General features: G+C 54.6%; 52 protein-coding genes, 5 tRNA genes and 1 pseudogene (2 of these 58 cut by a window edge). 53 read left to right on the top strand and 5 right to left on the bottom strand.

Going from position 1 to position 57,671, the window contains the following annotated elements:
- The 5 genes and pseudogenes from glgA to glgB form a co-directional block, all read right to left on the bottom strand.
- Window positions 1-1,943 carry the 5' portion of a glycogen synthase GlgA gene (gene glgA / locus AB5767_RS01135; RefSeq protein ID WP_368132360.1) on the bottom strand. The gene continues 313 nt to the left of window position 1, outside the view, so only the first 1,943 of its 2,256 coding nucleotides appear in the window; it begins with the start codon at window positions 1,941-1,943; its stop codon lies beyond the left edge, outside the window.
- Between the two features lie 90 nt (window positions 1,944-2,033).
- Window positions 2,034-3,161 carry a glucose-1-phosphate adenylyltransferase subunit GlgD gene (glgD, locus tag AB5767_RS01130; RefSeq protein WP_161160223.1) on the bottom strand — a complete coding sequence of 376 codons (1,128 nt, stop codon included), beginning with the start codon at window positions 3,159-3,161 and terminating at the stop codon, window positions 2,034-2,036.
- A gap of 4 nt (window positions 3,162-3,165) precedes the next feature.
- On the bottom strand, window positions 3,166-4,314 hold the full coding sequence (locus AB5767_RS01125; protein WP_368132361.1) for a glucose-1-phosphate adenylyltransferase: 1,149 nt from the start codon (window positions 4,312-4,314) through the stop codon (window positions 3,166-3,168).
- 107 nt (window positions 4,315-4,421) lie between these two features.
- Window positions 4,422-6,849 (bottom strand): annotated as a pseudogene (locus AB5767_RS01120) (glycogen/starch/alpha-glucan phosphorylase).
- Window positions 6,850-6,943: 94 nt separating this feature from the next.
- Complete coding sequence (glgB, locus tag AB5767_RS01115) at window positions 6,944-9,211, bottom strand: 1,4-alpha-glucan branching protein GlgB (protein WP_368132364.1); 2,268 nt, start codon at window positions 9,209-9,211, stop codon at window positions 6,944-6,946.
- 331 nt (window positions 9,212-9,542) lie between these two features.
- Here glgB and AB5767_RS01110 point away from each other — a divergent pair, with 331 nt between their 5' ends.
- The 53 genes from AB5767_RS01110 to ispH all read left to right on the top strand — a co-directional run.
- Window positions 9,543-10,232 (top strand): HAD family hydrolase, encoded by a 690-nt coding sequence (locus AB5767_RS01110; RefSeq protein ID WP_368132362.1) that lies wholly within the window; start codon window positions 9,543-9,545, stop codon window positions 10,230-10,232.
- A gap of 9 nt (window positions 10,233-10,241) precedes the next feature.
- Window positions 10,242-10,883: a thiamine diphosphokinase gene (locus tag AB5767_RS01105; protein ID WP_368132363.1), complete on the top strand. Its 642-nt coding sequence runs from the start codon at window positions 10,242-10,244 to the stop codon at window positions 10,881-10,883.
- Window positions 10,884-11,044: 161 nt separating this feature from the next.
- Window positions 11,045-11,120, top strand: a tRNA-Ala gene (locus AB5767_RS01100).
- A gap of 787 nt (window positions 11,121-11,907) precedes the next feature.
- Window positions 11,908-12,459 carry an antiterminator LoaP gene (gene loaP, locus AB5767_RS01095; protein WP_368137010.1) on the top strand — a complete coding sequence of 184 codons (552 nt, stop codon included), beginning with the start codon at window positions 11,908-11,910 and terminating at the stop codon, window positions 12,457-12,459.
- A 198-nt stretch (window positions 12,460-12,657) separates the two neighbouring features.
- Entirely contained in the window at window positions 12,658-13,275 is a 618-nt protein-coding gene (locus tag AB5767_RS01090; protein ID WP_368132823.1) for a sugar transferase, read from the top strand.
- Between the two features lie 75 nt (window positions 13,276-13,350).
- Complete coding sequence (locus tag AB5767_RS01085; protein WP_368131743.1) at window positions 13,351-14,220, top strand: glycosyltransferase family 2 protein; 870 nt, start codon at window positions 13,351-13,353, stop codon at window positions 14,218-14,220.
- Window positions 14,221-14,223: 3 nt separating this feature from the next.
- Entirely contained in the window at window positions 14,224-15,123 is a 900-nt protein-coding gene (gene rfbA / locus AB5767_RS01080) for a glucose-1-phosphate thymidylyltransferase RfbA (RefSeq protein ID WP_368131745.1), read from the top strand.
- A gap of 19 nt (window positions 15,124-15,142) precedes the next feature.
- Window positions 15,143-16,165 carry a dTDP-glucose 4,6-dehydratase gene (rfbB, locus tag AB5767_RS01075; RefSeq protein ID WP_368131746.1) on the top strand — a complete coding sequence of 341 codons (1,023 nt, stop codon included), beginning with the start codon at window positions 15,143-15,145 and terminating at the stop codon, window positions 16,163-16,165.
- 84 nt (window positions 16,166-16,249) lie between these two features.
- On the top strand, window positions 16,250-17,713 hold the full coding sequence (locus AB5767_RS01070; protein ID WP_368131747.1) for a sugar nucleotide-binding protein: 1,464 nt from the start codon (window positions 16,250-16,252) through the stop codon (window positions 17,711-17,713).
- 11 nt (window positions 17,714-17,724) lie between these two features.
- On the top strand, window positions 17,725-18,672 hold the full coding sequence (locus AB5767_RS01065) for a glycosyltransferase family 2 protein (protein ID WP_368131749.1): 948 nt from the start codon (window positions 17,725-17,727) through the stop codon (window positions 18,670-18,672).
- 32 nt (window positions 18,673-18,704) lie between these two features.
- Window positions 18,705-19,847: a glycosyltransferase family 4 protein gene (locus AB5767_RS01060; protein WP_368131751.1), complete on the top strand. Its 1,143-nt coding sequence runs from the start codon at window positions 18,705-18,707 to the stop codon at window positions 19,845-19,847.
- A complete protein-coding gene (locus AB5767_RS01055) occupies window positions 19,837-20,895 on the top strand; it encodes a polysaccharide pyruvyl transferase family protein (RefSeq protein WP_316370581.1) in 1,059 nt (352 codons plus the stop codon). The genes AB5767_RS01060 and AB5767_RS01055 overlap by 11 nt, the downstream gene beginning before the upstream one ends.
- Window positions 20,888-22,105: an O-antigen ligase family protein gene (locus AB5767_RS01050; RefSeq protein ID WP_368131753.1), complete on the top strand. Its 1,218-nt coding sequence runs from the start codon at window positions 20,888-20,890 to the stop codon at window positions 22,103-22,105. Before AB5767_RS01055 ends, AB5767_RS01050 begins: the two co-directional genes overlap by 8 nt.
- Window positions 22,106-22,189: 84 nt before the next feature.
- On the top strand, window positions 22,190-23,656 hold the full coding sequence (locus tag AB5767_RS01045) for a lipopolysaccharide biosynthesis protein (protein WP_368131755.1): 1,467 nt from the start codon (window positions 22,190-22,192) through the stop codon (window positions 23,654-23,656).
- Between the two features lie 9 nt (window positions 23,657-23,665).
- Complete coding sequence (locus AB5767_RS01040; RefSeq protein WP_368131756.1) at window positions 23,666-24,862, top strand: Coenzyme F420 hydrogenase/dehydrogenase, beta subunit C-terminal domain; 1,197 nt, start codon at window positions 23,666-23,668, stop codon at window positions 24,860-24,862.
- 85 nt (window positions 24,863-24,947) lie between these two features.
- Entirely contained in the window at window positions 24,948-25,394 is a 447-nt protein-coding gene (locus AB5767_RS01035; RefSeq protein WP_368131758.1) for a hypothetical protein, read from the top strand.
- Window positions 25,395-25,552: 158 nt separating this feature from the next.
- Window positions 25,553-26,155: a hypothetical protein gene (locus tag AB5767_RS01030; protein ID WP_368131760.1), complete on the top strand. Its 603-nt coding sequence runs from the start codon at window positions 25,553-25,555 to the stop codon at window positions 26,153-26,155.
- Window positions 26,156-26,158: 3 nt separating this feature from the next.
- A complete protein-coding gene (locus tag AB5767_RS01025) occupies window positions 26,159-26,644 on the top strand; it encodes a hypothetical protein (RefSeq protein WP_368131762.1) in 486 nt (161 codons plus the stop codon).
- Window positions 26,645-26,660: 16 nt separating this feature from the next.
- Window positions 26,661-27,212, top strand: a complete 552-nt coding sequence (locus AB5767_RS01020; protein ID WP_215673501.1) for a hypothetical protein — start codon at window positions 26,661-26,663, stop codon at window positions 27,210-27,212.
- 222 nt (window positions 27,213-27,434) lie between these two features.
- Window positions 27,435-28,181 (top strand): hypothetical protein, encoded by a 747-nt coding sequence (locus AB5767_RS01015; protein ID WP_368131764.1) that lies wholly within the window; start codon window positions 27,435-27,437, stop codon window positions 28,179-28,181.
- A 212-nt stretch (window positions 28,182-28,393) separates the two neighbouring features.
- Window positions 28,394-29,290 carry an AbiH family protein gene (locus AB5767_RS01010; protein WP_368132825.1) on the top strand — a complete coding sequence of 299 codons (897 nt, stop codon included), beginning with the start codon at window positions 28,394-28,396 and terminating at the stop codon, window positions 29,288-29,290.
- A 249-nt stretch (window positions 29,291-29,539) separates the two neighbouring features.
- Window positions 29,540-30,307 carry a Hachiman antiphage defense system protein HamA gene (locus AB5767_RS01005; protein ID WP_368131766.1) on the top strand — a complete coding sequence of 256 codons (768 nt, stop codon included), beginning with the start codon at window positions 29,540-29,542 and terminating at the stop codon, window positions 30,305-30,307.
- Window positions 30,300-32,687, top strand: coding sequence for a DEAD/DEAH box helicase (locus tag AB5767_RS01000; protein ID WP_368131767.1), 2,388 nt, complete (start codon window positions 30,300-30,302; stop codon window positions 32,685-32,687). The genes AB5767_RS01005 and AB5767_RS01000 overlap by 8 nt, the downstream gene beginning before the upstream one ends.
- A 179-nt stretch (window positions 32,688-32,866) precedes the next feature.
- Window positions 32,867-33,175: a hypothetical protein gene (locus tag AB5767_RS00995; RefSeq protein ID WP_368131826.1), complete on the top strand. Its 309-nt coding sequence runs from the start codon at window positions 32,867-32,869 to the stop codon at window positions 33,173-33,175.
- A 103-nt stretch (window positions 33,176-33,278) separates the two neighbouring features.
- Entirely contained in the window at window positions 33,279-34,352 is a 1,074-nt protein-coding gene (locus AB5767_RS00990) for a hypothetical protein (RefSeq protein WP_368131769.1), read from the top strand.
- Between the two features lie 81 nt (window positions 34,353-34,433).
- On the top strand, window positions 34,434-35,240 hold the full coding sequence (locus AB5767_RS00985; RefSeq protein WP_368131771.1) for an endonuclease/exonuclease/phosphatase family protein: 807 nt from the start codon (window positions 34,434-34,436) through the stop codon (window positions 35,238-35,240).
- On the top strand, window positions 35,230-35,808 hold the full coding sequence (locus tag AB5767_RS00980) for a hypothetical protein (RefSeq protein WP_368131773.1): 579 nt from the start codon (window positions 35,230-35,232) through the stop codon (window positions 35,806-35,808). Before AB5767_RS00985 ends, AB5767_RS00980 begins: the two co-directional genes overlap by 11 nt.
- A gap of 246 nt (window positions 35,809-36,054) precedes the next feature.
- The gene (locus AB5767_RS00975; protein ID WP_368131775.1) at window positions 36,055-37,149 is read left to right on the top strand and encodes a hypothetical protein; all 1,095 of its coding nucleotides are present in this window, start codon (window positions 36,055-36,057) and stop codon (window positions 37,147-37,149) included.
- Between the two features lie 488 nt (window positions 37,150-37,637).
- On the top strand, window positions 37,638-40,043 hold the full coding sequence (locus AB5767_RS00970) for a hypothetical protein (protein WP_368131776.1): 2,406 nt from the start codon (window positions 37,638-37,640) through the stop codon (window positions 40,041-40,043).
- Window positions 40,024-40,329, top strand: a complete 306-nt coding sequence (locus AB5767_RS00965; protein WP_368131778.1) for a hypothetical protein — start codon at window positions 40,024-40,026, stop codon at window positions 40,327-40,329. The genes AB5767_RS00970 and AB5767_RS00965 overlap by 20 nt, the downstream gene beginning before the upstream one ends.
- A 402-nt stretch (window positions 40,330-40,731) precedes the next feature.
- Window positions 40,732-41,157 (top strand): type III toxin-antitoxin system TenpIN family toxin, encoded by a 426-nt coding sequence (gene tenpIN / locus AB5767_RS00960; protein WP_368131780.1) that lies wholly within the window; start codon window positions 40,732-40,734, stop codon window positions 41,155-41,157.
- Window positions 41,158-41,430: 273 nt separating this feature from the next.
- Complete coding sequence (locus tag AB5767_RS00955) at window positions 41,431-42,507, top strand: hypothetical protein (protein ID WP_368131782.1); 1,077 nt, start codon at window positions 41,431-41,433, stop codon at window positions 42,505-42,507.
- 249 nt (window positions 42,508-42,756) lie between these two features.
- Window positions 42,757-43,035, top strand: coding sequence for a hypothetical protein (locus AB5767_RS00950; RefSeq protein ID WP_368131784.1), 279 nt, complete (start codon window positions 42,757-42,759; stop codon window positions 43,033-43,035).
- 28 nt (window positions 43,036-43,063) lie between these two features.
- On the top strand, window positions 43,064-43,363 hold the full coding sequence (locus tag AB5767_RS00945; protein ID WP_368131785.1) for a nucleotidyltransferase family protein: 300 nt from the start codon (window positions 43,064-43,066) through the stop codon (window positions 43,361-43,363).
- Window positions 43,350-43,538 carry a hypothetical protein gene (locus AB5767_RS00940; RefSeq protein WP_368131787.1) on the top strand — a complete coding sequence of 63 codons (189 nt, stop codon included), beginning with the start codon at window positions 43,350-43,352 and terminating at the stop codon, window positions 43,536-43,538. The genes AB5767_RS00945 and AB5767_RS00940 overlap by 14 nt, the downstream gene beginning before the upstream one ends.
- A 231-nt stretch (window positions 43,539-43,769) precedes the next feature.
- Entirely contained in the window at window positions 43,770-44,945 is a 1,176-nt protein-coding gene (locus tag AB5767_RS00935; protein WP_368131789.1) for an AAA family ATPase, read from the top strand.
- Window positions 44,935-45,465 carry a hypothetical protein gene (locus AB5767_RS00930; protein WP_368131791.1) on the top strand — a complete coding sequence of 177 codons (531 nt, stop codon included), beginning with the start codon at window positions 44,935-44,937 and terminating at the stop codon, window positions 45,463-45,465. Before AB5767_RS00935 ends, AB5767_RS00930 begins: the two co-directional genes overlap by 11 nt.
- A 346-nt stretch (window positions 45,466-45,811) precedes the next feature.
- A complete protein-coding gene (locus AB5767_RS00925; RefSeq protein ID WP_368131793.1) occupies window positions 45,812-46,477 on the top strand; it encodes a helix-turn-helix domain-containing protein in 666 nt (221 codons plus the stop codon).
- An 87-nt stretch (window positions 46,478-46,564) separates the two neighbouring features.
- Window positions 46,565-47,353 (top strand): DUF3825 domain-containing protein, encoded by a 789-nt coding sequence (locus AB5767_RS00920; protein ID WP_368131794.1) that lies wholly within the window; start codon window positions 46,565-46,567, stop codon window positions 47,351-47,353.
- Window positions 47,354-47,491: 138 nt separating this feature from the next.
- A tRNA-Val gene (locus AB5767_RS00915) sits at window positions 47,492-47,566 on the top strand.
- Window positions 47,567-47,949: 383 nt separating this feature from the next.
- Complete coding sequence (locus tag AB5767_RS00910; RefSeq protein ID WP_368131796.1) at window positions 47,950-49,107, top strand: putative endonuclease domain-containing protein; 1,158 nt, start codon at window positions 47,950-47,952, stop codon at window positions 49,105-49,107.
- A 368-nt stretch (window positions 49,108-49,475) separates the two neighbouring features.
- Window positions 49,476-49,548, top strand: a tRNA-Ala gene (locus AB5767_RS00905).
- Window positions 49,549-49,745: 197 nt separating this feature from the next.
- Window positions 49,746-49,821, top strand: a tRNA-Ile gene (locus AB5767_RS00900).
- A gap of 573 nt (window positions 49,822-50,394) precedes the next feature.
- Window positions 50,395-50,467: transfer RNA gene (locus tag AB5767_RS00895), tRNA-Ala, on the top strand.
- A 75-nt stretch (window positions 50,468-50,542) separates the two neighbouring features.
- Complete coding sequence (locus AB5767_RS00890; RefSeq protein WP_368131798.1) at window positions 50,543-52,576, top strand: ABC-F family ATP-binding cassette domain-containing protein; 2,034 nt, start codon at window positions 50,543-50,545, stop codon at window positions 52,574-52,576.
- Window positions 52,563-52,859 (top strand): hypothetical protein, encoded by a 297-nt coding sequence (locus AB5767_RS00885; protein WP_055250169.1) that lies wholly within the window; start codon window positions 52,563-52,565, stop codon window positions 52,857-52,859. Before AB5767_RS00890 ends, AB5767_RS00885 begins: the two co-directional genes overlap by 14 nt.
- A 9-nt stretch (window positions 52,860-52,868) precedes the next feature.
- Window positions 52,869-53,552, top strand: a complete 684-nt coding sequence (locus AB5767_RS00880) for a site-2 protease family protein (RefSeq protein WP_368131800.1) — start codon at window positions 52,869-52,871, stop codon at window positions 53,550-53,552.
- Between the two features lie 84 nt (window positions 53,553-53,636).
- Window positions 53,637-54,446 carry a segregation and condensation protein A gene (locus AB5767_RS00875; RefSeq protein WP_368131802.1) on the top strand — a complete coding sequence of 270 codons (810 nt, stop codon included), beginning with the start codon at window positions 53,637-53,639 and terminating at the stop codon, window positions 54,444-54,446.
- Between the two features lie 11 nt (window positions 54,447-54,457).
- On the top strand, window positions 54,458-55,186 hold the full coding sequence (scpB, locus tag AB5767_RS00870) for an SMC-Scp complex subunit ScpB (protein ID WP_368131803.1): 729 nt from the start codon (window positions 54,458-54,460) through the stop codon (window positions 55,184-55,186).
- Window positions 55,173-56,147 (top strand): pseudouridine synthase, encoded by a 975-nt coding sequence (locus AB5767_RS00865; protein WP_368131805.1) that lies wholly within the window; start codon window positions 55,173-55,175, stop codon window positions 56,145-56,147. Before scpB ends, AB5767_RS00865 begins: the two co-directional genes overlap by 14 nt.
- Before the next feature lie 66 nt (window positions 56,148-56,213).
- Window positions 56,214-56,900, top strand: a complete 687-nt coding sequence (gene cmk, locus AB5767_RS00860; RefSeq protein ID WP_368131806.1) for a (d)CMP kinase — start codon at window positions 56,214-56,216, stop codon at window positions 56,898-56,900.
- A 3-nt stretch (window positions 56,901-56,903) separates the two neighbouring features.
- Entirely contained in the window at window positions 56,904-57,632 is a 729-nt protein-coding gene (locus AB5767_RS00855; RefSeq protein ID WP_368131808.1) for a lysophospholipid acyltransferase family protein, read from the top strand.
- A gap of 2 nt (window positions 57,633-57,634) precedes the next feature.
- Window positions 57,635-57,671: the 5' portion of a 4-hydroxy-3-methylbut-2-enyl diphosphate reductase gene (gene ispH, locus AB5767_RS00850; protein ID WP_368131810.1), read on the top strand. 863 nt of this gene lie beyond the right edge of the window; only the first 37 of its 900 coding nucleotides appear in the window; its start codon is at window positions 57,635-57,637; its stop codon lies beyond the right edge, outside the window.

Raw genomic sequence — 57,671 nt, 5'->3', positions numbered from 1 at the left:
GCCTTGGTCGTGGCTGCTTTTGTGGTCGTCTTCGCGGCGGCCTTCGTGGCGGCAGCCTTGGTCGTCGTCGACTTTGCGGCCGCCGCCTTCTTGGCGGTCGCGGTCGTCTTCTTGGCAGTGGTCTTGGCCGGTGCCTTGACGGCGGGCTTGGCCTCGACGGCGGCTTCAGCCTTTACCTCGGGAGCGGCCTCGGCATCGGCGGCCTTCTTGGCAGCTGCGGTGGTGCGCTTGCGCGTCGTCGTTGTCTTGGCAGTAGTCGTCTTTGCTGCGGCGGCCTTGGTTGTCGTAGCCTTCTTGGTCGTCGTCTTGCGTGTCGTGGTCTTCTTGGCGGCAGGCTTTGCAGCCGGCTTCTCCTCAGCCTTGGGCTCCTCAGCAGCAGCGGGCGCCTCAACAACCGGCTTGGCCTTGGGCTCGGGCTCGGCCTCAGTCTTCTCAGCCACAACCACAGGCTCGTCGACAACAGCCGCCGGCCTCTCGATCTCCGGATGCATAAAGAAATACAGGTCCAGATACTTGTCGGCCGAGCGCGTCCAGCTAAAGTCCTGGCTCATGGCCTGCGTGACCAGCTGGTTCCAGGCATCGCGGTTATCCCAGAACAGGCGTGCCGCGCGGAACACGGCGTCGCCCATCTCGTCGCCGTTAAAGTTGCTAAACGAGAAGCCCGTGCCCTCGCCGGTAAACTCGTTATATGGGATCACCGTGTCCTTCAGACCACCGGTCTCGCGAACAATCGGCAGGGTGCCGTAGCGCATGGCGATGATCTGCGACAGGCCGCAGGGCTCAAACTTCGAAGGCATCAGGAACATATCGGCGGCAGCATACATACGCTGCGACAGCGCAGGGTCGAACTCGATGCGTGCGGCCATGGTGCCGGGGTACTTGTCCTGGAAGTAGCGCAGGCCGTCCTCGTAGTCGCGGTCGCCGGTGCCCAGCACCGCTACCTGCACGCCGCCGGACAGGATGCGGTCGAGCGCGTACATGACCAGGTCCATGCCCTTCTGACGCGTCAGGCGCGTGACCATCACCATGAGCGGACGGTCGTCACGAACCTCGAGCCCCAGTTCTTCCTGCAGCTTGGCCTTGCACACCGCCTTGCCCCCACGGTCATCAACCGTGTAGTTTGCAGCAATGCGCTTGTCGGTCGCCGGGTCAAAGCCCGCCACGTCAATGCCGTTCAAAATGCCCTGCAGCGCATAGGAGCGCTCGCGCAGCACACCGTCCAGGCCCTCGCCAAACTCGGGCGTCTGGATCTCGCCCGCGTAGGTGGGGCTCACCGTGGTGATGGCGTCGGCATAGCGCAGCGCGCCCAGCATGTAGTTGATGCTGCAGGCGTCGCAACGCAGCTGCGAGGCGGCCGCCGGAATGTGCGCCACACCCAGGATGTCCTCCATTACGGTGTCGCTAAACTGGCCCTGGAACGCCACGTTGTGGATCGAGAACACGGTCTTGACGCGGTCGTACAGCGGCAGGCCCTGGTAGAACTCGCGCAGGAATACGGGTGCCAGTGCCGTCTGCCAGTCATTGCAGTGCAGGATGTCACACTCAAAGCCGGCCGGCAGGTGCTGCAGGCTCTCGGTGATGGCCTTGGAGAAGAACGCAAAGCGCTCGCCGTCGTCAAAGAAGCCGTACGGATAGTCGCGCGCAAAGTAGCGCTCGTTGTCGATGAACATATATGTGACGCCGTCGTGCTCGAGCTTCTCGAGCCCGCAGTACTCGTTGCGCCAGCCCAGGCTCACGTAAAAGTCGGAGAAGTGCTCCATTTGCGCCTTGTACTCGTCCTTGATGGTGGCGTACTTGGGCACCATTACGATAACCTCGGCGCCGGCGCGCACGAGTGCTGCAGGCAGCGAGCCCGCCACGTCACCCAGGCCACCGGTCTTTACAAACGGTGCGCACTCGGCCGAGGCAAACACGATCTGCATCTTTTTGCTGGAATCTGCCATATTGTCTCCCATGTTGTAATTCGAGAATAGCCGCCTGGCGCTAACCGGGCGGCTATTCTACCTGTTACGAGCGATGTTGCGGTGCCAACGTTAACGTACGATGGTGGTGTCGGAAGTTAACGGAGCCTTGCCCAGCACCAGGATGTTTTCGGGCGTGCCGCGAAGCTCGGTGTTGGTGGGAACCACGTTGTTCTTGTCCAGGATGGCGTTCTCGACGCGTGCGCCGCTCTTGATGATGCAGCTCTGGTTGATGATCGAGTTGGTCACCGAAGCGCCTTCCTCGACCACGACGCCGCGCGACAGGATCGAATTGCGCACGGTGCCCTTGATGATGCAACCGGCCGAGATGATCGAGTTGCACGCGTGGCTGCCGGTCGCATAGCGCGAAGGCGGCACGTCGTGAGCCTTGGTCAGGATCGGGCGCTCGGGGTCAAAGAGCTGGTCGGCCACGGTCTGGTCGAGCAGGTCCATGCTGCGGCGATACAGCGACTTCTCGCTAAACACGCCCACGACCTCGCCCTTGTACTCGTAGCTGCACACGTCGATGTTGCCAAAGTCGCCCTGGAGTGCCTCGAGCAGGTCCAGATAGTCGGCGGCCTGGTAATGATCGATGATCTCGAGCAGCGTCTCGCGGTTGACGATGCAGCAGTCCATAGAGGCATTGTCGCCGTACACGACGCCGGCGCTCACGCCCGTCAGGCGGCCGTTCTCGTTAATCTCGAGCTTGGTCTCGTCGTCGACGTTGTGCGTGGCCTTGCAGTACACCACGGTCATCTGGGCGCCGGAGTTCTCGTGCGCCTCGATGATGGTGTTGAGGTCCATGTTAAAGATGATGTTGGTGCCCATCATCACAACGTAGGGCTTGTCCGAGCGCTGGAACAGCGTCTTGTTGGAGATGATGTCGCGCAGCAGGAAGCGCATGCCGCCCTTGGTGGTGCCATACGCGTTGCCGGGCACCATGAACAGGCCGCCCTTCTTGCGGTCCAGGCCCCAGTCTTTGCCCGAGCCCACGTGGTCGATCAGCGAGCGGTAGTTTCCCGGCATGACGACGCCGACGGTCTTAATGCCGGCATTCATCATGTTGGACAGTGGGAAGTCGATCAGGCGATAGCGGCCCAAAAACGGGACGGACGCGATGGGGCGGTCCTTGAGCAGCACGCTGCCGTAGGTCGAAGAGTAGTTAGCGGTGATATAACCGATGGCCTTGCGATTGATCATCGGATCATTCCCCCTTCCCGATAACGACGTCATTTCCAACGACGGCCGTATCCTTTGTGGTATCGACAGAGCCGAGCTTCACGCCCTCTTCGACCGTGGAGTTCTCGCCCAAAATAGCGCGGCAGATGTGCGCGCCGCTCTTAACGTGCGCACCCGGCAGCAGCACGGAGTCCTCGACCACTGCGCGCTCCTCGATGATGACATCGGTCGAAAGGATCGAGTGGCGAGCGGTGCCGTAGATCTTGCAGCCGTTGGAGACCAGGCAGTCGTCCAGGCGTCCGTCCGGACCAATGTAGTGCGGCGGACGCGTGGTGATGTTGGACATGATGGGGAAGTGCTTGTCGAACAGATCGAACTCGGGGTTGTTGCCCAGCAGGTCCATCGAGGTCTCGTGGAAGCTGGCAATGGTGCCGACATCCTTCCAAAAGCCGTGGAACTCGTAGCTGTACAGGCGCTTGCCCTCGCCGAGCAGTTTGGGGATGATGTCCTTGCCAAAGTCGTGGCTCGATCGCTGGTCCAGAGCGTCCTGCTCGAGTGCCTCGATCAACACGTCGGCCGAGAAGATGTAGATGCCCATGGACGCGAGGTTCGAATCGGGTTTATCGGGCTTCTCGGTGAACTTGGTGATGCGGCCGTCCTCGGGATCGGTGGTCAGGATGCCAAAGCGGCTGGCCTCCTCCCACGGCACGGGCATAACGCTCACCGTGAGGTCCGCGTTGTTCTCAATGTGCGTCTTGAGCATTTTGCGGTAGTCCATGCGATACAGGTGATCGCCCGAAAGAATCAGGACGTACTTGGGGTCGTTGGCCTTGATATAGTCGAGGTTCTGCGTAATGGCGTCGGCCGTGCCCGCATACCAGGCGCCGCCGGTCTGCGTCTCGTACGGCGGCAGGATCGACACGCCGCCGTCGCGGCTGTCCAGGTCCCAAGCATCGCCGGAGCCCACATAGGCATGCAGCAGGTAGGGGCGATACTGCGTCAGAACGCCCACCGTGTCGATGCCCGAGTTGGAGCAGTTGGAGAGCGAAAAGTCGATAATGCGGAACTTGCCACCAAAGCTAACCGCCGGCTTAGCGATCTTTTGGGTGAGTGCCCCCAATCGGCTGCCCTGTCCTCCTGCGAGGAGCATCGCGATGCATTCTTTCTTACTCATCGATTTCTCCTTCTGTCATCGATGTTCCTAAACCCATTAGCGACGGGCGCGGCGCAACGTCACGCCCGTCGAGTAATGCCGTGCTGGCATAGGGGAGCTCGCGGCCTTTACGCGTGCCAGATCTCGTCGCGGTACTCGCGAATGGTGCGGTCGCTTGAGAACCAGCCGCTCGAGGCGGTGTTGAGTAGGGCCTTGCGGTTCCAGGTCTCCTGGTCGCCGTAGCTGCCGGTGAGCTTCTCCCAGGCGTCGACGTAGCTGCGGAAGTCTGCCATGACCAGGTCGGGGTCGTTGTTGTTCATGAGCTCGTTGTAGATGCTCTCGAAGTTGCCCGAAAGGCCCGCAAAGGTGTTGTCCTTGAGCTCGTCCATCACGCGGCCCAGGCGGTCGCGATCGTTGTTGAGCGTATCCCACGCAAAGTAGCTGTTGGATGCCCAGAGCTGCTCGACCTCGGGAGCGGTCAGGCCAAAGATGGCCTCGTTCTCGCGGCCGGCCAGGTCGGCGATCTCGATGTTGGCGCCGTCGAGGGTGCCCAGCGTAATGGCGCCGTTCATCATGAGCTTCATGTTGGACGTGCCCGAGGCCTCCTTGCCGGCGGTGGAGATCTGCTCCGAGATCTCGGCGGCGGGGTAGATGAGCTGGGCGTTGCTCACGCGAAAGTTGGGGATAAAGCAGACCTTCATGACCTCGTTGATGCGCGGATCGTTGTTGATGACGTCGGCCACGGAGTTAATGAGGCGGATGGTCTCCTTGGCAAAGGTGTAGCTCGATGCAGCCTTGCCGCTAAAGATGAAGGTCGTCGGCGTCACGTGGAAGTTGGGATCGGCGATACGACGGTTGTAGATGTCCATCACCTTCATGATGTTCATGAGCTGGCGCTTGTAGGCGTGGAAGCGCTTTACCTGAACATCGAAGACGGTGTTGGGATCGATGACCAGACCGGTCTCGGCCTTAACGTAGGCAGCCAGGCGCTCCTTGTTGGCGCGCTTGGAGGCACCCACGGCCTTCAGGAACTCGGTGTCGTCCTTAAACTCTTTGAGCTTCTCCAGCTCAAAGGCGTCCTTCAGCCAGCCGTCGCCTATGGCCTCGGTCACGAGCTTGGCGTAGGTGGGGTTGGCCTCGGCAAAGAAGCGACGGTGCGAGATGCCGTTGGTCTTGTTGTTGAACTTCTCGGGCGTCAGGGCATAGAAGTCCTTGAGCACGATGTTCTTGATGATGTCGGAGTGGATCTTGGCCACGCCGTTGACGCTGTGGCTGCAGATCACGGACAGGTTGGCCATGCGAATCTCGCCGTCCCACAGGATGGCGGTCTGGCGCAGACGCTCCTGCCAACCCTCCTGGGTGGTGTCGAACGACTCGTGCCAACGACGGCTGATCTCGTCGATGATCTGGTACACACGGGGGAGGAGCTTGGAGAACGTGCCGATGGGCCACTTCTCCAGGGCCTCGGGCAGGATGGTGTGGTTGGTATAGCTCACGACCTGCGTCACGATGTTCCAGGCGTCGTCCCACTCGAGCTTCTTCTCGTCGATGAGGATGCGCATGAGCTCGGGGCCGCACATGGCGGGGTGCGTGTCGTTGGTGTGGATGGCCACAAACTGCGGCAGCAGCTCCCAGTTCTCGCCGTGCTCCTTCTCAAAGGTATCGAGCAGGCTGTAGATGCCGGCCGATACAAACAGGTACTCCTGCTTCAGGCGCAGCAGACGGCCGTGTTCACCAGCGTCGTTGGGGTAGAGGATGGCGCTGATGGCCTCGGCCTCGGCGCGCTCTGCGTCGGCCAGGGCATAGTCGCCGCGGTTGAAGGCCTCCAGATCGAAGTGCTCCTCGACCGGCTCGGCGGCCCAGACGCGCAGCTTGTTGACGGTCTCGCCGGCATAGCCCACGACGGGGATGTCATAGGGGACTGCCAGGATGTCCTGCGTGTCCACCGTGCGGTAGAACGTGCGGCCATTCTCCTCAAAGCCCTCCACGTGGCCACCAAACTTAATGGTCACGGCCTTGTCCTGACGACGGACCTCCCAGGGATAGCCGTGGGTGAGCCACTCGTCGGTGGCCTCGACCTGGCTGCCGTTGACGATTTCCTGCTTAAACAAGCCGTAGCGGTAGCGCATGCCGTTGCCGTAGCCGGCAATGCCCTCGGCTGCCATGGAATCCAGGAAGCATGCGGCCAAACGGCCCAGGCCACCGTTGCCCAGTGCCGGATCGGGCTCCTGGTTCTCGATGACGGACAGGTCAAAGCCCATGTCGTCGAGCGCCTCGGCGACCATATCGCGCACGCCAAAGTTGAGCAGGTAGTTGTCGAGCAGGCGGCCGATCAAAAACTCGATCGAGAAGTAGTACACGCGCTTTTTGCCCTCGGCGGTGGCGCGGGCGTCACTCTTGGTGGCAACGGTGCGTGCCTTCTCGGCCACGAGCTTGGCCAGGGCGTTAAAGCGGTCGAGGTCGCTGGCGGCCTCGACCGCTCTTACCACTGATGCTCATGACGGCATCGCGATAGAGCTCGGTAAACTCCTGTTTGTTGTCGAAGATCTTATTCATACGTTCCTTTCCCCCGGGGATGTTTCTCCCGGAACGGTTATGACTTGTATCCTACGCCCCCGCGGGGCGGGTAATTGCAGCTGTAACGCCTTTGTTACGCTTTCTTGGCAGGAGCCTTAACAGCAGCTGCCTTGGCCTTGGGAGCAGCCTTTTTGGTGGCTGCCTTTTTGGCCGTGGTCTTGGAAGCGGCCTTGGCGGCAGACTTGGCAGTCTTCGCCTTAACCGGAGCCTTCTTAGCAGCTGCGGGCTTGGGCTTTACTGAGGACGAGCGCTTGCGCGTCGCCTTCTTGGGCTTCTCGACCACGGGCGGCTTATAGCTGCTGGGTCCGCGGCGCTTAAGCACCACGCCTGCCAGGCCTGGCACCTTAATCTCGATAGAGTCCATCTGTCCGTTCCAGGGATAGGGCTCGCTCGAGCAGGTGTAGGGCTCCTTGCCGGCGTATCCGCTGCCGCCAAACTCGGGACGGTCGGAATCGAAGATGACCTCCCAGTCGCCCTCGCGCGGCACACCCACGCGGAAGCTCTCGTAGCTCGCCGGGTCAAAGTTGATCAGAATCACCAGGTCGTCATCGACGTCCTCGCCCTGGCGCACAAAGCTCACGATGGACTGCTTGGAATTGTCCGCATCAATCCAGGTAAAGCCGTCGTCGGTGTAGCCGCGCTCGTACAGGGCGGGCTCGGCGGTGTACAGGTGGTTGAGCGCCTTGATAAACGCCTGATGATGACGGTGGGTCTCGTACTCTTCGGTCAGGAACCACTGAATGGACTCGTAGTAGCGCCACTCAATAAACTGGCCGATCTCGTTGCCCATAAAGTTGAGCTTGGCGCCGGGGTGCGTCATGTGGTAGAAGGCGAGCGTGCGCAGGCCGGCAAACTGGCGCCACCAGTCGCCCGGCATGCGACCGATCAGCGAGCACTTGCCGTGCACGACTTCGTCGTGGCTCAGCGGGCAGATGAAGTTCTCGGTAAAGGCGTACATGATGGAGAACGTGAGCAGGCCGTGGTTGCCGGGGCGCCACGGAAAATCGGTCTGCATGTAGTGCAGGGTGTCGTTCATCCAGCCCATGTCCCACTTGTAGTGGAAACCCAGGCCGCCGTCCTGCGGCGGATAGGTCACGAGCGGCCACGCGGTGGACTCCTCGGCCATCATCATCACGTCGGGGTAGTGCGCCTCAACAGCACAGTTGACCTGGCGGATAAACGCGCTGGCGTCCAGGTCCTCCTCGGTACCGTACTTGTTGAACTTCTTTTGGCCTGGATCGTCGATGCCAAAGTTGAGGTACAACATGCTGGACACGCCGTCCATGCGAATGCCGTCCACGTGGAAGTTCTCGAGCCAGTACAGCACGTTGGAGACCAGGAAGGAGCGGACCTCGCCACGGGCGAAGTCAAACTTGTGTGTGCCCCAGTTGGGATGAATCTCGTGCTCAAACAGCATGTGGCCGTTAAAGGTGGCAAGGCCGTGGGAGTCGGCGCAAAAACCGCCGGGCACCCAGTCCATAATCACGCCAATGCCCGCCTCGTGGCACGCATCGATAAAGTGCATGAGCTGCTGCGGGTTGCCGTAGCGCGACGTGGCGGCATAGTAGCCGGTTGTCTGGTAGCCCCAGGAGCCATCGAAGGGATGCTCCATAAGCGGCATGACCTCGATATGCGTATAGCCCATGTCGCGGACGTAGTCCACGAGCTCCACCGACAGGTCGTCGTAGGTGTAAAACTCACCGCGCTGCGCGGGGAAGGGGTCCATGGGGCCGGGATAGTTGCCGTACTCGTCGGGCTCGCCCTGCGGCGCGTCGCCGTGGCGCTTCCACGAGCCAATATGCACCTCGTAGATGTTAAGGGGCTGCGACATGTGGTTATGGCTGGCGCGGCGCTTGAGCCAAGCCACGTCGTTCCACTGGTAGCCATCGAGGGTCCACAGCACGCTAGCGGTTCCCGGAGGGCACTCTGCCTTAAAGGCGTACGGATCGGCCTTGTAGAGCTTTTCGCCCTCATTGGTCTCGATAAGGTATTTATAGAGCTGGCCCTGCTCGGCGCCAGGAATAAAGCCTTCCCAGATAGTGCTCGTATGCACGGGCACCAGCGGGTTGGCTTGCTCATCCCAGTCGTTAAATTCGCCAATGACATGGACGCTTTTTACGTCTGGCGCCCAAACGCAAAAACGCCAGCCGCGCGTACGGTTCTGCGTATCGGGGTGCGCGCCCATCTTTTCCCAGCTGCGCTCCCACGTACCGATGCCAAACAGATAGACATCGTCCTTGGTGAGCTCCGGTGCGTGCGGGGCGTGCGGGGCGGCTTTACGGGTGGCAGGCTTTTTGGTTGCTGGCTTTAGCTTTGTATCGCTCACGTTTGATCCCATCATGACGCGGCAGCGTGTTGCCTTGGTGACTAGATGCGAAAGGTCCAAGGCTGCACGAATCGAAGGGACGGCGATAGTTCTATGATCCGTTCCACCTCGCGTGCTCGGTGGAACTTTCGGCAAAAACTACGATAACACCTGTACGTTAGTTTTATGAACGAAAGCGGATTTGCGGTGGCGTTTAATCGGTGAGCGCCATGTTTATACCACTTGCAGAATTGCCGTGGTAAAACTCTTGACAGTTTTACCAATTAGGGTTTCTAGATAGTTAGGTTGACGTTTGGTAAAACGTTTTTAGCAGGTTGTTTATCCTTTGACATCGAAAGGCTCGTTTATGGACCACATCGCCGCCTCAAGTGTTGCTTTTATTTTCGATTGCGATGGCACACTGGTTAATAGCACCCCCGTTTGGGCCTATGCCCAGCCCGAGTTATTGCACCGCCACGGTATTGACGTGACGGTCGACGATTTTGCCCAGTTTGAGCATTTGTCGCTCGAGGACGAGTGCCAGGCCTACCACGACACGTGGGGCATTGGCGCAAATGGCGAAGAGCTCTACCGCGAACTGAGCGACATCCTGATCGTTGGCTACTCCAAGGTGCCGCCGCGCGAGGGCCTGCTTGCATTTTTGAAGCAGGCGAAGGCCGCCGGTGTTGCCATGTGCGTGGCCACGTCCACGCCGACCGAGTTGGTGCAGTCCGCCCTTGCTGGCGCCGGGCTCGATGCCTACATGGAGTTTGTGACCACCACGGGCGAGGCCGGGCGTTCCAAGCAGTTCCCCGATGTGTACGAGTTGGCGCTGCGTCGCCTGGAGGAGCGACACGGGCACAAGTTTGAGCGCGCGTGGGTGTTTGAGGACGCCGTCTTTGGCCTTAAGAGCTCGGGCATCGCCGGCTTTAAGCGTGTGGGCATCTATGACCCGCACGGCCGTATGGAGCGCAACGAGGTTCGTGATAACTGCGATATCTTTATCGATAGCTATGAGGACCTGGATCTGGCCCGCGTGCTTTCGTTTGAGGGCTAGGCGAGAGCTGTGGCTTGTAAGGTATTAGTGGTCTGCGGCTCGCCCGTGGTGGCGAGCGCGGATTTGCTGCGTCAGCTGGCGGGGGAGTGCGACCACGTTGTCGCCGTTGACCGCGGGCTCGATGTGCTGCTGGGCGCAGGGCTGGGCTGCGATGTATATGTGGGAGATGCCGACACGGTGAGTGACGCGGGTCGCGCGTTGGTCAATGCCGCTACCGACTTTGAAGTTGAGCGCCATGACCCGTACAAGGACTATACCGATCTGGCGCTGGCGCTCGATTCCGTCCGCCGTCGCTGGCCGGGTGCCGAAGTGGTTGCGACCTGCGCCACCGGCGGCCGTCCGGATATGTCCCTGACTGTGTTAGGGCTACTGGCAGGCTATGCGGACGCCCCCGTCTGGATCGAAGAAGACGAAGTGACGGCCAGAATTCTGCACCAGGACGAGACCTGGACCATCGAAAACGCCGAGGGCAAAACCTTCTCCATCATCGCCATCGCTCCCAACACCAAGGTAAGTGAACACGGCCTAGAGTGGGAACTAGATCACAGCCCCCTAGGCCTGCTAGCCGACACAGGCATTAGCAACATAGTAAGATCCACCGCAAAGATCGAAGTCCATACCGGCACCGCTATCGCGTACCTCTACGAGTAAGGGCCATAACATCAGGGTTTTATCGGGACGGTGGATAGAAATAATCGCTCGAAGAGTGATTATTTCTGCCCCGTCCCAGGAAAACCCGTAAATAAGACCAACAACCCCAAAATTCCCTCTTGCATCCCCGCAAACATTCCCCTATAGTATCTCCTCGTCACGGGGGCGTAGCTCAGCTGGGAGAGCGCTTGACTGGCAGTCAAGAGGTCAGGGGTTCGATCCCCCTCGTCTCCACCACCGTGAATGCAGAGCCTCCGGGAATTCGGAGGTTTTTTTCATATGCAGCCACCGCGCAAACCAAAGTGACTCCACACCAGCACCCACACCCAAAAAAGTTGCGCAATTTATTTCCTACTTCTGTACATAGTTTGTTAACTCAACATAATTCCTTTTTGCATTTCTCACGGTCAGCGTTGCAGCTCGGGCGGTGTGCGCCAACAGTTACACCCGCATAAACCTGCGTCAATGTGAACAAGTTTGCAAAATAACCCCCTTAAGCACTGCAAGTGAACGATATGTTGCCGTGCTCGGCCTAAATCGGTTTCTAGCCGCCTTGTGCTAGAATGGCTATTGTTACATGGGTTCAACTGCGCTCTCGGCTTAACCGGTCGCGAAGCGCAGGGCAGATCAGCATCCGGCCGTAACGGCGGTGCCAGAAAAACCACGTGATCCATTAGCGTCGTCATGCGTATCGCATCGAATGACCATGTTCTTGTCTATGTCAAGCTGTTCATTTGAATCGATATCTCATGACAAAGCGCAGCAGTCCTACAGCTGTTTGCGTGCGGTCTAGTTTTGTTCCCGCTTGACTGGATCGCACGCAGCCAGCTGGGGTTACGGTCATTTTGCGATACACGTCCGCGACTCTAGCAACTGCGTTTATACATACCGTTCACGGTGGGGCAGAGCCACGTGCTTGTCTAACTGGGCTCAGGGTTTGAATATGGAGCGCCTTCGCGCACAAGCGCCCTGGCGAAGCCATACCCAAACCCCGTGAGCCACACGTAAGACAGCAAGGGGGGTGGTGCTCGTGTGGTATGTGATCCAGGTCATTAACGGTCGCGAAGACGTAATGCGCGAGCGCATCGAGCGAATGCTGCCGGCTAGTGGCATGCAGGAGCTTTTTTATCCCCAATTTCAAACCGAGATTAAGGTGCACGGCGAATGGGTCAGTACGACCAAGCCGCTCTTTCCTGGTTATCTTGTCTGCGATACGGCAGACCCCCGCGCCGTGCAACAGTACTTGCTGCGCATGGACGACTTTGCCCGGGTTCTTTCCCAGGACGGTCAGTTTGTGCCGCTGGCAAAAGAAGAGGTCCAGCTTATTGGCGGCTTTACGCATGCGGGAGACCGCGTAGTGCCTATGAGCGAGGCCCTAAAAGACGGTTATCAGGTCGTAGTGACGGCAGGTCCGCTGCTGGGCCACGAAGGCCTTATCAAAACCATTAACAGACGCAAGAGCACTGCTTATTTGGAGCTCGATCTGTGCGGCCGACGCGTAACCACCCGCGTTGGCCTTGCCGTGCTTTCGGCCGAGCAGCGCGTAATGCGAAACATAAAAAAGGCGATCGCCTAGCTGCAGGCGACTGTTTTACGGGACAGGGAGGATCCCCGGGGCGGGGACGTAGGTTTGAAGAAAATAGTGTCAGATAAAACTGAATATTCAACAGAAGCACCGGTGGGTGCCGCGCTCGTCGCCCAGGCAATGGATCGGCGCAACGGTGCCGGCCGTTACAAGGCCATGTAATCCATCATGGACTGGGACCGCTCGCGCTTGGCATATAGGGCAGTGAAGCGCGCCTTCGACATCGTGTTCAGCGGCTGCGTGCTGGCCGTCATCGCTGTGCCCAGCCTGGTGCTGGCCGCGGCCATCCGACTGGAGAGCGAGGGCAGCCCCTTCTATAGTCAGATCCGCGTTGGCCGCACCCGTCCCGACGGTAGTTTGACTACCTTCCGCATGTGGAAGTTCCGCTCCATGTACAAGGACGCCGACGAGCGCCTCGCCGAGCTCAGGGAGCAGAACGAGATCGCCGGCGCCATGTTCAAGATGAAGAATGACCCGCGTGTCACCAAGATTGGAAAGTTCATCCGCAAGCACTCCATCGACGAGTTCCCGCAGTTCCTGAACGTGTTCATGGGTCAGATGTCCGTCGTCGGCCCGCGCCCGCCGCTGCCCAACGAGGTCGCGGAGTATACCGAGTACGACCTGCAGCGTTTGGCCGTTAAACCAGGCATTACCGGATGGTGGCAGGTGACCGACCGTAACGACACGGATTTCGATGGCATGGTTCGTCGCGATCTTGAATATATCGCCAAAAGGGGCTTGTTATTCGATTTGAAAATAGTTGTCCTGACTGTCTTTGAGGTGTTCTCGGGGGAGGGTGCCTCATGATTGATTTTGTCGAACCGCACTTTGATTACTTACAAATTCGTGCTGCTTTCCATTTGATGGGAAGGTGTTAGGCACATGTCAATTTCTCTCGTGATTCCAACTCTTGACGCTCAGGCTGAAATCGGCGAATTGCTGAAAATATTACTTTCGCAGACCTTGTGTCCTGACGAGATTATTGTCGTTGATTCCGCGTCATCTGATTCCACCGTGGAAATCGCTTCGGGTTTCGATGGCGTTCGGGTTATCGAGATTGAACGCTGCGATTTTAATCACGGACTTACTCGTGACATGGCGTTTAAAGAGTCTTTTGGAGACATTGTTTGCTTTATGACTCAGGATGCCGTTCCGGCTGACGAGCGATATATCGAGAACCTTGTCGAACCAATTCTTGCTGATAGCCGTGTTGCCATTTCATCGGGTCGCCAGCTCCCAAAAAAAGATGCTCGCGAATTTGAACGATTGGTTAGGGAATTTAACTACGGCCCCACGTCAAATATTCGGTCTAAAGATGACATTCCAGCAATGGGAATCAAGGCTTATTTTGCGACGGATGTCTGCTCTGCATACCGAAGGAGCTCCTATTTCGAGCTTGGAGGTTTCGGTAGAACCGATATGAGCGAGGACATGCTTATGGCCGCAAAGGCTGTAGGGGCGGGTTATTTGGTTGCGTATGCTGCCGATGCGTGTGTGTACCACTCGCATAACCTCACTCCGGTTGAACAATTCCGCCGCAATTTTGCCATTGGTCATTTTCTTGAAATCAATCGTGAGCTCATAGCTTGTCCATCTGAGATTGGCGAGGGAGGGCGTCTGGTAAAACGGGTCGCTAAACAACTGATTGAGGATCGTTCGTTTGTTGAGCTCGGGGCATTTGGCCTTGATTGCTTTGCTCGATTTATTGGAAATCGCTCTGGCCGTAGGGCCGCAAGAAAAGAAAGGTTATAGCCAATGAAAGGCATCATTCTCGCCGGCGGGTCCGGCACGCGCTTGTACCCGCTCACGCTCGTGACCTCCAAGCAGCTGCTGCCGGTCTACGACAAGCCCATGATCTACTACCCGCTTAGCACCCTCATGCTGGCGGGCGTCCGGGACATCCTGGTCATCTCCACGCCGACCGACCTCCCCAACTTCGAGCGCCTGCTCGGGGACGGCTCGCGCTACGGCGTGAACCTGTCCTACGCCGAGCAGCCCAGCCCCGACGGCCTGGCGCAGGCATTCACCATCGGCGAGGACTTCATCGCCGGCGAGCCGTGCGCCCTGGTGCTCGGCGACAACATCTTCTACGGCAACGGCCTGCCGCGCCACCTGACGCGCGCCGTCCAGAACGCCGAGTCGGGCCGCGCCACGGTCTTCGGCTACCACGTCGACGACCCCGAGCGCTTCGGGGTCGTGGAGTTCGACCGTGAGGGGAGGGCCGTCTCCATCGAGGAGAAGCCCGAGCGCCCCAAGAGCTCCTACGCCGTCACCGGCCTGTACTTCTACCCGGGCGACGTCGCCGCCAAGGCGCACGAGGTAAAGCCGTCGGCCCGCGGCGAGCTGGAGATCACCACGCTCAACCAGATGTACCTGGAGGAGGGGACGCTCTCCGTCGTCACCCTGGGCCGCGGCTACGCGTGGCTCGACACCGGCACCATGGAGAGCCTCCACGAGGCCGCGGAGTTCGTCCGCGCCGTGGAGCACTCCCAGGACCTGCCCGTGTCCGTCCCCGAGGAGATCGCCTGGGAGAACGGCTGGATCACGACCGCCGGGCTGGAGGAGGCCGCGAAGGCCTACGGCAAGTCGGTCTACGGGCAGCACCTCAAGAAGGTCGCCGCCGGCGAGATCGTCAACAGCCCGCGCGAGTACTAGGAACCGAGGAGATAAGAACATGGCAGAGGAGACCTTCTCCCCCAGGAACATCATCGTCACGGGCGGTTGCGGCTTCATCGGCAGCAACTTCGTGCACTACGTCGTGGACAACCATCCGGGCGTCCACGTGACCGTTCTGGACAAGCTGACCTACGCCGGCAACCCCGAGAACATCGCCGGGCTGCCCTCCGACCGCGTGGAGCTCGTCGTGGGCGACATCTGCGACGCCGGGCTGCTCGATAGGCTGGTCCCGGGCCACGACGCCATCGTGCACTACGCCGCCGAGAGCCACAACGACAACTCCATCGCCGACCCGGAGCCGTTCCTGCGCACGAACGTCGAGGGCACCTTCCGCCTTCTGGAGGCCGTGCGCAAGTACGGCGTCCGCTACCACCACGTCTCCACCGACGAGGTCTACGGCGACCTTGCGCTCGACGACCCCGCCAAGTTCACCGAGGAGACGCCCTACCACCCGAGCTCCCCGTACAGCTCGACCAAGGCGTCCTCCGACATGCTCGTGCGCGCCTGGACCCGCACCTACGGGCTTCGCACCACGATCTCCAACTGCTCCAACAACTACGGCCCCTACCAGCACGTGGAGAAGTTCATCCCCAGGCAGATCACGAACATCGTCGACGGCGTGCGCCCCAAGCTCTACGGGCGCGGCGAGAACGTCCGCGACTGGATCCACACCGAGGACCACTCCTCGGCCGTCTGGGACATCCTCACGAAGGGCCGCACGGGGGAGACCTACCTCATCGGGGCCGACGGCGAGAGGAACAACATCACCGTGCTCCGCATGATCCTCGAGGCGATGGGAAAGGACCCCGATGACTTCGACTGGGTCGCCGACCGCCCCGGCCACGACCGCCGCTACGCCATCGACTCGACCAAGCTGCAGCGCGAGCTCGGCTGGAGGCCGGCCCACACCGACTTCGCCGAGGGTCTCAAGGCCACCATCGACTGGTACGTCGAGAACGAGTCCTGGTGGCGCCCGGCCAAGGAGGCCACCGAGGCCAGGTACAGAGCGCAGGGGCAGTAGGCCGCACCCCGGCGAACCGCACCGCGGGGCGCCCGCGCGGGCGCCCCGCGGTTAACCAACCTCTTCGATAGGAGCTTTTCCCACATGGCAGACATCGCTTTCGAGAAGGACCTCTCCGTCGCCGATACCGGCATCGGGGGCCTGAAGGTCGTCGACCTCGCCGTCCACGGCGACTCGCGCGGCTGGTTCAAGGAGAACTGGCAGCGCGCCAAGATGACCGCGCTGGGCATTCCGGACCTCAGGGTCGTCCAGAACAACATCTCCTACAACGACAGCCGCGGCGTCACCCGCGGCATCCACGCCGAGCCCTGGGACAAGTTCATCTCCGTGGCCCGCGGCAGCGTGTTTGGCGCCTGGGTGGACCTGCGCGAGGGCAGCGAGACCTTCGGCAAGGTGTTCACGACCGTTCTGGATCCCAGCAAGGCCATCTACGTCCCGCGCGGCGTCGGCAACTCCTTCCAGGCCCTGGAGGACGGCACCGCCTACACCTACCTGGTGGACGCCCACTGGTCGCTCGAGCTGAAGAGGACCTATACCTTCGTGAACCTCGCCGACCCCGAGCTCGCCATCGAGTGGCCGATCCCGCTGGATCAGGCCACCGTCTCCGAGGCCGACCTGAACCACCCGATGCTCGCCGACGTCGTCCCCATGGCGCCGAAGCGCACCCTCGTCACCGGCTGCGACGGCCAGCTGGGCCGCGCGGTGCGCGCGCTGGCCGAGGAGCGCGGGGTCGCCAAGGACTTCGACTTCTGCGACATCGACACCTTCGACATGTCCGACTCGGCGGCCTATTCCAGGTACGACTGGTCGCTCTACGGCACCGTGATCAACTGCGGCGCCTACACGGCCGTGGACAGGGCCGAGACCCCCGAGGGCCGAACCACCGCCTGGAAGGCCAACGCGACCGGCCCGGCCCTCCTCGCCCGCACCTGCGCCGGGCACGGGATCACCCTGGTCCACGTGTCCAGCGACTACGTGTTCGACGGCACCGCGGAGGTCCATACCGAGGAGGAGCCCCTCAGCCCGCTTTCCGTCTACGGCCAGACCAAGGCCGCCGGCGACATCGCCGTGGCCGGCTGCCCGCGCCACTACATCATGCGCAGCTCCTGGGTCATCGGCGAGGGGCACAACTTCGTCAAGACCATGAAGGGCCTGTCCGACCGCGTCGCCGACCCGGACGACAAGCTGGACAAGATCACCGTGGTCGACGACCAGCTGGGCCGCCTGACCTTCACGCGCGACATGGCGCGGGCCATCTTCCATGTGCTGGGGACGCACACCCCCTACGGCACCTACGACTGCACCGGCTCCGGCGCCGTGAAGTCCTGGGCCGACATCGCCCGCACCGTCTTCGAAGCCGCCAACGGCAACGGGGACAAGGTGGTCCCGGTCAGCACCGCCGACTACTACGCGAACGCCTCGGGCCCCATCGCCCCGCGCCCGGTCCACTCCGCGCTCGACCTCTCGAAGCTCGAGACCGCTGGCTTCCACATGCCCGACTGGGAGGAGGAGCTGGGGGAGCATCTCGTCATGGGTAATTTACTGTGAAAGGTTAAATAATGGCGGATGTAGATATTTTAATGGCAACTTATAACGGCCAGAATTATATTTGCGAACAAATTAAGTCACTTCAAGCACAATCATATGAGAACTGGGAGCTCTTGATATCTGACGATTGCTCCTCGGACAATACTCTTGATATTGTTAGCCAGTTCTCTGAACAAGATGCTAGGATTCGAATTGTTTCTAAGGGCACACGTTTTGGTTCCGCAAAATCTAACTTTCTATATTTACTAAGTCAAGCCAAGTCTCCATATGTGATGTTTTGTGATCAAGATGATGTCTGGCTTCCCAATAAAATAGAAATCTCTCTCGATCGTATTCAATCAATTGAAAAAAGTCATGAAAGTAATGTTCCCTGTTTAGTATTTACAGATATGACAGTAGTGGATTCAGATTTAAATATTATTGATGATAGCTTTACCAGCTATTCAAATATTAACCCACTACGAACTAGTTTTTCTCATATGCTTGCACAATCAGTGGGTGCCGGTTGTACGATGATGATTAACAAAGCTGCTACGGACCTTGCTCGGATTGGTGGAACAAACGATAATATTATTATGCATGATTGGTGGCTTTGTATCATTTGCTCAGCATTTGGTGCTATTGATTATGTTGACAAATCTACGTCGTTATATCGTCAACATTCTGCTAATGATGTTGGAGCAATTAGATTCTCATTATTGTGCTGGGCCAAAAAGATCGGAACATTTAAATACCGTCAAGCCGCTATCTCCAAACAAGCAGAATACTTTGAAGAAGTGTTCAATGAACTTCTGTCAGACAATCAACGCGGCATTGTGAAGTATTGTGCAAATGCATGCAAAGGGTCTCCGGTTCAGAATTTCTCTAACTTAATCAAATCAAAAGCATGGAAATCTGGTACGAGAAAAATCGGCCAAATAATTGCCGTGATCGATTGTGGTTTTCACTCAAATATTTGAGGCTATTAATACAAAGGTGCATGGTGCTCATTTTGAATAGATCACTTAAAGTTGTACATATTAGTGGGTCCGGTGATTTTTTGGGAGGTGCTGAATTGTGCCTCTATGAGCTCATTAAAGAAGAATGTGCCAGTGATTATCGCTGTGCTCTTATTGTTCCTTATGTTGGTGAGTTTGCAAAAGCTGTTGTTGAATTAAACGTTCCAGTGAAGGTAATTAAGTTTAAGCCTTGGTCTAAGTCTACTTCAGATGGAATACTTAAACTACTCATCAAACTGCTTATTAAACTGTTTATTAATGTAGCTGCTGAGATTCGCTTGTTCCTATTTTTACTTACCGTAAAACCATGTGCTATTCACATAAATACATCTGCAGTGGGTACGGGCTGTTTCGCGTCAAAGATATTAAATATTCCGCTAATTTGGCATATTCGAGAATTACTAAATTGGGAAAGCGGAAGGACGCTTTATTTTCCTAAAGTTCAGCGCAATTTAATTAGTACAGCAAATTCAGTTATTGCTGTTTCAAAGTCTGCCGCTGACACTTTACATAGCTGTAAAAGAATTATTAATCCAATTATTGTTTATGATTCCATTCCAGTCCCTGATTATCGGGATCGGAATATTTTTAGAAAAGGTATTCCGAACGTTGCTCTGATTGGAAGTATTTTTCCAGCTAAAGGACAGTATGATGCTGTTCGAGCAATTTCCATAGTGCTTGCTAGAGGCTATGAACTCACCCTATTAATTGCTGGAGATATAAAGGATAGCGGTTATTTTGACCAGTTAACCTCTTTTATTAAGGTTAATAATATCAGCACCTATGTGAAGTTCCTTGGTCAAGTTGACGAACCTTATGCCGTGTTAGAAGACTCGGATATTTGTTTAAATTGCTCTATGTCCGAGTCCTTTGGTCGAGTAACAGTTGAAGGTTTGTTGTCGGGCTCTTTGGTAGTCGGTAGAAATACTTCAGGAACAGCTGAATTGCTTAACAATGGCAATGGTCTTCTGTTTAACACGGTTGACGAATTAGCTTCACTTTTGATTGACGCAATAGACCATTTTGAAAAATCAAGGAAGATAGCTAAAGCAGGCCAAGAGTTTGCCTGGGATAGGTTTTCTGATAGTTCGCTGTCCTGTAATAAAATAATGGAGGTATTTGATAATGCAAAATAAAAATAAGATGAATAAAATCGGTATTATTTCTTTGTTCGGTCTCTATAACTATGGAAATCGTTTGCAAGGATATGCTTTAGACTGCGCTCTTTCAGAATTGGGCTTCTACCCCGAAACTATTGTTTTATATCGAAAGCTAGGATTAAGTTTTTTAGCAGCTCAAATAAGGACGTTTTTTAGGGCTTGTTTTAAGTCTAGTAATACTAAAAAAAGGGATAATAGATTTAGAGAGTTTGTTTCTGGTCAAAAAATCAAATATGTGATTTTCCCTTACCAAATTAGGCATTTATCAAAAAAGTATTCTTATTTCTGTGTTGGAAGCGATCAAGTTTGGAATCCTAACGCCGACTTATTCAAACATACAAAATTACTTGAATTTGCGGAGTGTGGTCAAAAAATCGCCGTTGCTCCAAGTTTCGGGGTATCCGAATTACCTGAATCCTGCATTGATGAATACAGGCTGGCTTTATCTAGCTATAAATCTATTTCCGTGAGAGAAGAGGAGGGCGCTGCTCTTGTGGAATCTCTCGTTGGAAAAAGACCGAAAGTGCTCATTGATCCAACCTTAGCAATTTCAGATCATAAGTGGCGTGAGGTCGCTGACTATTCATTTGTTCCCCAACAGAAATATGTTTTAGTTTACTTCTTGGGTGGTTGGTCCGGAAATCTTTCGGATTACATATACGGAATCGATGATAACAGTTATCAAGTCATTGATTTACTTGATAACAATTCAATTTATTATGCGTGTGGTCCCCAAGACTTCATTGGTCTTATCGATAAGGCCAATCTTGTTTTAACAGATTCGTTCCATGCATCAGTCTTTTCTACTCTTTTCGGCACACCCTTTAGGGTTTTCCATCGTTCGGAAAAACTTTCAACTTATTCACGTATTGCGACCCTTCTTAAGACCTATCAAGTTGGGAATGTAGAGGGGTACGGCGCTATTCCAGAAATATCTAATGACCAAAGAGACATAACGGTTGGGTTGTTGGAATCAAAACGTATTGAATTTATCCAATACCTTAGGAAGGCATTGGATGTCTAGGATTAATAATGCCGTGAGGCATAACACCGACTACTTTGTTTCTGTTCTACTACTTTTGCAGCCCTGCTTTAAACACTTAATGCCAACTATTATTGGCCTGCCTTTATTTTTTATTGGCTTTTTGTTGCTATTACTGCTGCATTGCAAGCCAAGTCAAATAGCACTTAGATCGTTATCGTTTCTTCCAATCGTCGGTCTATCGGTTCTAGGAACGTTGCTGAATGGTGTTGTAGATTCAGACTATTATCTATTTGTTTTTGGTGCACTAGCATTTGCCTTGGCTTCCGGCGATACGAGGTGGGTCAAACCCTTCTTCATCGTTTTCCTAGTCATGTGCCTGATTCATTGTCTTGCAACAATTTCTTTTTATCTATTCCCTGATTTTGGAAGACAAATTATTCAAAATTCATTACTTTCACAATATCCTACTGCAAGAGACTACAGGTCCGCACTGTCGGGAAGTTATAGTTGGAATGGAATGTATACGAGCCTATGCTTTATTTTAAGTTCGGGCGTTGCATTTTCCGGCTCTAGGCATTCAAAAATAGGCTGTTTGCTTTGCGGCATTAGCGCTATTGCATTGCTGCTTACTACCAAGAGAGCTCACCTAATGTTTTCCATTGCTGCCTTTACGTTAATGTTTTATTTGGCTAATCGGACTAAGGGTATCAGCAAGTTTGTAAAATTTTGTCTTATTGTTTTATTGATTTTGATTGCTTTCGGTATTTCTTCTATCTATTTTCCTCAGCTAAGCCTTGTGTTTGACCGCTTTTCCGAAACGTCTGAAAATGCGGATGAACTGCTATCTGGTAGAACCTATCTCTGGCAGCACGCTTTAGATCAATGGACAAATAAACCCATATTTGGTCAAGGTTGGGCTTCCTATAAATTTAGTTGGATTGATGGCGGTACACCTGTTGTATCTGTTGCTGCACACTGTGTGCTCCTTCAGCTATTAGCTGAAACTGGGTTATTCGGTTTGTCACTCGCTATAATTCCTTTTTTTATTTTAATAAAGGGCGCTTTTGAAACTTCAATTCATCTGGATAGTTACTCGGCTGGTACAAGGAGCTTAGTACTTGCTTCCGCTGGAATTGTAGCGTTCTTCATTCTTTACTCCTTTTGCGGAAATCCACTATACGATTCACCGATGTTCATTTCTATGCTAGCGATTTTTTCTTTTTACACGGGAAGTACCGTGTTTATTTAATTCACTTAATTTCAATCGTTTGTGTTTCTTGGGGTGTTATTTGCTGTGGGGAATGAAAGACGTCTAGGAGCTTTACTAGGCTATTTGAATATCATTATTAAAAATATAGTTAATTTGGTTTACACACCAATGCTCCTCGCGTTCGTAGGCCAGGCAGATTATGGTGTTTTCCAGACTTCTAACTCGTTTGTGTTCTCACTTTCATTACTTACATTCGGTTTCTCGGACGCTTATATCCGTTTTTATACGCAGAAGAGGGCTAGGGGAACCGAGCGGGACATTCGCTCGCTTAATGGCATGTACCTCATCCTGTATGTTGTTATTTGCGCCGCCGCTCTTATTCTTGGGCTTATGTTCGCCTCTAATGTTGAGACATTCTTCTCGGGTAGCTTCACGACCGCTCAGGTTGGGCTTGCAGGTGAGCTCATGGCGATCATGGCATTCAGCGTGGCGTGTACCCTCTTCTCTACTATTTTCGATGCCTACATACTTGCGCATGAGCAGTTTCGCTTCCAACAGTCACGCCAAATGTTCACGTCCTTAGCGACGCCCGGTGTGGCGTATTTATTACTTTGCCTTGGGATGGGGGCTGTTGGCGTCGCTCTGGCTCAGCTTGCGGTAAACGTGACGCTGCTCGTTCTTAATGCTCGTTTCGCCATCGTGAAGCTCGGTATGCGCTTCGATGTACGGAGGTTTGATAGGGATTTATTCTGCTCTGTTGCAGCCTTTAGTGCTTGGATTTTCGGCAACCAGGTTTGCGAGCTCGTAAACCAGAGCGTCCCCAACATACTGCTGGGCGTCTTGACAAGCGCAATTACTGTGTCGGTTTTCGCCGTCGGCTTGCAGGTTAGAAGTGTGTTCATTTCGCTTTCAACTGTGATGTCAAACGTTTTCGTGCCGAAGATCAATCGCATTGTGGCAACCTCGGATGACAACGCGGAGCTTACCCGCCTCATGACGCGCGTGGGTCGTTACCAGATGTTCCTTTTCTGCTGGATATACTGCGGGTTTTTTTTGCTTGGACGATTTTTTATCACTAAGTGGGCGGGCGAGGGCTTCCTAGATGCCTATTATTTGATTTGTGCGATGGCGCTACCCCTTGGAGTACCGCTATGCCAGAATACGGGCATCGAAATCCAGCGCGCGAAAAATAGGCATAAGGCGCGTAGCGTCGTCTATCTCTTTATGGCGGTGTTGAACGTTGTCTTCACTTGGATTGCTTCTCCTTATCTGGGTTATTGGGCTCCTGCGATTGCCTACATTGCGAGCATCGTGTTGGGCAACGGTCTCTTTATGAACTGGTACTACCAAAACCGCATCGGGCTTGACATGATCTACTTCTGGAAACGCAACCTTCCTGTAGCGCTGACGTCCGCGCTGGTCCTTGTCGTCTGCAAAGGGCTAAGCATTTTTCTTCCCGTCACGAGCTGGTTACTGTTCCTCGCATGGGGCGCCGTGTACACCGTGCTATTCGCGATTGCTATGTGGCTGTTCGTGCTTGATTCAAATGAGAAGGCGGGGATTACCGCCAGAGTTCCATTCATCCGTTAGGGGTCATCAATGCCTAAAACTGCGATTTGTACGCTCGCTGACGCCTGCTGCGGCTGCGGTGCCTGCTCCGCCGCCTGCCCTAAAGGGTGCATTTCCATGGAGCGAGACGATCTCGGCTTTTCACGTCCTGTTGTGAATGCCGAAATTTGCATCGACTGTGGTGCTTGCGAGCAAGCCTGTCCTGCGATAGGGGAGCGATCTGTCGACCAGTTGCAATCAGTCTCATGGGCGAAGTCCGACTCATCAGAGCTTCTGGATCGGTCCTCATCTGGCGGTATTTTCGGGCTCCTTGCTCGCAAGGTGCTTTCGGAAGGCGGTGTAGTCTGCGGTGCGGCCTTCGATGAGGGGTGCCGCACGGTCCGCCACGTGCTCGTCGGCAACGAAACCGGTCTCGATGCCGTCATGCGTTCCAAATACGTGCAGAGCTCTATCGGGAAAGAGGTGTACAGAGGGGTTCGAAATGCAATCCGTTCCGGTCGACGCGTCCTCTTCGCCGGCACCGCCTGCCAGGTCGCAGGCATGAGAGGATATCTCGGGAAGCTCGGTGAGAGCGACCTCTTTCTGTCCGTCGACGTCATCTGTCATGGCGTTCCCTCTCCCGAGCTCTGGTCACGATGGATCGACTACCGAGGCGAGGCCTTCGGGTCTGACGTGTGTGACGTCAATATGCGGAGTAAGACAACCGGATGGTTGTCTTACTCCGCTGCGTACAAGCACGCAGCGGAGAAAGACAACACCGGGGATACTGAGTCCCGTGTGTTCGGTGAAGATTGGTATATGAAAGCGTTCCTGGCCAATGCGAGCCTACGTTCGTCGTGTCTCGCGTGTCCCGCAAAACGCTCGAGCGGAGCCGATATCACACTTGGTGATTTCTGGGGTTTTCAGAATATCCATCCCGAGATCGACTGTTCCAAGGGCGTCTCGGCAGTCCTATGTAATAGCAAGAAGGGCGAGCGCGCTTTCAAGGCTATTTCGAGGATCACTTTGAACGGTTCGGCGACGCTGGACGAGGTCGTTGCCGGTAATCCTAGCCTTATTCGCTCAGTTTCCCCACATCCGATGCGGGACGAGTTCTTGAATGACGTGGCCTCCGGATCTTCCATCCCGGACCTTATGGCTAAGTGGAAATTCCGCCAGTCTCTACGACAACGCGTTCGCGGTAAACTTGGCGCTATTAAACGTCGTTTGAAGAAGTTCCAAATTTAGGATTTAACATCCTGTTTGCATTCCTTACCCGTTAGATTCTGGCTTCATTTGGCATTCATCTATCTTAGACAATCGCTGGATTTTGGTGACTACTCTGATCGAAACATTGATTAGCAATTTCGTGAACTCTGTTAAAGGCTTACGACAGCGTCATCAGTTTCTTGTTGAATTCAGTATTGCCTTCATCTGGAATCTGGTAGGCATTCTTCTTCCGACAATAGCCTGTGGCATATTGCTTCAAATCTCTGGGCTTCAGTCTTTCTGCGAGTATTTATTGAGCGATCTGAGCAAGGCGGCTTTCAGCTTTTCTTCTGCTTCACTTCTTTGTGTTGAGCTAATTCATGGCAATTTTTCAGAAATTCACTCGGGTATTAAATGGGGCGTTGGAATTCTTTTATTAATGCTTTCGCTTTTGTTGTCTTACGGGCTGGCAGTCAACCAGATACTTTTTGAATCGTCCTATCTTAAGGATCAGGCTAGCATGTCTCCTTTCATTAATTCACTGGTCGCACTATCCGTCTCAGTATATTAGGCAGCCATGTCTTGTGCCGGCAGCGACATAAGCTATGGGTCGGATGTAGATGTGGAAGATAAAGCGAGTGATGACGGGTACATAATTAGTGCCGATGATTTGAAATCGTTGATTCGAGATGTGCGGAGCCTCGATCGCAGCGAGAATGGCGATATAAATTGAACGCACTAGAGTTCTTAATTTCAATATTGACGGGCGTATGCACGCTTTTGTCGGTGCTTGCGGCCTATAAGGCTGTACATTCAGCACCCAAATTCAAAATGAGTGGAAAAGCTCTTTCGCAGCTAAATGACTACTATCATTCCAATGACGGCTCTCATATCTTTTCCGATCCAGATGTAATCAAAACGATTGCGATTATCCGCGATTCCGTTTCACTTCTGAATGTGGAGCTTGATGAATCAAACAGCAAGAACGTCTGGTATTCGTCATTGATGAATGACGAGTTCAAATCCGCTCTACTAAGTACGGTTTCCAAGTGTCTGCGAATTCCTACTAATGAGTTATCAAAACAGATAATTGAGACCTTATTTGTAAGTACTTCCAGCTTTTTACGCGCGGCAGAACTTCTTGATCTTAATAAAGATGCGCAGAGTACCATTGCCAAATATGCTGAGATTTGCTCCATTGCTAAATGTAAAGTCGATCTTTGCAACGCTTATGTAGATACAGATTCAGCAGTAAATAATGAAAGCACATATAACCGCGACAGCAACTTTGCTAATAAGCAAATTTCTGACAGAAACATTTTAGTGGGGTAAAGCATGAACGATCATCCTATTCAGGACATTCCGTTTATGGATTTGTTGACGCATAATTTGAAATCTAGTGATGTGAAGAAGTTTATCAACTCCTTGGATATGACCAAAGACGATGACTCTGCCATACAGGCACTGAAGAGGTCCTACGAGACGTATATTTCGAATGAATCGCTATCCACAGGGGACGTTGTGTCTTGGAAACCTGGTATGCGTAATCGTACGCTGCCAAACTACAGACAGCCTGCCATTGTGATTGAAAAATTACAGTACACGATTTTTGATGAATCGCAGAATGCTGGAAGCCAGTACTTCCACGAGCCCCTTGATTTACGAGTGGGCTTTTTGGATGACAACAACCAGTTCGTTACCTATTTTTATGATTCTCGTAGGTTTGAAAAATATCGTGGCCCTCTTTCTGACCTCGAGCGTTATTTAGTGTTGCTGAAAAACAAGGAAACACACGAGGAACAAGAGAAGTCTGACGACTAATCCCGTATAAACTGTCATGAATTATTATCTTGCGACCGATTTCCTTAGTGACTTGTTGGTCAAATCCTTTGGGATGAGAACCTTGTCCGGCGAGGTATTAGACATTGCTAAAAGGCATCATATCCCGCGCGGATATCTGAACGACAGGTGCTCTCATAAGCCGCCTATCAACAAACTTACCGCAGATCGATTAATTATATTGTTCGGCGCTGTTTTCTCCGAAGCATCAAGTTCTACTAAGGCCCAGGCTGTTACTGGGCTGTGCGCAGTTCTAGCCAATTGTTTTGCTTTCTCTGAGGAGCAAATTAGTGAGGTTGTCGACACCCTAGACGAGGATTCCGGCAATGAGTTTCTTATTGATCTTCTTCAGACTGCTTTAGAAAAGTTTATGGCTAAGCATAGCGTATGGCCCCCGCTTGCCATCTCCACAGGGATTCAAACAATTCGTTATTACAATTTGCCTGTTACCGTTCCCATCCCTACTGATTACTCTGGAAATGCGTTAATTCTAATAACCGACATTCCAGAGAGTGGCAGGGTCTCCATGCTCAGCCTTCACCAAGCATAAAACCGTCTGCGACCGTCTGGGCGCCATCCGCCGTTAAGCACCGTCGTCCACCTTTCTTCTCTTCTAGGATAACGTCAAACGAATAGGTAAGAGATTCGAAAGGAGGAGGCTATGAAAGCACGAGGTCCTTAAGCGGTCCAATCGGAAAGCAAGCGGAATAACAACAACTCAATATAGCATACTCGGATGATATACATCTTGATGGGGGACCACAAGGCGGGTATGACGGCTAACGTTATAGGGTGGTTTGAGATGGATACTTCATGGTTTATGGAATTCGTAGGCTTCGTCAGAGAGAACTGGCCGTGGTGTGTCGCTGCTGTTGGAATCCTGTATTGCTTGCGTCATTTTATGGGCAACTCTGATGACAGTCAGATTGAGAATAGCCAGTCGAGCTCTCGGTCTTGCACAACTGGCAATAACTGCGTGACAACGGTTAGCCCGGTAATCAACGTTCCCTGCTACAGCGTATCGGACCAAAAACTCAGGTCTGAGCTCAATCCTTCCGATAGGCTCTACTTCGATAGAGTCGTTTCCAATAGCCAACAATTTGTTGATTTTGGCGCTCATTATTCTTTTGATAATCCGGGTTCCGCGAAGGAACTTAAAACCAAAGCCTCTGCTTTGCAGAAGTCTGTTGCGATCAATGACCCCTCCTGTTTGAGGGATAAATCTTTCGAACAGTGCCTGGCCGCGTATCGTATGTCAGTCGAAATTGGAGACGCCCTCCACGAATCACGTGTCAATTTGCAAAATACTTGCGCTTCAGTTTCAAAGGCTAATAGGTCAAAGCCTGGCTACAAAACACTTGTTGACCTCGAAAAAGATCTATACAGACGTGAACAGGCCCAGAATCACATGAGTGCGATTGCTCGGAATTACATCGGCTCATCTTTTGGGGATCGAGGCAAGCGGTGGTATCAAGAAAACCGCAGGCGCGCAATCGATAAAAAGGCAAATGCTAGGTAATCTTAACGGATATTCTGACTCATTTGGCATAATGTGACAGCTTGTATGAATTCATGCGGCGTCGAGTTCAGCGAGAGCCCGGCGCCGTTAGCGCGCTTAAATGTCAGCGCAGAAAAAAATATTCGCTTGCTAGCGTCATGAGTCTAAAATCTATAGCACTGCATTATGGGAGGACATCCGGATTGATGAGTAGCATAGAGCAAGGATGACGTATTGGTGCAGAATCTGATACCGGTAGCTGCCTCTTAATTATAGGAAACGGATTCGATCTTCATCATGGTCTAGCAACCGGGTATTCGGATTATCACGACTGGCTGGTAGACCATGATGAGCAAGTGGCTACTGACTTCGAAACGTTTTGCTTTGCAGCGGAATGCTCAGATCTTGAGGGCAGCCTTGACTACATACGAAATTCCGCCAAAGGTGTCGACTCCCGATGGTGCTCTCTTGAAGAATCACTCGGCATTGAATGGGACGACCTTTGTTATGAAACGCTCGATCACGCGTATCCAGATGTAACCGAAGACAATCCAGGATGGGACGATTTCTGGATCGAGTTGCACATGCGTCTTGAATACCTGAAGAAGCTCACCAGGGATCACTTTCGGGAATGGGTAGAGTCTATCGATGTGTCTAAAATTAAGCCTGCACTTGATTTACCAGACACTGCTTCGTTCGTTACCTTTAATTACACTCCAACGCTGGAGTGTGTCTACGGTGTTCGTTCAGCCAACATCCTCCATATCCATGGTTGCGTCTTGGATAAAAACGAGCTTCTTCAATTTGGTTCTCCCGACAATAATCCTTTCGAGCTTGAGAAGATGCTTGAAGACAAATATGGAATGGATGATTTTTACGGTGCGACTATTCAGCAGGGTGTAACTGTCGCATGCGATCGCTGCGCAGATACATGGAAGAACATTAAGGGCAACTACGACGCCCTAAACCATTTCTTGGACACCCTTGCTAAATGTCAATACAGTAATTATCATGGGCAATTCGTTCGACAAAGTCGATATGCCGTACCACCGCGACGTTCTGGCTCCACGCTACCGCGATGCCGAATGGGTCTTTTGCGAGCACGATCCCAGCGAGAGCAAACGGTATGATATCGATGAGTTTTGTCGTGATCTTGCTATCACAAACTATCGCATCACCAGTTACGCAGAGTTTGATAAGAGGCTTGATTAGACGAGAGTTAAATTCCAGAGTGCCGAGACCGCATCCGGCTTAAGTGGGATAGATGGGGCGTATCGTTTACACCTAAAGATTATCATACCCTAGAATAATTGCATGAGGTTCTAGAAGCGAACTGGATGCTCACTGGTTAAAATTACTAGGGGGCAGGTGATTATCGAATGCTATTCTCAGGAATTATTGAAAAGGAGCTTTCTGATCGCATTCGCCTTACTTACTTTGATGTCATCGAAAATGATGACTTTGATGAATGCTTAAATCAATGTCTACCGTCTATTTGGTTTGGCCCGAAAGGCACGCGTTCTATAGGCATCACAAAAGCGAAAATCGCAAAGTACTTTTCCACAAAACTAAACAATCGGTCGTTGATTTGCGGTTCATGCGCTGAAATCTTCTTACATGCTTACTTGGGACATAACGGATATCAACAGGCATGCCTTGGATCGAACCTCGAAGAGGGATCGATCAAAAAGGGATTTGACGGATTTTACTTGAAAGATAATGAATACTGGCTGATGGAAAGTAAATCATCTATCTATGGAAATATTCCTCATCATGAAAAGGCTGAAGAAGCTTATCAAGACCTCTGCAACAAGATAAATGATTTTGAAGGAAACGACCCGTGGGAAAATGCTCTAAATCACGCTATAGTGGCGGGCGTCGAGGGTTCCATCCAGAATCAGATCAGAATGTTGTCGGATGATTTTACCTTAGAGCATGTCCATGATCCAAGCGAGTTTAACATGATCCCTTGTGGCACTGTGTTTATCGGCAGTGTTCTGACTATCGACGAAGTCGAGAAGTTGTCGAATGATCTCTCGCTGTATTTCGAAAATAAGGATTATTTAGCCCTCCACATAGTTTGTGTCTCACATTCTGCATTGGTTGGCTTTCTTCGATATTTGAATTTGGAGTACGCAGATGAGTGACACTGGCTCCATAACAAAATTAAAAAACAACAGCCCCTTTAAGTCGGCTGTCGATAAACTACTTTTACGCAAGGAGCTCACGAATAGAGAGTCCACGCTCCTTCTTTCAGCCGCTATTGCCTTGTTAAGGTATGCGCTAAAAGATAAGAATCGAACACGAAGTCTCGAGTTTGCGTATTGGATTATTCTTAACTATTCATTGAGCACGGGAAATCTCAAGCCTCTGTACGATTTCTCATTTGAACTGGGCCTCTACCCGTTGGCCAAATCAATTGTTGATCTTGATGAAAGGCGCTTTGATACTCTGAAGGACTACATTGCACTAGTTGAAATCAGAGAGAACTTTACTGAAGGTGTAACTCTTACCCTCGAGCAGAAGTTGTCCGACAGTTCTTTCTTTTCTTACTCGGGAGAAGGGTTCGCCTATATTGCTCCGACCTCGTTTGGTAAGACCGAGCGCTTAGTTAAAGCCGTACTGGAGGATAAAAGCGGATCCCGGCCTTGTGTAATTGTGCCGACAAAATCACTTCTCGCACAAACACGCGATGATGTATTTAAGCATCACCCAAGGGCAAAAGTAATTACTCATGACGAAATGTACCAGAGTGAGCAGACGTTTATCGCAATCCTTACTCAAGAGAGGGCGATACGTTTATTAGAGGCGAATCCTACCCTATCCTTTTCTAGTGTGTTTATAGATGAGGCACACAATGCTTTTGAAGTCGGCGATCGCGCTTTATTGATTTCACGCCTCATTCGTGAGTCCAAATTACGCAATCCCGCAACAAAGTTCTACTACTTTAGTCCGGTTATCGACGACATTAACCTCCTGTCTGCTATCTCAGGCTTCGAGGTTGAGGGATGCAAGGTCAACAAAAGCATGAAAGAGCCTCGTTATTATCTACTTGACGACGAGGGAGCCTTACGTGCATATAACAGGTTTTTTAATAGCTTTTGCCAAGTTTCTTCCTTCAATGACACTTGGGATTGCCTGAAGAATAGGGCGACTGCTAAAAATCTAGTATTCTTGTCTTCCCCTAAAAAGGTCCGCGAAGCGGCCTTGGATTTGGCGAGTAGTTTGCCTGATGACCCAGTCGCTCCCGAACTCGCTAGGGTCATTTTTGCCTTGACCGAGCACGTGAGCCCTTTATATGACGAAATACTGTGTTTGCGACACGGCGTTGTATACCTACATGGGCAGATGCCGGACGGGATTAAAAACTATCTACTTGACCGTGCTGCGAAGCTTGATTCGATTCGATTCATATTTGCAAATGAAGTCATCATGGAAGGCATTAATCTTCCATTTGATTCTGTTTTTATTCTCGAGCTACGCACAAAAAGGCGTTCAGTATTAATTAACTTAATCGGTCGTGCATCACGGTTAAATTACGTTTTCGGTGATAGGCCTCATCTCAAAAGACTAAGCCCACAAGTAATCTTTGCGGAATCAAAATGGACGAGATCGAAGCCGACCATGACAAGCGCTATCGCGGAATTGCACAGCGTTGGGTTCAAGGACCGTGGGGATAATCTACGAATAAAAAAATCCAAAGGCGAGTCACTAAGCGATAAAGAAAGCAAGCGTCTTGATTTCGAAGACAGTTTAATCCAAAGCTCCAGTCAGCCGAACGATAATCTCGAAATTCTATTAGATCGTTCCGGTCTTCGTTCTTTGTATGAAAACTGGGAGGATGCAAAAGTAGAGATAGTTAAGAGGCTAAACACGTTTGAGGCATACTCTCAGATTAGCGTGCTCGAACTAATATGTAGGTATTTTATTGATGATGGTTTTGTTTTCTCTAATCCATATCTAAGAGTTGGAAATTTGCGTAGACAACTGCCTTATTACGAAAGTTATCTTAGAGACAAGTCATCGAAATCACTTAGCCAACGACTTGCTTCCGACATTTCATTATGGAAAAGGAAGGCTGAGACCACGCACGACTATCTTTATGTTGGCCGCAGCTTTGGAGAGATCAATTACCAAGGTCTTATCGATGGCGAATGTAGCTATGTTGATATTAGAGAAAAAAATAATGCCGAGCTACCAGCACTTTTCTTGGCAAAATATAAGGTGGAGGACGATTATCTCGGGTTTACTTTGTCCAGATTCGTTCGTGTTCTGTTTAAGACGGGTCATATCGATCTAGAGCAGTACTACATGTTCTTATACGGGACGTCCGACAAGGAAAGCGTTGAGTTAATTCAAGCAGGAGTCCCTTTGTCGCTAATAACAATGCTAAAAGAACGCAATTTGCTTAATGAAATTGGTTTTGACCAATACGGAAATATCAGTATTGGCGCTGAGCTTAGGCATTTTTCGAACAAAGTGGACGACTACACAAGATTTGAAATTGACCAATTCAATATTGAGTAACTATCGATTAAATTGAAGGGCCAACACCTACCTTGTCCTCCGCGTAATCCACTTCAACGAGCTCGACACCTAATGCGAGTTCCTTGGTCTCAGCACCCGCGACGTCATCGACGGCGTGTGCCTGGAGCCGCGCATCGGCAGCCACTACAACAGCCCCAGCTTCGGCTACGGCGGCTACTGTGCGCCCAAAGGACACCAAGCAGCTGCTGGCCAACTACAAGGACGTGCCCCAGAACCTGATCGAGGCCATCGTGGAGGCAAACCGCACCCGCAAGGACTTCGTGGTTGACGAGGTGCTGCAGATGGTGCGGGACCGCGCCTACGAGGGCAAGCCGAAGCCGGTGGTGGGCGTGTGCCGCCTGACCATGAAGTCCAACTCTGACAACTTCCGCGCGAGCTCCATCCAGGGCATCATGAAGCGCGTTAAGGCAAAACGTAAGCTATACGAGCAGTACGATGGTCTCATCATCTGCGAGCGACCGAACTAGTTTGGCATTAATGATTGAACCCTCACGATTTTCCTGAAGCTGAACGACAAGTTTTACTTAGCATAAGGAGCTAACTAAAACATGGATATTAAGGAGCGATTTCATGGATCATTCGAGCGAGATAATTACAAGCCCAGTGTACGTTGCTCCTTCCTGGCGCTGGAACGAAGTGCCTCAGTTTTCATTTTCGAACTGCAGCCTAGTTTCTTATATGCCGAATACCGACTGCAGATTTCCCGTCACCAAAATCAGAGATTCTCTTGACTCGTCAACAATTGAATGTCTGATTTCATTGGGACGTATGCAGGGGTCCTTTGAGCGAATTGCCGCATGCTGGTCAGATTATGCGACCGCATGCAAGGATCTCTTAATGAGATGTGATTTATCACGCGCTGAGGCCATTAAAGTGAGATATAACGCCAACTGCACTGATTATATGCGCGACTGTGTTTACTACGCTCACGGCTTTATATCCAAAGCCCTTCGTTTTTCAGCGGTGGTAAAAGAATGCACCACGAGTATTAGCAGACTGAGCAGCACTTTGGCTAATGAGGTCCATTCATCTGATTGGGTTAAACTAAAAGAGATCCTCGAAGCTGAGCCATTTGTAGTTCTGCTTTCGGCAATACGCAATGCAAGCGAACATAACGACGGCTACATAAGTCCCGTCAACTATTCCTCACAAGATCAAACATTTGGACTTGCGATTAACCTTGAATCTGGAATTGTTAGTGACAGGAACAACATATCGCTGTTTCGTCGCACTTCAATTAATCAAGATGGAAGAACCATGCTCGACTGGTTAGATTCATTCTGCCAAGAGCGATATCAACAAGGTGATACGCCTCTCCTGTCTTTTGCATCCTTCTATCAGATCGTTTCTGACTATATAGCCGTTGAGGGTCTGGCATTTCTGGATACCTTTTGCGCTCTGTGCCGAGAGCAGACAACTGAGGCTTTTAATTTATTAGATCTAATAGACGATAATCATTCAATTGGACTATATGTTGACATTCCAAAGGGAGCAAATGCCAATGCCAGACCTCTAAATTGGTATATGTCAGATAGGTTATATCCATTAATGAACGCCTCTCAGTTTGATGAGCTATGTGACGCACTTGCAGATTTATTTTGTGACAGCATAGGCGCTCAAACTAAATCAGTTAAACCACAATGAATTAGTCAATGAAGAATACGGAAGCGCAGGGTATATTTAGACGGATAAGGTTTGAGCTCATGAGGACAGCCAGGTGAGGTTTTGCGATTATTCTTTTGGAATTTAGCTCGCAAGAGCCTTACAGATCTTGTTCACATTGCCGTTCAACTGTATGACGTTGATGTAGCGGCTTTTGCAGAGGCTGATCAAACTGACTTTCAGCGATTGACCGAACTGCTTGGCGGTCGTTATCGAACAGTGGAATCCATTGACGGCAGGACGAAAACGAAGCTGCTCGTCAAGTCTTCAATTTGTTCGCAGCAAGCCTCTGCGGTTATTAAAAATCTGACGTGCACATTAATTCTTGACGGCGTTCCCGTGAATACCTCAATTGTTCATCTGCCAGACAAGCGCAACGATCCGAAAGGCGATCATCGCGAAAGGATAATAAGAAAACTCGTTAGTGAGCTAAATACTACAAAGACGTCGTACCCCGGCAGCCTCAATATGCTGATAGGCGATTTCAATTGCAATCCATTTGACCCCGAAATGGTAAAACTCGATTCCTTAAATTCGACCTTTTTCAAAGAGGTTGCAAAGAGATTGAAAGAAAGAGAGAGCGATGGGTCGTCATATCCAGTAATGTATAACCCAGCTCTTCAATTTCTATCAGAGTCCAATTCTAATCTGGGTTCATTTTATTTGGGTTCCGGCGACTGTACCTATTATTGGCATTCGCTCGATCAAATCGTTGTAGATTGGCAGCTGGCGGACTGCATTACCGACTGCCGCTATCTTCGTCAAATCGGTGATACTAAACTTATTGTTAATTCTCGGCCGTGTTCAAAGTACAGTGACCATTTGCCACTTTTGGTAACTATGGAAATGGGGAAGTGTCATGGTAGGTAGCGAAAATTTCTGGGCGGACATTATTGATCAGCCCTTAGAAAAATCTGCTGAGAACGTTGAAGCAATCATGCAGGGGCAGTGCGAAGATGTAAAAGCTGCGTCCAGTGGCCTGATCGAAGCTCGTTTTGTAAAACTTGCCTTTACCACCAGAACAACTAGCAGTATGTGGTCCTCACGCGAATTAATGGAGCGTCTCACTGTTCCAAAAACGGAAAAAGTAGAGAATACCGCCCTGAATCTCACCGATGCGAACGACTCTTATTCGCCGTCCGATTATGCTTTCGACCTTTTTACTTCGGAGTATAAATATAGAGTACTGACAATGAGGCTAGGCGCCGTCTATCCAATCGATTTAGTCTTAGATGAAGATATATTCTGTCAAACCTGGGATTTATATACCGGGGAAATTCAAGTTTCGAAGGAAAATAATCTCATTGTTGTTCAAAATGACGATGAGCTCAAAGATTGCCTGGAAATTATTATTTCTAAGAATGAGAAAATGAAGTTCGTCGTTCGTAAAATGATCGAAACTGAAAGAGCAATGCGTGTGAATGCGGGTGACGAGTAGCCTTAACTCGTCTCCGCCTAGAGGTTCGTTGACCTCTTCGATATGGGCTTGGATTTTACGGACGACCAATTAGCTTATGGAGGCCCCTCCTTTCACCGATTGGCAAAACGATTTACACCTAATTTTGGGAACCGATCACAGGGTTTCTTCCTTGCTCGTACTCTGATCTCGCTACACTAATAACTGCTGCTACCAGGTAGCTTTCTGGAGCGGCTTCCATTGGCTCTTGCGAAGATCGGAGCGGTTATGTTTGCCACCGCGTTCCACACCAGCCGACACTACATTCTGTTTACTGCTATGGCCTGCCTATGCGTTTTGCTGGGCGGGCCTTCTTATGCCGCGGGCGCGGACAGCCTGTTCATTGCGGGCGATACGTACTACGAGCCGGGCGTGTCGGGTCCCGGGTGGGCTTGGACCGATGCCGACCATCTGGAGCTAACCGGTTATGTGGGCGAGGCCATCGGCGCCGACGGCGACCTGGTGGTGACGCTTGTGGGGCAAAACTCCGTGGTCGAGACGCATGCGCCCGATGCGGACATTTCCATGAGCGGCATGGAGGTGTGGGGAAACCTTACGCTTCGCGGCTCCGGCTCGCTCACGGCGACGGGCTCGCAATGCGGGATCCATGTGGCCCAGGCGCTGGTGGTGGACGGCTGCACGGTCGATGCCAGGGCCGACGGGGCAGGCGTTGTTGGCCAGACAGTTGCCGGCATTGCCGCAGGCAGCTTAACAGTACGCGGCGGAGAGCGCGTAGTTGCCGCGGGCGCGGGATCCGATGCGAGCTTGCGCTTTTATGGTGTGCGCTTGCTCGACGAGGGATTTGGGACAGACGCAGCGAGCAAGACGCTTGTCGTGGATGAGTCCTGGCTGGATGCGACCGGTACGGATGCCGGCGTTGCCTGCGATCGTGGATCGCTCGTGGCCGCGCATTTTGTGACGCCCGCAGGCGGGGCCTTTAGTGCTGCCAGCGTGGTGGATGCTGACGGGGCCGTGACACCGCATGTGGTGATTGAGCCCGATGGCGCCACTGGCCCGGCAGGGGAGACTGAGTCGCCCGTCGGCGAGGTGCCGGGGGATGGCACGGGAGAGCCTACTGGTGGCGCCGACCCTTCTGCGGGGCAACCCGGTGCGGCTTCGGCGACGGATCCTGCGGTGAAACCCGCGGCTACGCCGCTCAAGACAACGGTCGCCAAGACCACAGTCACCAAGACGACCAAGCCCAAATCCACTATGGCAACAACAACGGCGCTTCCCAAGACCGGCGACAGCCACTGGATAGCTGTCTCCTTAACGCTATTCCTGCTGGGTACAGTGCTTCTGAGCACCGCATATCGCTGCTGATGCGGTACGACGCACCTGGCTGCGATACAAGAGCCCTGTAGGAGCTTTAAGGGCAACGCTTTCGGCAAGGGAGCGTTGCTATTTTCGCGCATGCAACATCTGACGTGCTAGCCATATACGTTGTAGCACTGGGAATGGAGCCGAGTACCTTTCTTCCGGACCGGCGCCTACTTACACTTTTTGGTGCCGTGAGATTCTGTGACGCATGGAACCGCATGGGCGGCCTTTGCACTTACTTGGTGACCATTGGGGGGCCGTTGGATGAAGTTGATATCAAGGGCGGAAGCTGCTGTCATCGAGGTTGTCAGCAATGAGGTTAGAAGCCGATTAGTATCTAACCCGCATCGAGGGGATGGGATTAACATAGGGACGAAGGAGTTTTGCTTGAGAGGTTCATATAACCGGCCCATCGCCCAAGACGGGCAATGGGCCATCTAATATCAACGTTGGGCGATATGCAAATCGCCTGGACTGCATAGGAGGTGCAATTGGAACGCATAGTCACGAAGCCAACCAAAATCGATCTACATATCCATTCTGCTGCAAGTATCGCTACAAAGGACAAAGGCAAGAAGGAACTTGCCGACTGCGATAAAGGCCATGTCGATGCGCTGCTTCGCGGTTTGAAGGCGCATGGCATCAACATGTGCGCAATCACCGACCACGACTGCTTCGATAAAGACCTCTACTTCGCTTTGAAAGAGAGGGAGGGGGATGGTTGCCTGAACAAAGTGCTTCCTGGTATTGAGTTCAGCGTGTCCATTCGTGCCGGAGGCAAGGAGCCGACCGTCGTCCATATCGTTGCCATTTTCGATGACCGGCACCCCGATCTGATCGACGGTATCGCCGAGGTCGTCTGTGATGAAAACGGGAAACCGCGCTACGACGATCTCAATAATGGCGCTTTCACCGAAGACGGTTTCACCAAGGTCCTAAGGGACATCGGTCTCAACGCCGTCCTCATCGGGCACGAGAAATCGGCCGGCCAGGAAGCGAAGCGGGACGTGAGCAGTCTCGGCGCGGATTGCGCCAGCGAAGTGATTTTGACCGAGTTTGTCGATGCAGTCGAAATTCGCAACAAGCGGCGAGAGCTCGACATCAAGAGGCTCATCAAGACCTATTCCAAAAATGCCGTCCCGTTTGTCGTCGGGAGCGATTGCCATGATTGGGCGACCTATCCAGGGAGAGAAGGCGGTGAGATTTCGTTCTCCAGCCTGAAATGCCTACCAACTTTCGAAGGTCTGCTCATGGCGATCACCGACCCCTCGAGAATCAAGGTCGGCGACTGCTCGTTCTTCAGCGCTAGTTCCTCGAAGCTTGATTCGTTGAGGCTGGCAGTCGATGGCAAGGACTTCGACATACCGCTTTCGCCTGGAATCAATGCGATCATCGGCGACAACTCCATCGGCAAGTCGATGATGATTCATCGATTGACCGGCTGCCGGCATGTGGGTGATTCCAAGCTGGCAGATGGGTACGAGGCCTATTGCGCGAAGGAGGGCATAAGCATCGACACCCTTCTCCCCGTCGCGGCCGAGTTCAAGTTCGACGACCAGGACAGCGTACGCAAAACCCTTGAGGAACTGCATTCGGGGCAGGGCCAGAACGATTATTTCGGTAAGTACTTTCAGCTCCACGTGGATTTAGCTTCTGTGCAAGATTCGCTAAAACGTTTTTTCAGCGAGTGCGTTGAGGCTTTGGAATCTAAAGCCCGTTTCAATGACGCCCGTGCCAGACTCGACAAACATGAGATTGAGCTGCTCATCTTGCCGAAGTCCGAGAGGCTGACGATTTCTTCTTTTTCCAAGGCTGTTTCTTTCGATGCCATCGATGGGCTCAAATCAGCGCTTCGAGCTTGCGAGAGTGGCCTTGACAATGTGAAAGTTGACTATGTCGATCTTTTCAACGAAATGGGTTCAGCTGCCGGCAAGGCGCATGAGGAGGCCATCGAGGCGGTTCGCAAGCTCATGAAGCTTGTTGAAAAACATCGGTTGAGCTACGAACGAGGCGACACGAAAGTGAAGGCTGTTAAGGCTGCTTCGAAAAAGGAGAAGCAGTCGCTCTTGTCGGCGAAAACTGATGAACAGAATGCCATCGATGCGTACTCGGCCAAGCTTGATGACGTATCCGATGGGATTGCCGAGCTTGTTTTGCTTGCTAGGAAGCGTCGCGACAAGAAGATCGATTATGCCGCGCCTGTTGAAGTGAGCGTTCCTAATTACATGGGTGAGTTCATCTTTGTTTCTGAGCTCTCTTCGGGCAAGACAGGGGCGGCGTATTGCAAAGCGGTCTTCGGAGAGGTATTCAACAAGCCTAAACTATCGCTTCTACTGGATGGCATTCAGTACGAGACCGAGCTGACTACGGAAGAAATAGCTGCAGCGGTAACAGGTGAAAAACCTTCCATGGCGACGTGCTACGAGCAGATTCGCAGCAAGCTTCATGCGGTAGTTGACCGTGTAACCGAGAGAAGGAAAATCACCAATAAGTCCATAGGCATCGACGCCGAACCGTCGCCCGGCCTGTACGGGACCCTGTACTTCGACCTTTTGGCGGAGGAAGACGCTAAGACGGGGGTCTACGTTATTGACCAGCCGGAGGACCAGATCTCGCAGGTGGCGATCAAGAAGCACGTCCTCGGTGCCTTCAAGAGGATGAGCGCCAACCGACAGGTGCTGATGATCACCCACAACCCACTCTTCGTCGTAAACCTCGACGTCGATAACGTCATCGTGCTCGCGCGCGGCGAAGATGGGAGAATTGACGTGAAGAGCGGGGCATTGGAATACGAATGCGACGACTACAAGGTGCTTGACCTTGTAGCCAAAACCGTTGAAGGAGGTGCTGACGTTGTCAGGAAACGACTCAAGCGCTATGGATCAGAAGGCATATAAGGTCGGGCTGAAGGATGGTAAGATCGCGATCGAGGGGGTTAGCGGCTTTTCCATCGACATCGAAGATCCGAAGCTGAACGTAGGGAAGCTGTACTCGGCGCTTTTCGTGGGAATCGACAGACCTACGACTATTTACCTCGAACCCACGACTGAACTTAGGCAGGATCGTAAAGCCTTCTCTTTCTTTGAAAGCTTGAAGAAGATCGTGGATGGCGCTTGCGAGAAGATGAATCCGGGTCTGGCTGAGATTGCCAAGAAGGCCGAAGGGCTTGATGCCGATGATTAGGCAAAGCAGAGTTGATGCCGTGCAGCTTGTTGGCAAAAGCTAAGGCCGATGAAGGCTTGCATGGAAACTACTGCTTGCGATAAGCGAAGTAGCGCGATTGGCCATGAAGACAAGTTAGTTGTCTAGGGGAATTTGAATTTCTGGATATTTACGGTCATGAGTGAGCGGCCTGATTCAGGCATAATTCAATCCTTCATTTTTCGGAATCCTAATCATATCTTCCATTATTTGGGTATACTTAAATCAGAAATTGGTCGTAGGGCGCGACCAACGGAATCAAAAGAAAGCCCACTGAGAAGATTTTGGTCGTAGGGCGCGACCAACGGAATCAAAAGAAAGCCCACTGAGAAGATGCCTTCAATCTCTTTGGGTTGGAGGCATTTTCTTATTTGGAAGGTTTACATGAATTCTCGAATTGTATTCTTAAGTGACTCGTTTTACAGAGACCATCCGAACCCGCCGTTCAAAGAGATGGAGCAAAAGCAGAACCGTCCTTATATCGTCTTTTTGGTCGAGATTGAGGGACATATTTGGGCTATACCTTTCCGCTCCCATATTCGTCATGCATATGCCTTCTTTACTGATCCTGACAATAGGTGCGGAATTGATTATTCGAAGGCTGTTGTAGTTGACCGGCCGGAATATATAAATCAACAGACGCGTCCGCACTTGCGCCAGAATGAGTTCGAAGCCCTTCGCGGAAATGAATTCGCCGTGCAAAAGGGATTTGAAAAATATATCAAGCTTTACAAGAAAGCTGTTCGATCAGGGCACTCACGCTATCAATCGCTTATCAAGTATTCGACGTTGCAGAATTATGAATTGTAGCCAGTGAGTGCTCTAATGATTCAGGTCCCGGCATATGCTCATGTCATACGGCCGCAGCGCGTAAAAGCCAAATGGGTGCCGTGGTAATCTACGATTTCAAGCTTGACTCAGCCCCTCCTTTCACCGACTGGCAAAACGATTTGCACCTAATTTATGGGGTCGATTACAAGCTTTTAGCCTGCCCGTGCCTTGATCTCGCTACACTAATAACTGCTGCTACTAGGTATTTTTCTGGAGCAGCTTCCATTGGCTCTTGCGAAGATCGGAGCGGTTATGTTTGCTACCGCGTTCCACACTAGCCGACACTACATCCTGTTTACTGTCATGGCCTGCCTATGCGTTTTGCTGGGCGGGCCTTCTTATGCCGCGGGCGCGGACAGCCTGTTCATTGCGGGTTCCACATACTATGAGCCAGATGTTTCGGGTCCCGGGTGGGCTTGGACCGCTGCCGACCATCTGGAGCTAACCGGCTATGCGGGCGAGGCCATCGGCGCCGACGGCGACTTGGTGCTGACGCTTGTGGGGCAAAACTCCGTGGTCGAGACGCATGCGCCCGATGCGGACATTTCCATGAGCGGTATGGAGGTGTGGGGAAACCTTACGCTTCGCGGCTCTGGCTCGCTCACGGCGACGGGTTCGCAATGCGGGATCCATGTGGCCCAGGCGCTGGTGGTGGACGGCTGCGCGGTGGATGCCAGGGCCGATGGGGCAGGTGTTCTTGACCAGACTGTTGCCGGCATTGCCGCAGGCAGCTTGACCGTACGCGGCGGCGGGCGCGTTGTTGCCGCGGGCGCGGGATCCGATGCGGGTTTACGCTTTTATGGCGTGCGGTTGCTCGACGAGGGGTTTGGTGCTGACGTTGCGAGCGAGACGCTTGTCGCGGATGCGTCCTGGCTGGATGCGACCGGTACGGATGCCGGCGTTGCCTGCGATCGCGGATCGCTCGTGGCTGCGCACTTTATGACGCCCGCAGGCGGGGCCTTTGGCGCTGCCAGCGTGGTGGATGCTGGTGGGGCCGTGGCCACGCATGTGGCGATCGAGCCCGATGGCGCCACCGTTCCGGCGGGGGAGACCGATACACCCGGCGGCAAGGTGCCGGAGGATGGCACGGGCGAGCCTGCTGCGGGGCAACCCGGAGCGGGGCCGGCGACGGATCCTGCGGTGAAACCCGCAGCTACGTCGCCCAAGACAACGGCTACCAAGACGACAGTCACCAAAACGACCAAGCCCAAATCCAGTATGGCAACAACACCGGCGCTTCCCAAGACCGGCGACGGCTACTGGATAGCTGCCTCCTTAACGCTATTCCTGCTGGGGACAGTGCTTCTGAGCGCCGCATATCGCCGCTGATGCGGTACGACGCACTTGGCTGTGATACAAGAGCTCTGTAGGAGCTTTAAGGGCAACGCTTTCGGCAAGGGAGCGTTGCTTTTTTCATGCATGCAATGTCTATCGTGCAGCCATATGCATTTCCGCAACAAGGACTATCGCTTGTGCAGCCAGCCGGCAGGGTTCGGGTCTTATTGGATTAATTCAATTCACCTCGTGTTAAATCCACTTCGTTCTTTATACTCAAATGCAAACACTAAGGAGGTAGCCATGTTTTGGAGCTATGTTCAGCTTGATGATGGCACCCAGTTTGCCTACTCAGAGACAAGAGAAGACGGAACCGTTCGCGTAGCCGTCGAGCGCCCGGTTGACTTTGGCTTTGACCATGCGGAATGCTTCTTGCCTGCAGTCAAATGGTTCAACGTCGAAGGATTTACTGCTGATGATCTCAATTTCTTGACAGAATTTGTTAGATCAAATGCCCCACTTATCTTCGAGCTCGCCGAACGTCAAAAAGCCGGGCCGGCGGTTTCGGCGCTGGCCCTCTGACGTTCTACTGTTGAACGGTAAATAACCCATGATTTCGACTACCGACATATCCACTGCCGCCACCCGCGTGCTCGCTCAATACGACGTCAGCGAAGCGTATTTATTTGGCTCCTTTGCCCGAGGCGAGCAGACGCCTGATAGCGATATTGACTTGCGCCTAGTCTGCGGCAACACCATGACGTTCGGCACGCTTTACGAACTCTTCTATGAGCTCGAGATGGAACTTGGGCGAAAGGTCGATGTCGTCACCAACCCGCCAGAGCGCATGCGCCCGGCTTTCCGCAAAAGCATCGAGCAGGAGGAGGTGCGCATCTATGAAACAACATGAGCGGGACGAGGAGCTTACGAATACCAGCCCGCGGCCTTTCCCTTCCAGAGAACCCAGCCCGGTGACCCTCCAGGCCATTCGCGAAGGTGATGCGTTCTTAGTGGTGGGGGAGTCCGGTCGCTTCGACAACGGCGCCGATCTAATCGATGCAGCTCTAAAAGCTCCTGAAGCGTGAGAGAATTTAACCACCGAAGAGACTGTCGTCTTGGAGGTGCCAGATCGGCGAGGTACGTACCTCGCCATTTTTGTACGATTTGATCAAATGTCTAAGCATTTGAACCTGCATATCGACGAGGTCGGCAATGCGGATAAGCCTTTTCTGCCTAGTGGCAGGCTTAATTCGCGATATCCTTCATGTGTTATACTTGAGCCATAAATTCTGTTTCAAGTATTCGAAAGGCTTGAGATGAAGTTGTTAAAGGTTTGCTTCGACCATCTCTCGATGTTCGAAGACGGGTTATTCGAAATCGACCTGTTCGCCTCCGACCGCGTGACGGCCTCCGATGAGTCGGCTTTCGAACTAGCGGACCATCTCTACGTGAATAGCGTCGTTGCGCTGGCGGGCATTAACGCTACGGGCAAGACAACAGCACTGAACCTGCTGGAGCTCGCCTGCCGCATTGTTGATGGCTCTCCGGCGCGCGGCGGCGGGCTCCCATCAACGTTCCCCGCCGCGTTCGACGGCCCGTCCAAGCTCAAGTGCGTCATATGGCACGCAGATCGTCTTTACTTGCTCGAGTCGGTGCTGCAGACTGTCGAAGGAGGCGACGACGGTCCCGAGCTGACGTTCTCCGATGAGGTGATTTCTTCGCTGCCAGCCAAGGCCCTCAAGCGCTCGACCCTGGCATCCTGGGCCGAAATCGAGAAATTCGCGTCCCCGCTGTGCGACCGTGCTCAGATGCCGGACTCTTGGGCGGCGCTTACGCCGCCTGACGTTTCCGTCGCAGCCGCTGTGCTCGCCAAGGACTTCGGCCATCGCATCCGAGCGATAGCATTGCGCGACGGTGGCTTCCGCCTCACCGAGCAATTCAACGGTCTCGACGACGTGCTTCGTGTTTTAGACTCTGGCATCGAGCACCTCGAGGTCCGGGACTCCGGTCGCGCCTTCGTACTGACGTTTACAGGTCGCGAGCCCATCACGATCTCCGAGCGGGGGCTCACCGAGGTACTCTCCTCCGGCACTGTACGTGGCCTAGGGCTGGTGCAGCGCGCAATGAGGGTCCTGCGCTCCGGCGGCTACCTTTTAGTCGACGAGGTGGAGAACCACCTTAACCGCCAACTGGTTAACGTCGTGCTTGATCTGTTTGCCGCCCGCGGGACCAACCCCAACGGCGCGACGCTGGTTTTCACGACTCACTACCCGCAGCTCCTCGATCACGTGCACCGCAAGGACAACGTGTTCTTTCTCGCCCGACGCAACAGCGGTGCGCGCGTGGTGAAGTACGCCGACCGCGTGAAACGCATCGAGAACAAGAAATCGGAGGTATTCGCCTCGAACTTTGTGAAGGGGACCGCTCCGCGCTACGCCGACGTGCGCGCGCTTAAAGACCTCGTCGCAGAGGAGGTGTCCGATGAGCGGTGATAACGGTTTTCACTTTGCGGGATATCATCCGATCATCTCCTGCGAGGGAACAGCGGAACAGGCGGCCGTGGACATTCTCCTCGAGGCGGACGCGCTCGTCTTTTCAGAGGCCGACGTCGTGGACGTCACCCGCCTGCGCAAAGCCTCCGATATCCAAGATAACTACCTCAACTTAGACTATGACTGGCCAGTCTGCATCGTCAGGGTGCTGGACTCGAGGAAAGAACGCTTCAAACTCGGCAACCTGTACGCCGGCCGCTTCCCGGTGGTTAGCTACGTGACCCATCCCGAGATAGAGGTGCTGGCCATTATTCGAGAGGGCTCGTGGAGACGCTGGCACGGCGGACGCATGAAACCGAGCGACTTCTGCAAACAGGAGCTCGGCATGCACGAGGTAAAGAGGGAAGGCTTCCTCAAAAGTTATTGGGATGCCGACTCGCTTACGGCAGCCGCCAGGGAATACAAGCGACTTTCGAAGATCCCCAAGGGCGAGTTGTGCCTGGCAGACCTCATCCGGTAAAGGCTTACAGCCACCGCAATACCCATAACGCTTCCCAAGACTACCGGCTGCCGCTTGATTGCCCTTTTCTCGGCGCTTCTCTTGCCGTGCACAACACAGCCATAACGCCCATTTCCGGAAGTGCGGGGAAAAATCGCAACCAGCCGAGCACAAACCAAATTTTGGCGTCAAAACCGCAGGTCATGAAAGGGTATAACCGGGGTCTGGTTGGCGGAACTCGGTCTTTCCCCGCACTTCCGAACTCGGAGAGTCTTAGAAGCCAGTATTGAATATCGGCAGCCACTTGCCGAAAATCCATTTGAGGGAATTCGTATCGTCGATATCATTCGAGAGGGGATGACGGGCGATGACCCACGCCTACAGTGAGATGTATCTCGAGGATGCCATGAGAACGCTGGGCGAGGCGGTCGATTTTGCCCTCTGTGATCAAGGGCTGACTCCAGCCGAGTTGACGGCGATCCTGTCGAACGCTTTAGAGATGAAACAGTTTGAGCGCGGTATGCCTCGCGTCGTCTGCGGCATGGCGGGCGACGAGCTCGCGCGCGATATTATCGCCCATGCGGGACTGACTTCCGTCGAATGCAGGGAGACCTATCCGTTCGACCGTTCGCCTCAGTATTGGGCGGGCTGGGTTTTGGCCTATACGCAATTGATGTACAGCTTGGGCTTTAATGAGCTACTCGAAGTCGCCCCGCTCGATTGGATCATCGGCTCGTACCATCCGCTCCACGAGGCCTCCGAAGACAAGTTCGCCCAGATTGTCATCGAAAAATGGAACAACGCCCAGACAGACAAAAAGGGCCTCAAAGCGGCACGAAAGGCGGCCGGACTTACGCAAAAACAGCTCGCCGCCCAATCGGGGGTTAAGCTTCGCGCCATACAACTCTACGAGCAGAACCAGCTCGACCTACGCCGTGCCTCGGTCTCCTCGGCACTGGCGCTCGCAAATGCCCTAAACTGCGCCATCGAAGACCTCGTCTGGCGGCCGATCGCCCTGGAGTACGACTCCTAGTGCCACTGTGTTGTGCTCCCCGAAATTGCATCGCACGTATAGAATTTAAGCATCCGAACGCTAGCTATGAAATGGATTGGACACCACATGGATATCCCAAGCACCCTGTGCAGCAATGTGTACGACTTCGCGTTTTGCCCAGAGCCCTGTTACGACCGCCTGGCCGACCTCGCCGATCCCGAGGACTGGGGCCCCAGCAACCGCATCCTCAAAAACTACCTGTCGTTTTCGTTTAGCCGCGCGGTGTTTTTGACCGAACGCGACGTGGACCAGACCGCACCGTCCAACCTGCCGCTGGTATTCGATGGCGACCGCTGCCTGTTTAACACCGGCCTGTACACGCGCCGTTACGAGACCATCTACGGTCTGTTTGAGCCCAACACCAAGCCCGATGCGCGCCAGCGCTGGATTTTGAAGGGTTTCTTTAAGGAAAGCGACCCTATGCTGGTCTCATTTGAGTACCTGCCATGCCGCGTGCGCTTTGCCGAGGACCCCTCCGAGCTGGTCTTTGACTACCGCCTGCCCATCCGCTCCAACATCGACCACATTCTGGGCGACGAGGAGAACCTGACGCGCATTCCCGCCAGCCTTATGGGGGAGGGCAACTCGCTGCTGCTGCGCCGCGCCTTTGAGGGTGCCGTCGTCGAGGCCGCCCGCCGCGCCGCCGCCAACTACACGCTCGCCGTGCCGCAGTTCTACGGCGGCCGGATCCAACTGCTGTTGCCGCTGTGCCTGACCGGCGACAAGCCCGAGCTGGCGCTGGCCATCCAGCGCGAGGATGGCTTCTACGCTGCGCGCACCTGTCTCACGCTCGACATGGCCTACAACAACGCGCGACTTATCTGCCGACCCGAGACCTCGTGGATCAAGCGATAAAGGGCATTTTAGCTGCTGGTTTGTCGGCTGCCCTGATTGCGGTTGCGCGGCCTACGCCCACGAATTTAAAATCGGGGACAAAAAGTTCTTGGTAAACCACGCGCGGCTATGATAGTATCTCTTTTGCCGAAAGGCGACGGGCGATTGGCTCAGGGGTAGAGCATATCCTTCACACGGATGGGGTCACAAGTTCGAATCTTGTATCGCCCACCATCTAAAGTACAGGTCAGAGGTATTAAGCCTCTGACCTTTTTCTTTTTGACACCAAGGGTGACACCAAAACTGACACCAAAAACAAATCGTAGTCGTCTATGGCGCTAATTTTTATCGCATCCTTTTTGCTGACGCCATTGCCCGTTTTGTATAAAACGTATGCGTATTTTCATTGAATTCCCCCTGTGATCCGAGCACAAATGTGGAGATAGGGACCACATGCCCAAAGCGCCTTCCAGCGGATTTCTATCACACGGTGGTTTTTCAGCAGAACTCGTCAAGCTTTTGGTTTGCTTCCGGTACTTACCCGCATGATGTCCCGGTAGATAATCGGCCATGATCACAATCCGCATGACCTACGGTCGATACCAGGGGAGGCGCAAATGGACGAAATCGTCTGCGCAAACACCGCATTCCGCTACTGGCGCTGCCCACCGCAGGTGCGCAGCCTCTACCCGCGCCTACCCAACTCCGAAGACGGCTGGCGAGCTCTATCCCAACCCCCTTTCGTAACCGACGTCCTTAAGACCCCAATTATCGCTGTTGCTTCGCCAGGTTGTTGTAATCACCACTCGGGATTGCGCTCCACTATTCGCTGGGAAGGGGCATCGGATGCCGGCACAACAATCGACACTCATTTAGGCTTTAGTGTCACCAATCCGCTTAACACGTTATTTACTATGACACGCTTTGTGTCCCAAATAGATCTCGTACTGGCTATGTACGAACTATGCGGCTGGTTTTCTGTTTTCGAGCCGGCTCCCGCTGCCGAAATGCAGCTAAAAATGGCGGTAGAGGAGAATCGCAATTCCAGCACGCAGGATTTGTTCGAACTTGGACAAGGCGAAGACGAGGTTCCTTGGAAACGAGTTTATGCCCGTGCAACCGTAAAGGACCCAGATAATGATGGCCAAAAGAGCAAGCGTGAAGATGGAAGAGAGCTCACGAAACTCAAAGGTACTTCTCTTTGGATGAGAAAGCCGCTCATCGAACTGAGCGACCTGCATCGTTTCGCCGACAAGGTCAAAAGTCAAATGTGGGGAAAGCAGTTTTATGATGCCGCTCAGCAGGTTATCGGCATTGCTGCGTCTCCACTCGAGGTCGCTGGGGTCCTGCTTCTAAGTCGTTCTCGACGTCTAGGTGGTGCAGGATTCAGATACGTGTACCTCAACGATTTAACCCCTCTATCCATGGCGGCCCAAAGCATCGCAGGGCAAAAGGTTTGCTACGGCGATATCGTGATCGTAAATCCAATCCTGATGAAGGCGGTAATTATCGAGATCCAAGGTGAAGTCATCCATGGATCTGGCGCGGTACTTGACCACGATGCCGAGCGCATGACTGCGTTGCAGAGCATGGGATTCGATGTATTCCTGGTGACTCACGATATGCTCAACGATTCAAAGCAGCTAGACACCATAGTCAGGAGCGTCTGCGACCGTTTAGGGATTCGCTATAAAGCCAAAACTGAAGCAATGAAGTCAGCCGAGACGCGACTGCGAGCAAATGTTTTGTGCAACTGGTTGGAAATCGGAAATTAGTCGGCGACAAGGCGCTAGAACTACCTAGTTTGCCTGTTAGTGAATTAATGTCATTTCAAAACTATGCCGGATTACGGTGCTGGACCCGGACCGGCCGTCCATGCCCTGCATTTCACGGAATGCGCAAGCCGTCTACCTGCGGTTTTGATTTTACCGATGACGGCATGCTCGGGGGGTTCCCGGCCCGGCCCCGTAAACCGGCATGGTTTTGAAATCGCCGGGTCGGCGGGAGCGCGATCGGCCCCGGTAACGGGCCTGGCGCCGGCAGGACGGCCGTTGGGCGGATGGCGGCCCGCGCCGCGACTGCGAAATTTTCCAAAATTGTCCTTGCATCGGCGGGGGAGTTCCCGTATAGTACTTCTTCGCACGGGGGCGTAGCTCAGCTGGGAGAGCGCTTGACTGGCAGTCAAGAGGTCAGGGGTTCGATCCCCCTCGTCTCCACCCGAGCATTGAATGAGGCTCCAACGCAAGTTGGGGCCTTTTTTCATATAGGCACACAAGGTCAAAGGCGGCACCATGATCCTCCTGGTCGACAAGATCGTGCGTTGAACGGGCGCCACGTGCATGGTACTATTTCTCGACGTGGTTCAAGATAGGGACCTGTTTTGCTGGCCTCTATCGCACACGCCATTTTATAAGGGCTCTTGGCGCAACGGTTAGCGCAGGGGACTCATAATCCCTGGGTTCTGGGTTCGAATCCCGGAGGGCCCACCAAAGAATCGAGAAGCCGGGCAAATAGCCCGGCTTCTTTTTGCCATAGTTCCCACTCCATATGCCTGCCAAATTGCTTTGATAAACGTTTGCGGTTCAAATCCACGTAATTGTTAATGCTGGTTGACAAGAACCATTTCAAAACTATGCCGGATTACGGGGCTGGACCCGGACCGGCCGTCCATGCCCTGCATTTCACGGAATGCGCAAGCCGTCTAACTGCGGTTTTGATTTTACCGATGACGGCATGCTCGGGGGTTCCCGGCCCGGCCCCGTAAACCGGCATGGTTTTGAAATCGCCGGGTCGGCGGGAGCGCGATTGGCCCCGATAATGGGCCCGGCGCCGGCGGGATGGTCGTTGGGCGGATGGCGGCCCGTGGGGTGGAAGCGAAAACCGGCGAGCGGCGGAACCCGAGATGCCCTGGGCGCGCCCCGCGGGCCGGATCCGGCATCGCGGGTCCCTTGCCCTCGAGTCCGCGCCGCGCTCTCGTCCCAGCGGCGCCCGCGCCTCCGGAAAGTTTTTCCAAAATTGTCCTTGCATCGACGGGGGAGTTCCCGTATAGTACTTCTTCGCACGGGGGCGTAGCTCAGCTGGGAGAGCGCTTGACTGGCAGTCAAGAGGTCAGGGGTTCGATCCCCCTCGTCTCCACCCGAGCATTGAATGAGGCTCCAACGCAAGTTGGGGCCTTTTTTCATATAGGCACACAAGGTCAAAGGCGGCACCATGATCCTCCTGGTCGACAAGATCGAAAAAAGCTTCGGCGCGCGCGTCCTCTTTAGCGGCGCGTCCTTCCAGATCAACCCCGGGGAGCGCTTTGCGCTCGTGGGACCCAACGGCGCCGGCAAAACTACCATGCTCAAGATCATCATGGGCATCGACAGCCCCGACGCCGGCCAGGTCCAGTACGCCAAGGACTGCCAGGTAGGCTACCTAGAGCAGGAAACCAACCTGGAGCAAAAGGACACCACCATCCTTGCCGAGGTCATGGCGGCCGCCAAGGAAATCCGCCGCATGGGCGAGCGCGCCAACGAGCTGCAGGCCCAGATCACCGAGCTCTCCGAGCAGGGCAAGAACGTCGACGCGCTCCTTAACGAGTACGGCCAGGTCCAGGACCGCTTTGAGCACCTGGGCGGCTACGAGCTCGAGAGCAACGCCCGCAAGATCCTGTCCGGCCTCGGATTTAAGGTCACCGACTTTGAGCGCCCGTGCTCCGAGTTCTCGGGCGGCTGGCAGATGCGCATCGCGCTGGCCAAGCTCTTCCTGCGCCACCCCGACCTGCTGCTGCTGGACGAGCCCACCAACCACTTGGACCTCGAAAGCGTCCAGTGGCTGCGCGGCTTTATCGCTAACTACGACGGCGCCGTACTCATCGTCAGTCACGACCGCGCCTTCATGGACGCCTGCGTCGACCACGTCGCCGCGCTCGAGAACCGCCGCGTGACCACCTACACCGGCAACTACAGCAGCTACCTCAAGCAGCGCGAGGATAATCTGGAGCAGATGCGCGCCAAGCGTGCCGCGCAGGAGCGCGACATCGCCCACATGCAGGTCTTCGTCGACAAGTTCCGCTACAAGCCCACCAAGGCCGCCCAGGCGCAGGAGCGCATCCGCAAGATCGAGCAGATCAAAAAGGAGCTCGTCATCCTGCCCGAGGGCCACAAGCACATCGACTTTAAGTTCCCCGACCCGCCGCGCTCCGGCGATATGGTCGTGAGCCTGGAGGGCGTCTCCAAGTCCTACGGCGACAAGCACATCTACAGCGACATCGACCTCAAACTCTACCGCGGCGAGCACGTGGCGCTCGTCGGTCCCAACGGCGCCGGCAAGTCCACCCTCATGAAGATCCTCGCCGGCCTGGAGCCGCCCACTACCGGCACGCGCGACCTGGGTACCAACGTGGGCATCGCCTACTATGCCCAGCATGCGCTCGAGGGCATGACCGAGTCCAACACCGTCTTGCAAGAGATCGACACTGTCACGCCCAAGTGGACCGTACCGCAGCAGCGCAGCCTGCTGGGCGCCTTCCTGTTTAGCGACAACGATTCCATCGAGAAGCAGGTTCGAGTCCTCTCCGGCGGCGAAAAGGCGCGTCTGGCTCTGGCCAAGATGCTCGTGGCGCCCGAGGCGCTCCTGTGCCTAGACGAGCCCACCAACCACTTGGACATCGACTCGGTGGACATGCTCGAGAACGCTCTGCAAAACTTCCCCGGTACCATTGTGCTGATCAGCCACGACGAGCACTTGGTGCGCGCTGTGGCCAACCGCATCATCGACATCCGCGACGGCAAGGTCACGGTCTACGATGGCGACTACGACTACTACCTCTTCAAACGCGAGGACCTCGCTGCCCGCGCCGCCGCCGAGGCAGCAGGGGAGAGCGCACCTGCCGCGGCCAAGTCCACCAAAGCCAACGCCGCCCAGGCCAGCAGCCCAGCCGCGGCTCCCAAGCCTGCCGAGGGCAAAAAGACCAAGGAGCAAAAGCGCGCCGAGGCCCAGGCCCGTGCCGCGCTCAACAAAAAGCTCAAGGGTGTGCGCAACCAGCTCAAGAAGATCGAGACAGAGCTGGACAAAAAGCGTGCCCGCTATGACGAGCTTATGGAATTGATGGCAAGCGAAGAGCTTTATGCCGATCAGGACAAGTTCAACGCCGCGCTGGGGGAATATAACGGCCTTAAGCAAGAGCTGCCCAAGCTCGAGGACGAATGGCTGGAGCTTTCCACCCAGATCGAAGAGGAGACCGCGCGTGAACTCTCGTAAAGCCACCGCCGTGGCGATGAGCATCATAGCCATCGCTTGTCGCATCTGCGGCATCTTTATGAGCGCGATGACCGTGCTGCTGTGCTTCAGCGGCCTCACCGCCAAGCTGCAGATCGTGGGCTTTGTCGTTGAGCTTTCGCGCGCCCTGCCGAGCGCCATCGCCGGCTACGGCGTTATCACCTCGCCCTTTGGCGGTGTCTTTCGCTTGGATTACGCCATCGTGGCCGTCATCCTGTTTGTGGCCGACTACCTGCTTACGCGCGCCTCGCGCCGCGTCCGCTAGGGGAGTGACATGTCCAGCAGCTACCTCATGAACCTGCTCGCCAGCGCCGCCGCCGTCATCGTGGGCATCGTGATCCACGAGAGCGCGCACGCCGCCGCGGCCTGGGCACTCGGCGATAAGACGGCCCGTTCGCGCGGCCGCGTCTCGCTCAACCCGCTCAACCACATCGACCCGTTTGGCACCATTCTCTTGCCGCTGCTGATGCTCGCCGCCGGCGGCCCGGTGTTCGCCTTCGCCAAGCCCGTGCCCGTCTATCTCAACAACCTCAAGCACCCCAAGCGCGACGAGGTCCTGGTGAGCGTGGCCGGCCCCGCATCGAACATTGCGCTGGCATGCCTTGCGGCCGCTCTCATGCACGCGACATACGGCAACCTCTACACCAGCATGTCCTTTGCTGTGGCTTCCCAAATCATGAACTTCGGTGCCACCTTTATTGTGGTCAACCTGTCGCTCGCGTTCTTTAACCTCATTCCGATTCCGCCACTCGACGGCTCGTCGATCATCGTGCCGTTCCTCAAAGGCAAAGCGCTCTCTAACTACTACCGCCTGCAGCAATACGCCATGCCCATCCTCATCCTGGTGCTGTACCTGTTGCCTATGTGGACCGGCATCGACGTGATTGGCCGGTATTTCGACGTTACCGTGTATCCGCTCGCTGAGCAGCTGCTTAACTTCGCAATCGCCGGCATCTAGGGTAAACTTACAGGTCGACCGCGCAAAACGGTCGTAACATGCACCCAAACCGCGCCGCGAAGGCGCCGTCAAAGGAGGTCGAAGATGTCGTATCGCGTGTCGACGCAGGTCTACAGCGGACCGTTCGACCTGCTGCTGCAGCTGGTAACCCGCCAAAAAGTAGATATCGGCGCTATCTCCATTAGCGAGGTGGCCGAGCAATACCTTGCCGAGGTCGAGCGCATCGAGGCACTGGACTTGGACGTGGCGAGCGACTTTTTGCTGGTCGCGGCAACCCTTTTGGACATCAAGGCCGCCTCGCTGGTGCCCCAAGAGGCCCCCAGCAAATCCGTCGACGATGACGAGTTCGACGAAGACCTCGAGGAACTCAGCGCACTCGACGGCGATGCCCTGCGCGAGGTCCTGATCCAGCGCCTGATCGCCTACAAGCAGTTTAAGGGTGCGGCGGCGGCCCTCGGTGCCCGCATGCAGGCCGAGAGCCGCATGCACCCGCGCGTGGCTGGCCCCGACCCCGAGTTCTTGGGCCTTATGCCCGACTACCTGGCCGGCATCACCCTGCGCGGCCTGGCCGTCATCTGCGCCGACCTGGACGGCAAGCGCCAGACCTTCCTGCTGGAGGCCGAGCACGTGGCTCCGCATCGCGTGCCGCTCGACCTGACGGTGGCCTCGGTCGACCGCTTTACCATGGCGCACCAAACCTGCACCTTCCGCGAGCTGCTGGACGGCGACGCCACCACCGAGCAGCTCGTGGTCACCTTCCTGGCCATGCTCGAGCTCGCCAAACGCGGATCGCTCACGATGAGCCAGGACGAGATCTTTGGAACCATTCAAATCAACCGCGTCGAGGGCGCCGAGGCATACGTTCCCGGCGAGGGCCCCGAGCTCACCGAATAGGAGACGCTAGTATGTCGAACCTTTCCACGCTGGAGGCAAACAGCCTCAAAGGCGCCCTCGAGGCGCTGCTGCTGGTTTCGAGCGACCCCGTGAGTGCGCCTGCGCTGGCCGGCGCACTGGATATCGCCCCCGGCGAGTGCGCATCGCTTTTGGCCGAGCTCAAGGTTGAGTATGAGGAGGCCAACCGCGGCTTTCAGCTGCGTGAGGTCGCCGGCGGCTGGCGCCTGTTTACACACCCTGCCTACCACGACGTGGTCGAGGCCTACGTGCTGAGCTGGGACACGCAAAAGCTGTCGCAGGCGGCGCTCGAGACCCTGGCCGTTATCGCCTACCACCAGCCCGTCACGCGCGAGGTGGTCAAGGGCATTCGCGGCGTCAACTCTGACGGCGTCATCGCGTCGCTCGTGGACAAGGGCCTGGTGCGCGAGCTCGGCCGCGACCCCGAGCGCGGTCAGGCCATCATCTACGGCACGACCAACGCCTTCTTGGAAAAGTTCGGTCTTCGCTCCACCCGCGACCTGCCCGATCTAGAGCAGTTTGCCCCCGACGAGCAGTCGCGTCAATTTATCCGCGAGCGCCTGAGCGGCCGCAGCATTCAGTCCACGCTCGAAGAGCAGGCCGAGGACCTGGACGAAGAGCGCGAGCTGCTCGATACCGATATTGACGATGTCGAGGCAGTCGGTGGCAAGGAATCACTGGCCACTGACGACATTGCGGAGGATACGCATGACGAGGTCTAACGAAGCAGGGGAGACACGTGCCGACGCTGTGGCGCCCAACGCGGATGCGCACAAGTCCGACGCCCAGCCCGTCTACCCGCACACCATGCGCCTGCAGCGCTTTTTGGCGCGCGCGGGCGTGGCGAGCCGCCGCGGTTCGGAGGACCTGATGACCGCCGGCCGCGTGACCGTCAACGGCGAGGTCGCGACCGAGTTGGGCACCAAGGTCGATGTTGATCGCGACCATATCGAGGTCGACGGCATGCCCGTCAAGCTCAACCAGGGTGCCGTGTACCTGATGCTCTACAAGCCGACCGGCTACCTCACCACCATGAGCGATCCGCAGGAGCGCCCTTGCGTGGCCGACCTGGTTCCGCGCGACCGCTTTCCGGGGCTCTTCCCGGTGGGTCGCCTGGACCGCGACACCACGGGCCTTTTGCTCTTTACTACCGACGGCGACCTGTCGCAGGATCTGCTGCACCCCAGCAAGCACGTCTACAAGACCTACCAGGCGCTGGTGGACGGCAACCTGACCGATCGCGACCTCACGCCGCTGCGCCGTGGCATCGAGCTCGACGACGGCTTATGCCAGCCGGCAATCTGCCGCGTCTTCACCGCACGCGAGGCTGAAGCCGTGGCTCCCCAGGGCGTCAAGCCCGGAACCACCGCCGTCGAAGTCATCATCCGCGAGGGTCGTAAAAACCAGGTCAAGCGTATGCTGAGCAAGATCCACCACCCGGTGATTCGCCTGCACCGCTGCAACTTTGCCGGCCTGGAGCTCAAGGACGTGGCCAAGGGCTCGTGGCGCGAGCTCACCGACCGAGAGGTACAAATCCTCAAGGCCGGCGGTATCCCACCCAAGCAGGCCAGCTTCAAGCGCGGCGCCGCGCCGGCGACCAACACCGCGAGTCGCACGCGCCATCACGGCAGCCACGGCTCCGCGCCCAAGCGCAACACCTACCGCGAGCGCTACACGAGTTAGCCAGCCCATCAATCCGCAGCGCCCGCGTCCCATACCAGCACGTCAACCACCGAAAGGAAGCATTGCATGATCGTCGCCATCGACGGCCCCGCCGGTTCCGGCAAGTCCACTATCGCCAAGGAGATCGCCCGTCAGCTGGGCTTTAACAAGCTCGACACGGGCGCCATGTATCGCGCCGTCACTTTCGCCGCGCTCGACCGCGGCATCGACCTGGACGACGAGGCGGCCATTGACGCCCTCGCCGAGCAAATCGAAATTCGCTTTACCAACGGCACCGGCGAGGACACACGCCTGACCATCGACGGCAAGGACGCCTCGGCAGCCATCCGCACCCCGCAGGTCGACGCCAACGTGTCCAAGGTCTCGGCCTACCCGGGCGTGCGCGCGGCCATGCTCATCCATCAGCGCCGCGCCGCCGAGGACCGCGACATCGTCGCCGAGGGTCGCGACATCGGAACCGTCGTATTCCCCAACGCGCAGGTCAAGGTCTTCCTGACCGCCGACCCGCGTGAGCGCGCCCGTCGCCGCGTGCTGCAGCGCCATCAGAACGATGCGCAGCCGCTCACCACCGAGCAGCTCGAGTCCGAGGTCGACGAGACCCTCGATGCCCTCAAGCAGCGCGACAAGCTCGACAGCAGCCGTGAGGTCGCGCCGCTCGTGCCCGCCGAGGACGCCGTGCATGTCGACTCCACCGCCCACACCATCGACGAGGTCGTCCACATTATCGAGGACCTCATCAACCAAAGGAGGTAGCCCATGCGCCTGTTTAAGCAGACGCCCGAGGATTACTACAACGCCCCTTATGCCGAGTTCCCCGCGCTCATCCGCGGCACCGTCTTCGTGGTCATGGCAATCCTTTGGGCTTTCTCAAAGCTCATGTGGCGCTGGAAGGTAGAGGACGCCGATCTGCTGTTTGAGCGCCAGGAAGGCCACGGCAGCGTGGTCATCTGCAACCACACCTCGATGGCCGAGCTCCTGGCTGTAGAGACGGCGCTGTTCTTTGGCGGCCGCCGCATTCGCCCCATTTTTAAGTCCGAGTTTGCCAAGAGCAAAATTGTGCGCTGGGCCTTTAGCCGCGTGGGCGGCATTCCCGTCGAGCGCGGTACCGCCGACATGAAGTGCCTGCGTGCCGCCCAGCATGCGCTGCAGCGCGGCGAGGACGTCCTGATCTTCCCCGAGGGCACGCGCATCCGCTCGCGCGAGATCAAGCCCGAGGTCCACGGCGGCTTTGCGCTCATCGCCCAGATGGGCAAGGCGCCCGTCAACCCCCTCGCCATCTGTGGCTGGTCCGACATCACGCCTGCGGGCAAAAAGATCATGCGACCCAAGAAGTGCTGGATCCGCGCCGGCAAGGCCATCTCGCTTTCAGACGCACCGGCCGGGCTTAAGCGCACGGAGCGTCTGGCCTGGTTTGAATCCGAGGCCATGGACCGTGTCTACACCATGCGCGACGAGCTATGCAACGAGCATCCGGGCAGGTTCTAGCCATGAGCAAGAACGTTATGGGCACCACCGCGACCGCGA

Source organism: Collinsella aerofaciens (assembly GCF_040926265.1).
GTDB lineage: Bacteria > Actinomycetota > Coriobacteriia > Coriobacteriales > Coriobacteriaceae > Collinsella > Collinsella aerofaciens_BB.
The sequence above is the reverse complement of the archived record's forward strand: the minus strand, read 5'-3'. Positions and strand labels throughout refer to the sequence as shown.

Bases quoted from the DNA above. Each gene is read 5' to 3' on its own strand.
- AB5767_RS00990 (WP_368131769.1), top strand. From the start codon at position 33,279: ATGGATCATTCGAGCGAGATAATTACAAGCCCAGTGTACGTTGCTCCT.
- AB5767_RS00980 (WP_368131773.1), top strand. From the start codon at position 35,230: ATGGTAGGTAGCGAAAATTTCTGGGCGGACATTATTGATCAGCCCTTA.
- AB5767_RS00975 (WP_368131775.1), top strand. From the start codon at position 36,055: ATGTTTGCCACCGCGTTCCACACCAGCCGACACTACATTCTGTTTACT.
- cmk (WP_368131806.1), top strand. From the start codon at position 56,214: ATGATCGTCGCCATCGACGGCCCCGCCGGTTCCGGCAAGTCCACTATC.
- AB5767_RS00925 (WP_368131793.1), top strand. From the start codon at position 45,812: ATGACCCACGCCTACAGTGAGATGTATCTCGAGGATGCCATGAGAACG.
- AB5767_RS01085 (WP_368131743.1), top strand. From the start codon at position 13,351: ATGTCAATTTCTCTCGTGATTCCAACTCTTGACGCTCAGGCTGAAATC.
- AB5767_RS00880 (WP_368131800.1), top strand. From the start codon at position 52,869: ATGTCCAGCAGCTACCTCATGAACCTGCTCGCCAGCGCCGCCGCCGTC.
- AB5767_RS00920 (WP_368131794.1), top strand. From the start codon at position 46,565: ATGGATATCCCAAGCACCCTGTGCAGCAATGTGTACGACTTCGCGTTT.
- AB5767_RS01065 (WP_368131749.1), top strand. From the start codon at position 17,725: ATGGCGGATGTAGATATTTTAATGGCAACTTATAACGGCCAGAATTAT.
- AB5767_RS00935 (WP_368131789.1), top strand. From the start codon at position 43,770: ATGAAGTTGTTAAAGGTTTGCTTCGACCATCTCTCGATGTTCGAAGAC.
- AB5767_RS01025 (WP_368131762.1), top strand. From the start codon at position 26,159: ATGAACGATCATCCTATTCAGGACATTCCGTTTATGGATTTGTTGACG.
- AB5767_RS00875 (WP_368131802.1), top strand. From the start codon at position 53,637: ATGTCGTATCGCGTGTCGACGCAGGTCTACAGCGGACCGTTCGACCTG.
- AB5767_RS00855 (WP_368131808.1), top strand. From the start codon at position 56,904: ATGCGCCTGTTTAAGCAGACGCCCGAGGATTACTACAACGCCCCTTAT.
- AB5767_RS01040 (WP_368131756.1), top strand. From the start codon at position 23,666: ATGCCTAAAACTGCGATTTGTACGCTCGCTGACGCCTGCTGCGGCTGC.
- AB5767_RS01110 (WP_368132362.1), top strand. From the start codon at position 9,543: ATGGACCACATCGCCGCCTCAAGTGTTGCTTTTATTTTCGATTGCGAT.
- AB5767_RS01020 (WP_215673501.1), top strand. From the start codon at position 26,661: ATGAATTATTATCTTGCGACCGATTTCCTTAGTGACTTGTTGGTCAAA.
- AB5767_RS01005 (WP_368131766.1), top strand. From the start codon at position 29,540: ATGCTATTCTCAGGAATTATTGAAAAGGAGCTTTCTGATCGCATTCGC.
- AB5767_RS00865 (WP_368131805.1), top strand. From the start codon at position 55,173: ATGACGAGGTCTAACGAAGCAGGGGAGACACGTGCCGACGCTGTGGCG.
- AB5767_RS01015 (WP_368131764.1), top strand. From the start codon at position 27,435: ATGACGGCTAACGTTATAGGGTGGTTTGAGATGGATACTTCATGGTTT.
- AB5767_RS00910 (WP_368131796.1), top strand. From the start codon at position 47,950: ATGGACGAAATCGTCTGCGCAAACACCGCATTCCGCTACTGGCGCTGC.
- rfbA (WP_368131745.1), top strand. From the start codon at position 14,224: ATGAAAGGCATCATTCTCGCCGGCGGGTCCGGCACGCGCTTGTACCCG.
- tenpIN (WP_368131780.1), top strand. From the start codon at position 40,732: ATGAATTCTCGAATTGTATTCTTAAGTGACTCGTTTTACAGAGACCAT.
- AB5767_RS00890 (WP_368131798.1), top strand. From the start codon at position 50,543: ATGATCCTCCTGGTCGACAAGATCGAAAAAAGCTTCGGCGCGCGCGTC.
- AB5767_RS01055 (WP_316370581.1), top strand. From the start codon at position 19,837: ATGCAAAATAAAAATAAGATGAATAAAATCGGTATTATTTCTTTGTTC.
- AB5767_RS00945 (WP_368131785.1), top strand. From the start codon at position 43,064: ATGATTTCGACTACCGACATATCCACTGCCGCCACCCGCGTGCTCGCT.
- AB5767_RS00965 (WP_368131778.1), top strand. From the start codon at position 40,024: ATGGATCAGAAGGCATATAAGGTCGGGCTGAAGGATGGTAAGATCGCG.
- AB5767_RS01125 (WP_368132361.1), bottom strand. From the start codon at position 4,314: ATGAGTAAGAAAGAATGCATCGCGATGCTCCTCGCAGGAGGACAGGGC.
- AB5767_RS00940 (WP_368131787.1), top strand. From the start codon at position 43,350: ATGAAACAACATGAGCGGGACGAGGAGCTTACGAATACCAGCCCGCGG.
- AB5767_RS01070 (WP_368131747.1), top strand. From the start codon at position 16,250: ATGGCAGACATCGCTTTCGAGAAGGACCTCTCCGTCGCCGATACCGGC.
- AB5767_RS00930 (WP_368131791.1), top strand. From the start codon at position 44,935: ATGAGCGGTGATAACGGTTTTCACTTTGCGGGATATCATCCGATCATC.
- rfbB (WP_368131746.1), top strand. From the start codon at position 15,143: ATGGCAGAGGAGACCTTCTCCCCCAGGAACATCATCGTCACGGGCGGT.
- scpB (WP_368131803.1), top strand. From the start codon at position 54,458: ATGTCGAACCTTTCCACGCTGGAGGCAAACAGCCTCAAAGGCGCCCTC.
- AB5767_RS01050 (WP_368131753.1), top strand. From the start codon at position 20,888: ATGTCTAGGATTAATAATGCCGTGAGGCATAACACCGACTACTTTGTT.
- AB5767_RS00955 (WP_368131782.1), top strand. From the start codon at position 41,431: ATGTTTGCTACCGCGTTCCACACTAGCCGACACTACATCCTGTTTACT.
- AB5767_RS01000 (WP_368131767.1), top strand. From the start codon at position 30,300: ATGAGTGACACTGGCTCCATAACAAAATTAAAAAACAACAGCCCCTTT.
- AB5767_RS00950 (WP_368131784.1), top strand. From the start codon at position 42,757: ATGTTTTGGAGCTATGTTCAGCTTGATGATGGCACCCAGTTTGCCTAC.
- glgB (WP_368132364.1), bottom strand. From the start codon at position 9,211: ATGATGGGATCAAACGTGAGCGATACAAAGCTAAAGCCAGCAACCAAA.
- glgD (WP_161160223.1), bottom strand. From the start codon at position 3,161: ATGATCAATCGCAAGGCCATCGGTTATATCACCGCTAACTACTCTTCG.